43 protein-coding genes and 1 pseudogene are annotated in these 47,846 nt (G+C 65.6%); 8 read left to right on the top strand and 36 right to left on the bottom strand.

Annotation, left to right across the window (positions count from 1 at the left end):
- From Q1U94_RS10770 to Q1U94_RS10740, 7 genes are all read right to left on the bottom strand, one after another.
- A partial coding sequence (locus Q1U94_RS10770; RefSeq protein ID WP_300544361.1) for a CpaF family protein occupies positions 1–1,194 on the bottom strand: 1,194 nt, incomplete at its 3' end.
- A 6-nt stretch (positions 1,195–1,200) separates the two neighbouring features.
- The gene (locus Q1U94_RS10765) at positions 1,201–2,682 is read right to left on the bottom strand and encodes an AAA family ATPase (RefSeq protein ID WP_300544359.1); all 1,482 of its coding nucleotides are present in this window, start codon (positions 2,680–2,682) and stop codon (positions 1,201–1,203) included.
- Between the two features lie 21 nt (positions 2,683–2,703).
- Complete coding sequence (locus Q1U94_RS10760; protein WP_300544356.1) at positions 2,704–3,381, bottom strand: CpaD family pilus assembly protein; 678 nt, start codon at positions 3,379–3,381, stop codon at positions 2,704–2,706.
- Between the two features lie 11 nt (positions 3,382–3,392).
- Positions 3,393–4,856, bottom strand: a complete 1,464-nt coding sequence (locus Q1U94_RS10755) for a type II and III secretion system protein family protein (protein ID WP_300544354.1) — start codon at positions 4,854–4,856, stop codon at positions 3,393–3,395.
- An 11-nt stretch (positions 4,857–4,867) separates the two neighbouring features.
- Positions 4,868–5,710 (bottom strand): Flp pilus assembly protein CpaB, encoded by an 843-nt coding sequence (cpaB, locus tag Q1U94_RS10750; protein WP_300544352.1) that lies wholly within the window; start codon positions 5,708–5,710, stop codon positions 4,868–4,870.
- 143 nt (positions 5,711–5,853) lie between these two features.
- A complete protein-coding gene (locus Q1U94_RS10745; protein ID WP_300544350.1) occupies positions 5,854–6,351 on the bottom strand; it encodes a prepilin peptidase in 498 nt (165 codons plus the stop codon).
- A gap of 130 nt (positions 6,352–6,481) precedes the next feature.
- Positions 6,482–6,640: a Flp family type IVb pilin gene (locus Q1U94_RS10740; protein WP_300544348.1), complete on the bottom strand. Its 159-nt coding sequence runs from the start codon at positions 6,638–6,640 to the stop codon at positions 6,482–6,484.
- Between the two features lie 281 nt (positions 6,641–6,921).
- Between Q1U94_RS10740 and Q1U94_RS10735 the strand changes: the two genes are divergently transcribed.
- The 3 genes from Q1U94_RS10735 to Q1U94_RS10725 all read left to right on the top strand — a co-directional run bounded on the left by Q1U94_RS10735 (position 6,922) and on the right by Q1U94_RS10725 (position 8,547).
- The gene (locus Q1U94_RS10735; RefSeq protein WP_300544345.1) at positions 6,922–7,392 is read left to right on the top strand and encodes a pilus assembly protein N-terminal domain-containing protein; all 471 of its coding nucleotides are present in this window, start codon (positions 6,922–6,924) and stop codon (positions 7,390–7,392) included.
- A gap of 65 nt (positions 7,393–7,457) precedes the next feature.
- Complete coding sequence (locus tag Q1U94_RS10730) at positions 7,458–8,015, top strand: TadE/TadG family type IV pilus assembly protein (RefSeq protein WP_300544344.1); 558 nt, start codon at positions 7,458–7,460, stop codon at positions 8,013–8,015.
- A complete protein-coding gene (locus tag Q1U94_RS10725; protein ID WP_300544343.1) occupies positions 8,008–8,547 on the top strand; it encodes a TadE/TadG family type IV pilus assembly protein in 540 nt (179 codons plus the stop codon). Before Q1U94_RS10730 ends, Q1U94_RS10725 begins: the two co-directional genes overlap by 8 nt.
- Before the next feature lie 10 nt (positions 8,548–8,557).
- Here the strand turns inward: Q1U94_RS10725 and Q1U94_RS10720 are convergent, their stop codons facing one another.
- The 5 genes from Q1U94_RS10720 to Q1U94_RS10700 all read right to left on the bottom strand — a co-directional run bounded on the left by Q1U94_RS10720 (position 8,558) and on the right by Q1U94_RS10700 (position 13,668).
- A complete protein-coding gene (locus Q1U94_RS10720) occupies positions 8,558–9,364 on the bottom strand; it encodes an aminotransferase class IV (protein WP_300544342.1) in 807 nt (268 codons plus the stop codon).
- Positions 9,361–10,635, bottom strand: coding sequence for an aminodeoxychorismate synthase component I (pabB, locus tag Q1U94_RS10715; protein ID WP_300544341.1), 1,275 nt, complete (start codon positions 10,633–10,635; stop codon positions 9,361–9,363). The genes Q1U94_RS10720 and pabB overlap by 4 nt, the downstream gene beginning before the upstream one ends.
- 25 nt (positions 10,636–10,660) lie before the next feature.
- Entirely contained in the window at positions 10,661–11,425 is a 765-nt protein-coding gene (locus tag Q1U94_RS10710; RefSeq protein ID WP_300544340.1) for a tyrosine-protein phosphatase, read from the bottom strand.
- A 65-nt stretch (positions 11,426–11,490) separates the two neighbouring features.
- A complete protein-coding gene (locus Q1U94_RS10705) occupies positions 11,491–12,135 on the bottom strand; it encodes a hypothetical protein (protein ID WP_300544338.1) in 645 nt (214 codons plus the stop codon).
- Between the two features lie 69 nt (positions 12,136–12,204).
- Positions 12,205–13,668 (bottom strand): AMP nucleosidase, encoded by a 1,464-nt coding sequence (locus Q1U94_RS10700; RefSeq protein ID WP_300544336.1) that lies wholly within the window; start codon positions 13,666–13,668, stop codon positions 12,205–12,207.
- A gap of 166 nt (positions 13,669–13,834) precedes the next feature.
- Between Q1U94_RS10700 and Q1U94_RS10695 the strand changes: the two genes are divergently transcribed.
- Together Q1U94_RS10695 and Q1U94_RS10690 are read left to right on the top strand one after the other, a co-directional pair.
- Positions 13,835–16,408, top strand: coding sequence for a bifunctional aspartate kinase/diaminopimelate decarboxylase (locus tag Q1U94_RS10695; protein WP_300544334.1), 2,574 nt, complete (start codon positions 13,835–13,837; stop codon positions 16,406–16,408).
- A 212-nt stretch (positions 16,409–16,620) separates the two neighbouring features.
- The gene (locus Q1U94_RS10690) at positions 16,621–16,926 is read left to right on the top strand and encodes a putative quinol monooxygenase (protein ID WP_300544332.1); all 306 of its coding nucleotides are present in this window, start codon (positions 16,621–16,623) and stop codon (positions 16,924–16,926) included.
- A 3-nt stretch (positions 16,927–16,929) separates the two neighbouring features.
- Here Q1U94_RS10690 and Q1U94_RS10685 read toward each other — a convergent pair whose 3' ends face one another.
- Complete coding sequence (locus tag Q1U94_RS10685) at positions 16,930–17,376, bottom strand: DUF4396 domain-containing protein (RefSeq protein WP_300544329.1); 447 nt, start codon at positions 17,374–17,376, stop codon at positions 16,930–16,932.
- A 76-nt stretch (positions 17,377–17,452) separates the two neighbouring features.
- Between Q1U94_RS10685 and cueR the strand changes: the two genes are divergently transcribed.
- On the top strand, positions 17,453–17,836 hold the full coding sequence (cueR, locus tag Q1U94_RS10680) for a Cu(I)-responsive transcriptional regulator (RefSeq protein WP_300544328.1): 384 nt from the start codon (positions 17,453–17,455) through the stop codon (positions 17,834–17,836).
- A gap of 201 nt (positions 17,837–18,037) precedes the next feature.
- On the opposite strand, the gene Q1U94_RS10675 is transcribed toward cueR, so the two are convergent.
- The 4 genes from Q1U94_RS10675 to putA form a co-directional block, all read right to left on the bottom strand.
- A complete protein-coding gene (locus Q1U94_RS10675) occupies positions 18,038–19,072 on the bottom strand; it encodes a ribonucleotide-diphosphate reductase subunit beta (protein WP_300544327.1) in 1,035 nt (344 codons plus the stop codon).
- 177 nt (positions 19,073–19,249) lie between these two features.
- Positions 19,250–20,077 (bottom strand): lipid A-modifier LpxR family protein, encoded by an 828-nt coding sequence (locus Q1U94_RS10670; RefSeq protein WP_300544325.1) that lies wholly within the window; start codon positions 20,075–20,077, stop codon positions 19,250–19,252.
- A gap of 208 nt (positions 20,078–20,285) precedes the next feature.
- On the bottom strand, positions 20,286–22,148 hold the full coding sequence (locus tag Q1U94_RS10665) for a ribonucleoside-diphosphate reductase subunit alpha (RefSeq protein ID WP_366917284.1): 1,863 nt from the start codon (positions 22,146–22,148) through the stop codon (positions 20,286–20,288).
- Positions 22,149–22,467: 319 nt separating this feature from the next.
- Complete coding sequence (gene putA, locus Q1U94_RS10660) at positions 22,468–25,593, bottom strand: bifunctional proline dehydrogenase/L-glutamate gamma-semialdehyde dehydrogenase PutA (RefSeq protein WP_300544321.1); 3,126 nt, start codon at positions 25,591–25,593, stop codon at positions 22,468–22,470.
- Between the two features lie 412 nt (positions 25,594–26,005).
- On the opposite strand from putA, the gene Q1U94_RS10655 reads away from it, so the two are divergent.
- Positions 26,006–27,133, top strand: a complete 1,128-nt coding sequence (locus tag Q1U94_RS10655) for a glycosyltransferase family 1 protein (RefSeq protein ID WP_366917283.1) — start codon at positions 26,006–26,008, stop codon at positions 27,131–27,133.
- A gap of 63 nt (positions 27,134–27,196) precedes the next feature.
- Here the strand turns inward: Q1U94_RS10655 and Q1U94_RS10650 are convergent, their stop codons facing one another.
- The 4 genes from Q1U94_RS10650 to phnC all read right to left on the bottom strand — a co-directional run bounded on the left by Q1U94_RS10650 (position 27,197) and on the right by phnC (position 32,544).
- Positions 27,197–28,252 carry a substrate-binding domain-containing protein gene (locus Q1U94_RS10650; protein WP_300544317.1) on the bottom strand — a complete coding sequence of 352 codons (1,056 nt, stop codon included), beginning with the start codon at positions 28,250–28,252 and terminating at the stop codon, positions 27,197–27,199.
- Positions 28,253–28,290: 38 nt separating this feature from the next.
- Positions 28,291–29,490: a porin gene (locus tag Q1U94_RS10645; protein WP_300544314.1), complete on the bottom strand. Its 1,200-nt coding sequence runs from the start codon at positions 29,488–29,490 to the stop codon at positions 28,291–28,293.
- A 241-nt stretch (positions 29,491–29,731) separates the two neighbouring features.
- Positions 29,732–31,753 (bottom strand): phosphonate ABC transporter, permease protein PhnE, encoded by a 2,022-nt coding sequence (gene phnE / locus Q1U94_RS10640; RefSeq protein WP_300544312.1) that lies wholly within the window; start codon positions 31,751–31,753, stop codon positions 29,732–29,734.
- Positions 31,750–32,544, bottom strand: a complete 795-nt coding sequence (gene phnC / locus Q1U94_RS10635) for a phosphonate ABC transporter ATP-binding protein (protein ID WP_300544310.1) — start codon at positions 32,542–32,544, stop codon at positions 31,750–31,752. Before phnC ends, phnE begins: the two co-directional genes overlap by 4 nt.
- Before the next feature lie 68 nt (positions 32,545–32,612).
- Between phnC and Q1U94_RS10630 the strand changes: the two genes are divergently transcribed.
- The gene (locus Q1U94_RS10630) at positions 32,613–33,095 is read left to right on the top strand and encodes an A24 family peptidase (protein ID WP_300544307.1); all 483 of its coding nucleotides are present in this window, start codon (positions 32,613–32,615) and stop codon (positions 33,093–33,095) included.
- On the opposite strand, the gene Q1U94_RS10625 is transcribed toward Q1U94_RS10630, so the two are convergent.
- The 15 genes and pseudogenes from Q1U94_RS10625 to Q1U94_RS10555 form a co-directional block, all read right to left on the bottom strand.
- Positions 33,080–33,595, bottom strand: coding sequence for a hypothetical protein (locus Q1U94_RS10625; RefSeq protein WP_300544304.1), 516 nt, complete (start codon positions 33,593–33,595; stop codon positions 33,080–33,082). The two genes, Q1U94_RS10630 and Q1U94_RS10625, sit on opposite strands and share 16 nt — an antisense overlap.
- The gene (gspN, locus tag Q1U94_RS10620; RefSeq protein WP_300544301.1) at positions 33,579–34,313 is read right to left on the bottom strand and encodes a type II secretion system protein N; all 735 of its coding nucleotides are present in this window, start codon (positions 34,311–34,313) and stop codon (positions 33,579–33,581) included. Before gspN ends, Q1U94_RS10625 begins: the two co-directional genes overlap by 17 nt.
- The gene (locus Q1U94_RS10615; RefSeq protein WP_300544299.1) at positions 34,313–34,813 is read right to left on the bottom strand and encodes a type II secretion system protein M; all 501 of its coding nucleotides are present in this window, start codon (positions 34,811–34,813) and stop codon (positions 34,313–34,315) included. The genes gspN and Q1U94_RS10615 overlap by 1 nt, the downstream gene beginning before the upstream one ends.
- A complete protein-coding gene (gene gspL, locus Q1U94_RS10610; RefSeq protein WP_300544296.1) occupies positions 34,810–36,033 on the bottom strand; it encodes a type II secretion system protein GspL in 1,224 nt (407 codons plus the stop codon). Before gspL ends, Q1U94_RS10615 begins: the two co-directional genes overlap by 4 nt.
- The gene (gene gspK / locus Q1U94_RS10605; RefSeq protein WP_300544294.1) at positions 36,030–37,007 is read right to left on the bottom strand and encodes a type II secretion system minor pseudopilin GspK; all 978 of its coding nucleotides are present in this window, start codon (positions 37,005–37,007) and stop codon (positions 36,030–36,032) included. The genes gspL and gspK overlap by 4 nt, the downstream gene beginning before the upstream one ends.
- Complete coding sequence (gspJ, locus tag Q1U94_RS10600; protein ID WP_300544292.1) at positions 37,004–37,651, bottom strand: type II secretion system minor pseudopilin GspJ; 648 nt, start codon at positions 37,649–37,651, stop codon at positions 37,004–37,006. The genes gspK and gspJ overlap by 4 nt, the downstream gene beginning before the upstream one ends.
- Positions 37,648–38,016, bottom strand: a complete 369-nt coding sequence (gspI, locus tag Q1U94_RS10595; RefSeq protein WP_300544290.1) for a type II secretion system minor pseudopilin GspI — start codon at positions 38,014–38,016, stop codon at positions 37,648–37,650. Before gspI ends, gspJ begins: the two co-directional genes overlap by 4 nt.
- Positions 38,013–38,537, bottom strand: coding sequence for a GspH/FimT family pseudopilin (locus tag Q1U94_RS10590; RefSeq protein WP_300544287.1), 525 nt, complete (start codon positions 38,535–38,537; stop codon positions 38,013–38,015). The genes gspI and Q1U94_RS10590 overlap by 4 nt, the downstream gene beginning before the upstream one ends.
- On the bottom strand, positions 38,537–38,980 hold the full coding sequence (gspG, locus tag Q1U94_RS10585) for a type II secretion system major pseudopilin GspG (RefSeq protein WP_300544285.1): 444 nt from the start codon (positions 38,978–38,980) through the stop codon (positions 38,537–38,539). Before gspG ends, Q1U94_RS10590 begins: the two co-directional genes overlap by 1 nt.
- A gap of 10 nt (positions 38,981–38,990) precedes the next feature.
- Positions 38,991–40,235 (bottom strand): type II secretion system inner membrane protein GspF, encoded by a 1,245-nt coding sequence (gene gspF, locus Q1U94_RS10580; protein WP_300544282.1) that lies wholly within the window; start codon positions 40,233–40,235, stop codon positions 38,991–38,993.
- Positions 40,222–41,748, bottom strand: a complete 1,527-nt coding sequence (gene gspE / locus Q1U94_RS10575; protein ID WP_300544279.1) for a type II secretion system ATPase GspE — start codon at positions 41,746–41,748, stop codon at positions 40,222–40,224. The genes gspF and gspE overlap by 14 nt, the downstream gene beginning before the upstream one ends.
- A complete protein-coding gene (gspD, locus tag Q1U94_RS10570; protein ID WP_300544277.1) occupies positions 41,738–43,696 on the bottom strand; it encodes a type II secretion system secretin GspD in 1,959 nt (652 codons plus the stop codon). Before gspD ends, gspE begins: the two co-directional genes overlap by 11 nt.
- Positions 43,696–44,535 (bottom strand): type II secretion system protein N, encoded by an 840-nt coding sequence (locus Q1U94_RS10565; RefSeq protein WP_300544275.1) that lies wholly within the window; start codon positions 44,533–44,535, stop codon positions 43,696–43,698. The genes gspD and Q1U94_RS10565 overlap by 1 nt, the downstream gene beginning before the upstream one ends.
- Positions 44,536–44,712: 177 nt before the next feature.
- Positions 44,713–47,385 carry a TonB-dependent receptor gene (locus Q1U94_RS10560; RefSeq protein ID WP_300544272.1) on the bottom strand — a complete coding sequence of 891 codons (2,673 nt, stop codon included), beginning with the start codon at positions 47,383–47,385 and terminating at the stop codon, positions 44,713–44,715.
- A gap of 70 nt (positions 47,386–47,455) precedes the next feature.
- Positions 47,456–47,846, bottom strand: a pseudogene (locus tag Q1U94_RS10555) (hypothetical protein); the annotation flags it as partial.

Raw genomic sequence — 47,846 nt, 5'->3', positions numbered from 1 at the left:
ACGCGACAGGGCTTCGCGCGGGCTGTTGGCGTGCAGCGTGCCCATCGAGCCGTCATGGCCCGTATTCATCGCCTGCAGCAGGTCGAACGCCTCGGGTCCGCGCACCTCGCCGACGATGATGCGTTCGGGACGCATGCGCAGACAGTTCTTGACCAGATCGCGCATCGTCACCTGGCCCGAGCCTTCCAGGTTCGGCGGCCGGGTTTCCAGGCGCACCACGTGCGGCTGCTGCAATTGCAGTTCCGCGGCGTCTTCGCAGGTCACCACGCGCTCGTCTTCCTCGATGAAGCCGGTCATGCAGTTCAACAGGGTCGTCTTGCCCGAGCCGGTACCGCCGGAAATCAGCACGTTACAGCGCGATGCGCCGATGATGGAGAGAACCTTGGCGCCTTCCGCCGAGATGGAGCCGAACTCCACCAGGTTCCGCATCGTCAGCTTGTCCTTCTTGAACTTGCGAATGGTCAGCGTGGGCCCGTCCAGGGCCAGCGGCGGCGCGATCACGTTGACACGCGAACCGTCCATCAGGCGCGCGTCACAGATCGGCGAGCTCTCGTCGACCCGCCGGCCGACCTGACTGACGATGCGCTGACAGATATTCATCAGCTGGGCATTGTCGCGGAAGCGGATATTGGTCCGCTCGACCCGTCCGTTCACTTCGATGAAGACATCGTCGGCGCCATTGACCATGATGTCGGCGATATCGTCCCGCGCCAGCAGCGGTTCCAGCGGGCCGAAGCCCAGCACGTCGTTACAGATGTCCTGGAGCAGGTTTTCCTGCTCGGCGATCGACATGGCGACATTCTTGATCGAGATGATCTCGGTGACGATGTCGCGGATCTCTTCCGCCGCCGTCTCGTTGTCGAGCCGGGCCAGCTGGCCCAGATCGATCGTGTCGATCAGCGCGTTGAAGATCGTGGTCTTGATTGCATAATACTCTTCCGACCGGCCGTCCGGCGCCGCCACCCGCGCCGTGCGCGCTGCGGGTTTGGGCGACTGGAAGGTGGGGCCGGATTTGGCCGCCGGCTTGGCGGCGGGTTTCGGTGCCGGTGCGTCCTTGACCGCCGGTTTGGCAATAACCGCCTCGGCCCGGCGCTCGCCGGCCTCGTCCGCACGCGCCTCGGCCTTCGGCGCCGCGGGGGGCGGCGCCGACAGTGCGGTGCGGGTTGTCGGGCCTCCGGCGCGTTTGCCGAACATGGGCTATCAGCCTCCGAACAGTTTTCCGATGAAAGACCGCGACCGCATCGGCGCAGCCACGCGGCCACTGACCAGACCGGCCAGATGGTTGAAGCCCTCGGCCGCCTTTGACTTGGCGTCGAGTTCGGTGATCATCTGCCCGTTATTGGCCGCCTTGCCGAATAATTGCGGCTCGAAGGGCAGGACAAGGGCTGGCTGGGCTCCCAGCGCCTCGGCGAAATCCTTGATCGGGATTTCCGGCCGTTTGGGCATGCCCGCCATGTTGATAACGATCTTCGGCGGCTCGTCATTCGGCCGCGCCGTCGTGACCAGGTCGAACAGGTTCTTCGCATTGCGCAGCGATGCCAGGTCCGGCGCCACGGTCACGACGACCTGGTCGGCGGACAGGAGGGTCTGCTTGACCCACGGGCTCCAGGTGTGCGGCAGATCGAGCGTGACGAAGGGCGCCTGGCGGCGCACTTTTTCGAGCACGGTCTCGTAGTCGCGCGGCGTGAATTCCCAGTCCTTGTCCAGCGTCGCGGGAGCCGAGAACAGGCTGAGCCGGTCGGTACAACGCACCAGGAGCCGGTCCAGCAGGGCATCGTCCAGACGTTCCGGATCGGATAGCGCATCGCCCAGCGTCTGCGCGGGGTCCTGGTTGAAATCCAGGCCGGCGGTGCCGAAGGACAGGTCCAGATCGACCAGCACGGCATCCGACTGGATGCCCTCGGTCAGTGCCCAGGTACAGTTGTGCGCCACGGTCGACGACCCCACCCCGCCCTTGGCGCCGATGAAGGCGACCGTCTTGCCGGCAAAGGGCTGATCGGGATCGAGGAAGAGTTCGGAAATCGTCCGGATCAGATGCAACGGCATCATCGGCGGCACCAGGTATTCGCTGACCCCGCGTTTCATCAGCTCGCGATAGAGCGCGATATCGTTGGCCGCGCCGATCACGATCACCCTGGTGTCCGGATCACAGACCCCGGCCAGTTCCTCGAGCTGGTCGAACAGGCCGCGCCCGCGCATACCGCTTTCGATAATCAGGAGATTTGGCGTCGATTCGTCGTGATAGCGCTCGATTGCCGCGGGCAGGCCGCCCAGTTCGACAGTGACATGGGCCTTGGCCAGACGGCGGTCGCCCGCCGCATTGTGGATCAGCGCGCCGGTTTCCGGGCGCTCGCAGAACGCACCCACGGAAATCCGCGGCACGGGCTGGTCGGAGAATTCCTGGTCGACTTCGCCATAGAGAGCACTGCCGGCCGCCATGGGCCCGATCTCGTCGCGAACATCCTCGAATACCGGATCGACGGGCGCAGACGGCGCGGCCTCGTCATAGTCGGCCTCGTCGAAATAGGGGTCCTCGCCCGACGTCGCGCCGAACGGCCCGTCATCGGCCTCGTCCGGCGCGGCTTCGCCCAGCATCATACGTTCGACGTCGGCGGCGTCCAGAAAGGGATCGTCGTCGTCCAGCAGGGGATCGTTTTTCAGGGCCCTGTTTGCGTCGTTCATAGCGCGCTTTCGCCCCCTTTCTTATTCATTGCTGACATTGCTGACGGCACCGCTTTCGTGCTCGCTGCGGGCGCTCGCTGTCGACTCGCCGGCCCGATACCGGTCCAGCACCGTCTGGCGCCGGCCGGTGTCCGGCGCGTCCATCGTACGTGGCGCGACGAGATCGCGCGGATCGGCCACCATGGCCGCCAGATTGGCTGCCATCGCGCAGCCGAAATTGCTGTGGTGGCGATTGTTCACTTCCACGGCGAGATTATCCCAGGTCCTCCCGCAATCGGGGGCCACGGCGACGTAGCGGCGGAAGGAAAAGACCACCTCGCCCTGCCGGTCGCCGCGGGCGTCATAGGCGCCGCCGGCGATCATGCGCCAGTCGATGCCCTGTTCGTACAGAAAGGTGCGGGCCTCGGCGATAGCGCCGATCGCCGCATCCTGATTGCCCGCACCCTGGGGATAGCTGATCACCAGCGGGCCATGGCCGCGCGCCTTGTACTCTGCCGCGATCGCCGCGAGCTGATCGAGTTGGGCCCAGGTCAGGCTGTTGTCGCGCGGATCGATGCGCATGGAGGATTGGAAGGTCTCGGCGACCGCGCGCGCCTGAGGCATGTCGAGGTCCGGCGACGGCGTCGCGGCGCAGGCCGGCAGCAGGGCCGCGGCGGCCCGGCCGGCCAGGGCTGCGAATGTCTTGCGTTTAGCGACCATCACCCACTCCACTACTCGAACAGGAAGCCAACAGGCCCGGACCAACCGCGGTCACCGGTATCGGAGCCGGGCACCGAATACGCCTGGTTGATGCGGTTGAAGAGCAGGCTGGCGGCTTCGCCGGCATTGCGGAAACCGTCGGCCGGCGTGGACAAGTTGTCGGGATTGGCCGGGTCCACCAGATAGGGCGTGACCAGCACGACCAGTTCGGTTTCCTGGTTCTCGAAATCGCGCGAACGGAACAGCGAGCCCAGCACGGGCAGGTTCTGCACGCCCGGTACGCCGTCGAGATTCTGACGCGTCTCTTCCTGGATAAGCCCGGCCAGGACCAGCGAGCCGCCCGAAGGCAATTCCACCGTGGTCTCGGCCCGGTTGACATTCAGCGCCGGGATCGTGAGGCCCGGGATCTGGCCGATGATGTTGCCATCATCGTCGGTCACCGCACTGGACTGGAAGGTCAGCGAACCCTGATTGGTCAGCTCGGACACTTCCGTGGAAATACGCAGGCTGATCCGGCCTTCCGACAACACGACCGGCGTGAAGCCGAGACCCACGCCGAAAGGCTTGTATTCGATGATGATATTGCCGTCCCGGTCGCGCCCCACCGGGACCGGGAATTCGCCGCCGGCCAGGAAGTTCGCGCTTTCGCCGGTGATGGCCGTCAGATTGGGCTCGGCCAGGGTGCGGACCAGGCCGACGCGCTCCATCGCCAGGAGCAGGGTCTGCACATTGCTGACACCGTCACCCGTATTACCGCTAAGCCAGTTCACGACCGCGCTGGTCCCGCCGAGAAAACGGCCGACACGCGAGAAGTCGGGTTCGCTGGCAACTGAAAAGCCGAATTCGCCCGAAGTGCCGCCGGCGGTCAGATTGACGCCCAGCTGGCGCACGATGGTGCGCTGCATCTCGACGATGCGCACTTTCAGCATGACCTGTTCGCGCGCCTGCACGGAGACCATGTTGAGGATGTTTTCCGGGGTTTCCACCCAGCGCTGGGCGATGCGCATCGCGGCATCGGAATCAGCCGCGCTGGGCACGGACCCCGACAGGACGATGTGATCATTCATCGCCTCGGCCGTGACGCGGGCATTCGGCAGGAAACGTTCGAGTGCGCTCTGCAGCGGCGCAAGGTCGCGCTCGACACGCAGATCCAGATCCAGGATCAGCTGGCCGTCGGCGTCGAAGAAGAAGGCATTGGTCTGGCCGATGCCCATCCCCATCAGATAGGCCCGGCGCGGCGTGCGCACGACGGCATCGACAACGGCCGGATTGGTCACCAGAACGTCGGCGACATCGACTGGCAGATGCACCACGGCAGCCTTGTTCAGCGGCAGGTCGAGCCCTTGCGAGACCGGACCGTCGCCCGGCGCACGGATATGCACCTGCATCGTATTGCCGCGCTCATTGGTCTGGGCCTGGGCCGCAGCGGGTGCAGCGGCCGCCAGGGCGGCGAGAAGGATCAGGGAGCGGATCATCGCGTCTATCCTCACTCGTCTCCAGCCAGCGCAACCTGCCGGGCGCGGCCATAGCGGATCAGGGTCACATGGCTCGAACGGCGGCCGTCGGCATCGTCCACGCCGGACTGGCTCACGACCGGTTCACCGCCGCTGACCAGCGTCGGACCGCCCTCATTGTCGGTCAGGCTGCGCAGCACGAGGTGAACCTCGCCGCGCGCCACCGCCAGGGACACGGCGCGAGCCTGGTCCAGAGTCAGTTCAAGCGTAGCGGTTTCGCCAAGCACGACCTCCTCGCCGTCGCCATCGCCGAAGGTCTGGTCGATGGCCAGAACGCGGGCGTTCTCGACAATGGTACGGGCGACAAAGGAGCGGCCGCCCCGGCGGCTCTCGCTCTCTTCCTCGAACGAGACGATCACGTCGACCCGGTCATTGGGCAGGATGAAGCCGCCGGCCCCGCGTTCCGCCGAGATCGGCACGGCAACCGCACGCATCCCCGGCGTCAGTACCGCCGCCATGAAGCCCGCATCGCCCGGCTGGACCAGACGGCGACCGGTGATCGGCTCGCCCTGGCTGATCGGCGCACGCACGACCGAGCCGGCGAAATCCTCGATTCCCTGCCCGCGCCCTTCCACGACATAGCCCGGCGCCACCGCCTCGTCGGGCCAGGCCTGCCAGTAGAAGTCGGCGGCACCCACGCGGGCGCCTGTCGCGAGATCGTTGCGTGCCGCCAGGATGCGCACGGCCGGGCGTTCCTGCGGGGCCTCGACAACCTGCGGAGTCTCATTTCCGGTCATGGCCTGCCTGACGAAAAAGGCGACCGCGATCGCGGCAATGGCGGCAGCGGCAAGAATGGCGATACGGACAGCGTTCATGGGACGCTTCGAACCTCTTGGGACGCACGAATACGTCCACAGGAGACGTGGAATTCCTCAAAGTCGCGTTAATGCTATCGGGAGAATGCCTTTGAACCCGGGATTTTCCCGGATCCGATTGCAGCGCCGTGCGTTCACGCGAGTCAGATCGCGGCGAACAGGGCCGTTTGCGGCAGGGTCCACAGGGCACCTGCGGCGATGGCCAGGCCGTAGGGAACCGGCGCGCCGCGATCGAGCGCGGTTTCTTTCAGCCAACCCGCCGGAACCCGGGCCAGCGGCGCGCCGTGCCGCAGCACAAGAAGGCCCAGCACCAGGATACCGCCGGCCACGACCGTGTGCAGCAGGAAAGGGAAGAGGGCCGGCCAGCCCATCCACAGCGCGGCTGCGGCAAAGAGCTTGGCATCGCCGCCACCGATCCAGCCCGGCGCGAACAGGGCAAAACCGACAAGCAGCGCCAGAAATCCGCCCAGCAGGTGAAAACCGGACAGCTCCAATCCGAATCCGGCCGTGAGCGCCGCCAGCGGGAAGGCCAGAGCGATCACGCCGCACAGCCAGTTGGGGATGATGAAACGCACCGCATCGGACAGCGCGGCGCCGGTCATCAGGCCGGCAAAGGCAACAAGCAGGAATTCGGTCGGCATGGGCATCCCCTCGGTTCCGCCGCCAAGACTGGCAGCAAGGACTTAAAAAGGCGTTGGCAAGCCAATGCATACGACAAGGGCCGCCCCGGTTGGAGCGGCCCTGCCGTGAATTACGCGGTTTGTGGAACGCTTAGAGCGCGCCGGCAACCGTGTTGAAGTTGTCGCTGACGCCCGTACCGAGGGCGGTCACGGCACCGATGATGACAACGGCGATCAGAGCGGCAATCAGGCCGTATTCGATCGCGGTGGCGCCGGATTCGTCTTTGAAAAAGCGAGAAACGAGTTTCATTGTTTTACTCCCGTGTAGGTACCTCACCATCAGGAGCCGATCCGTCCCGACCCCTCCTGAATGATGCCTACTAAACACGAGAACAATTTCGGTTGAGTAAAAAGACGTCCTTAACAAAGTCTATACGCACACGAACCCGCGCTATAGTTAATTTTCAAATAACGATGATCGCAAACTGAAAAACAAATAGCGGAACAAATAAATGAGCCGCCGTTTAGAAAAGATTCAGACGCGCGCGCGAGAGTGTCGGCATGTTTTCACCGACGGGACGGAGTGTTCCCATGTTCAATCGGATAGCCGCCGCGTTCACCCTGGTTCTCGCCTGCATGGCGCCGGCCGCCGCACACGATCTCGACGTGCCCGTCGAGCATGCCCAGGTGATCCGCCTGCCTGGCGAGGCTTCCGCCGTGGTCGTCGGCAATCCGTCCATCGCCGACGCGCTGGTCCATGACGGCCGCACACTGGTGGTGACCGGCCGGCTGCAGGGCCGCACCAATGTCATTGCCGTCGACCGGGTCGGCCGCGTCATCTATTCGCGCGACATTGTCGTCTCCAACCCGGTCCACGGCCAGGTCGCGCTGTTCCGCGGCCCCAACCGTTTCACTCTCTCGTGCGGAGATGTCTGCGACGACGTTCCGCGCACCGGCGACGACGTGACGCGTACCGACGCGCTCAGCGACCAGCAGCGCGACCGGCTGTCGGTCGCCGACCAGGCCATGGCGGGCGACGACAGCGCCGCAATGCCGCAATAGCGAAAGCGACAGAACCAGGGAACACACCCTGGCGCTTTGAACCAATTCGGGTGGAGGGGAACGGCATGATCCGTTTGTCCGGCAGTATCGGCAATACAGGCGAAGCGCCAGGCCGGCGCCACTTCGGCCGCGACCGGTCCGGCGCCACGGCGGTCGAGTTCGCCATGATCGGCGCGCCCTTCTTCTTCCTGCTGTTTGCGATGATCGAGATTGCCGCGGTGTTCTTCACCGGCACCGTGCTGGAAAATGCCGTCCTGGAGGCCGCCCGCCAGATCCGCACCGGACAGGCCCAGACCGACGGCATGTCGCAGGGCCAGTTCCGCCAGGAAGTCTGCGACCGCATCGCCGTGATCGGCAATTGCGACCGCCTCGCCATCGATGTCCAGGTGTTCGAGGATTTCGACGATGTCGACCAGTCCAGCCCGGTCCAGCAAGACGGTTCGATGGACGATTCCGGTTTCGGCTGGGATCCGGGCGATGCCGGCGACATCGTGCTGGTGCGCGTCTTCTACCGCTGGTCGCTGATGACGCCCAATTTCGGCGGTGCACTCTCGAACATGGAAGGCAATCAGCGCCTGATCACCGCCGCCACGGTCTTCAGAAACGAGCCCTTCGATGATTAGCGCCCTTTTCAGCCGCCTGCGCCGTTTCGGACGCGAGACACACGGCGTGTCCGCCGTGGAATTCGCGCTGATCGCGCCCTTCATGATCCTGCTCTATCTCGGCGCGGTCGAGGTCAGCCTGGCCCTGTCGATCGACCGCAAGATCACCAGTGCGTCGAGCGCACTGGCCGACCTCGTTGCCCAGGACGATGTGATCACCGACGACGAGATTGCCGACATCCTCAATGCCGGCGCCGTTATTGTCGCCCCGTTCAACGCCGAGCCGCTGCAGATACGTATTTCCAGCGTGATGATGAACAATGATGACGAGGTCGAGGTCCAGTGGAGCGATGCCGTGGGCATGGGTCCCTATGCCGAGGGCGGATCGGTGAATGTGCCCAATGGCGTCCTTCAGCCGAACCGGTCGATCATCATGGTCGAGGTGGAATACCGCTACGAGACCATGTTCAACGAGCTCGGCGTCAGCCATTTCGATATCAGCGAAGTCTTCTATCTGCGCCCGCGCCGCTCCATCGTGGTTTCGCGCGAATAGGCGGCGGAACCTAGTCCAGAATCTCCGCGATCGATCCGGGAATACCCGATCCGGTCGCCACGGCCCGGCCGTCCAGGGCCGAGACCGGCACCGCGCCCATCAGCGCATTGGTCACGAAAACGCATTCCGCACCGACCAGGGCCTCACGCCCGAATGCGCCGGTTTCCACAGGCAGCCGGTCGAGGATCGCGGCACGAACCGTCCCGGGCAGGACCGCGCATTCCATACCCGGCGTGAAGAGCGTGCCCGAGCGCATCCAGAACAGGTTTGCGCAGTCGGCGCCGGAGAGATAACCCCCGGTATCCAGCAGCAGCGCCATGCCTGCCCCCGCCTGCCGCGCCTCGCGCCGGGCTGCCAGATTGTCGGTATAGCCCAGCGTCTTGTACGCGGCGGCAGGGCTGGTCGGAGAGCGGCGTATCCGGCTGGTCGCAAGGGCGATCGAGGACGGCGGCGACGTTCGCCGCATGGCCGTGAGCAGGACCGAGGGCTGTGCCTCGGGATCGCGATCGAGACCGCGCGGGCCGATCCCGGCCGTAACCGTCAGGCGCAGCGCGGCAAGGGTCAGTCCGTTGCGCTCGCACAGTTCGGCGGCCAGATCGCCAAGCTGGTCACGCGTGACCGGACAGGTCAGACCGAAGGCCGCACAGGCATTTTCCAGACGGTCCATGTGCCGCTCGAGCCGGTCGACGGCTCCCTTGCGCCAGAACAGCGTTTCGAACACGCCATCGCCCAGAAGCGCGCCCCGGTCGGCGGCCGGCCAGAAGGCCTCGCCCGCCGCAATCCACGCCCCGTCATGCCAGACGACCGGCCCGCTCATGCCGAAGCCCCCAGCGCCCGGCGCAGGGCCGAGACCTTGGTCAGGGTCTCCTCGTATTCCGCCTGGGGATCGCTGTCGGCAACGATGCCGCCGCCCGATCGCAGGCTGGCGCGCCATCCCGTCCCCGTCCGGCGCAGGGCCGCGGTGCGGATCATGACATTGAGGTCCATCGCCCCGTCTCCATCGATCCAGCCGAGGGCCCCGCAATAGGGTCCGCGCGGTTCGGCTTCGAGTTCGGAAATGATCTCCATCGCCCTCACCTTCGGCGCACCGGTGATCGAGCCCGGCGGAAAACTGGCGGCCAGAAGGTCATAGACGTCGCGCTCCGGCGCCAATGCGCCCTCAACCACCGACACGAGATGATGCACATTGGCATAAGTTTCGACCTCGCACAGCCGGGGCACGACGACACTGCCGGGCGCGCACACGCGCGACAGGTCGTTGCGCATCAGGTCGACGATCATGAGGTTTTCCGCCCGGTCCTTGGCGCTGGCCGCCAGTTCGGCGGCGAGCGCGGCATCCTCGCACGGATCGGCCGCCCGGCGGCGCGTTCCCTTGATCGGCCGCGCCTCGACCCTGCGGTTGCGGACCCGGAGGAAGCGTTCCGGCGAATTGGTCACCACCACGCGGTCGCCGCCCAGACAGAAATAGGCGGCATGCGGGGCCGGCGAGTGTTCGCACAGGCGGCGGAAGACGGGCCAGGGCCCGTCGCCGGCCGCCAGTTCAACGTCGAACCCCTGGGACAGGTTGACCTGGAACACGTCCCCGGCATGAACATAGTTTCGCGCCTTGCGGGCCGCCGCCAGATACATCTCCGGCGTCCAGCGCGGCATCCAGCGGGCCGTACAGGACGGCACAGCCGGCGCATCGGGCATGCCCTCGCCGAGCCCGGCCGCGAAGGCCTCGGCCCCGGCCCGGTCCGGTGCATGCACGACCAGCCGGCCCGCAGCCCGGTCGAACTCGGCCCAGCACGCATAGCGGCCCATGGCCAGGGGCGGCCAGCGGGTATCCAGATGCGGCAGGCGTTCGAAGGCGGCCGCCAGATCGTATCCCAGAAGACCGGCATGCATGCCGCCGCGTGTCCGCGCAGACACGGCCAGCGCTTCGAACGCATCCCGCCCCTCGCCCTGGAACACGGCATCGGGCGCGGCGAAGATCCGGGCCCGCTCATTGCGCCCGTCATGCAGCAGCAGCGCATGCGGCTCACCGGCCAGCGGGGCAAAGGCGGCGAGCGGGTCGCGCCAGGGCAGGCTGAGTGCGTAGCCGTTCATGACCGGCCAATTGCCTTTCGGACCGTCAGGACGTCAGCCAACGCGCGCGAAGCGCGGCCCGCTCGTCTTCGCCGATACCCAGATGTTCCCGGACATAGTGCTGTACACCGCCGATCGTCTCGAAGGCCTGGTGCAGATAATCGCCGTCGACGCCGAGAAAGACCTGCATCATTTCGGCCGGCATGGCCTGGCCGTACTGCTCACGCGACCGTTCCTGGATGCGCGGAATGATGCTGTCGAAATCGACGGCGGAATTTGTCAGGAGATAATCCTCCACGACCGTGTCGCGATCGACACCCAGCTCGTCGAGAATGAGGGCGCAGAAAATGCCTGTCCGGTCCTTGCCCGCGGCGCAATGCACCAGAAAACCGCTGTCGGCCTCGCCGGAGGCGAGCGCCCTGTAGCCCTCGCGATAGACCTGTTTGTTGCCCTCTTCCATGGGAATGCGGCGATAGGCCGAAAGCATGTAGTCGCGCACCGCCTCGGCGGTATGGATCCCCTTGCGCAGGAAGGCCAGGTGCGGCGGCTCGCCGGTATCGCCCAGATCGGACGCGATGACCCGCACATTCTCCGGCCAGACCGACGGTTCGGCCTCGCGTTCGGGCGGCTTGCGCAAATCGGCCACGACCCGGATACCGAGCTCACGCATGAGATCGCGGTCCTTGTCGCTGGCACGGCTGAGATGGCCGGAGCGGTAGAGCCCGGCACGCACCGTCCGGCCATCGGCCGCGTCATAGCCGTGGAAGTGGCGGAAATTGTGAACGCCGTCGAGCGGTGTGATGCGAGTCATGCCCCGGACGTACGCAATCGGCCGCGCCGCGGCAAGAGGCGATCATGACGGTCCGGGCGGCCGCGCTATTGCGATGCCTCCTCCCGGCCCAGCCCGCTGGCCCGCAAGGCCTCCAGTACACGCCGGTACTGGTCGATCAGGAAGCGTTCCTGGGAGGCCAGTTCGGTGAAACCGATCTGCGTAAAGCGCAGGCTGGCCTCGACATCCTGTTCGCGCATGACCTGCGGGCCGGCAAACAGGAGTTCGACGATCTGCCGCCAGGTCGCCTCGACGCCGCTGGCCTGCATGCCGTAGGTGCGGGCGGTTGCCGCGACGAGATCGTAGGGCAGCACATCCAGCCGTCCGTGCTCCTGGGCGTGCGCCCAGGCGAAATCGGACAGGCCCGGCGCATTCACACCGCGCGGCAGAAGTTCGGGATATTCGTCAAAGGGGATGCCGCGCACCGGTTCGCCCGCCGCCTCGATCTCGGCCAGGCGTTCGTCGATCCGTTCGACCACGGCTTCATGGTAGTCCACCACGGCTTCCAGCTGGGCGATATTGGTCTCGATCTCGGCGACGACCCGGTTCATGGCGGCCTCGGCGGCGCGCCGGTCGGACACGTCCTCGCGCCATTCGTTGACGACGAAACCCAGCACCACCGCGAACACGATCAGCGCGCCCTCGATGACGGCGCGGGCGAGCCAGGATTTCAGGGAAGAGTTTGTTGCCATTGTCCGATCCGCGTTCTTGAAGCGCCAGAATAGGCAGAAAACGCGGACCGTGACACCCGGAAGCCCCGCCTATCTGAACGGCGGCTCGTCGAAACTTCTCAGTTTGCGCGAATGCAGGGCTGTGGCCTCGTCGCGCTTGAGGATTTCGATGGTCTCGATCCCCGCGGCCAGGTGTTCGGACACCGAGCGCTGATAGAAGAGATTGGCGGCGCCGGGCAGTTTCAGCTCGCCATGCAGGGGCTTGTCCGAAACGCACAGCAGCGTGCCGTAGGGCACCCGCAGGCGCAGGCCGTTGGCGGCAATGGTCGCCGATTCCATGTCCACCGCGATGGCGCGCGACTGGTTGATACGGCGCGCCTGGGCCGCATAGCGCAGTTCCCAGTTCCGGTCCGCATAGGTCGCCACCGTGCCGGTGCGCAGGCGCGCCTTGAGGGCTTCGCCGGTATCGCCGGACACCGAGGCAACGGCATTTTCCAGGGCGATCTGGATTTCCGCGATCGGCGGGACCGGCACTTCCAGCGGCAGATCCTCGTCCAGCACCGCGTCATAGCGCAGATAGGCGTGTGCCAGAACATAATCGCCCAGCCGCTGGGAATGCCTGAGGCCGCCGCAATGGCCGATCATCAGCCAGCATTGCGGACGCAGCACGGCGAGATGGTCTGTGATCGTCTTTGCGTTCGACGGGCCCACGCCGATATTCACCAGGGTGTTGCCCCGCCCGCCCGGTGCGATGAGGTGATAGGCCGGCATCTGGAAGCGCCGCCAGGGCGCCCCCTCGACAACCGCGTGAGCATTCGGCGTCGACGCATCGACACGGACATGGCCCGCCGCCGAAAAGGCCTCGTAGTGATTGTCTTCCTTCAGCTGGCGGATCGCCCAGGCCGTGAAGGCGTCGACATAGCGGTGATAATTGGTGAAGAGGATAAACTGCTGGGTGTCTTCATAGGGCGTGCCGGTGTAGTGGCGCAGCCGCTGCAGCGAATAATCCACCCGCGGCGCCTCGAACAGCGACAGGGGTTTCACCTCGCCCGGCACCGACGGTTTCAGACCGTTGGGCAGTTCGTCATCGATGCGGCTGAGATCCGCATAGGGGAAGTGGCGGACGAGTTCGGCCGGGCTGGCCGCATTCATGTCCAGATCGTCCGCCCCGTCGAGCACGTAGGAGAAGGGGATCTCGGTCTGGGACGGCCCGGTCTCGATGGTGATCTCGTACTGGTCGGCCAGCAGGGTCAGCTGTTCGATCAGATAGGCCCTGTAGAGGTGCGGATGCGTGATCGTGGACGCATAGACGCCGGTATCGGTGAATTTCCCGAAGGCGCGACTCACCGGCGGCGGCGGGCCGTCGGGCAGATAGGTCACGCGCAATTCGGGATAGACGAAGGCCCCGGATTTCCGATCTTTTTCCGACGGCGGCTTGCCCCCGGCGAGGAAGGATTTCAGGGCTGTCTGGAGACGTTCGACGGAAGCCTGATAGAGCGCATCGAGCTGCTCCACCGCTTCTTCGGGGCTGTTCGCAACCGTAAAGACTGTCATCGCCGGTCTCATGCCCCATTTCGCGGCCGGATAAAAGCCGAAACTCCGCATGACAGGCCTGCACTGCGGAAATCGGTCCAAAAACGCAAGATGGCATTGGCCTGAAGGCATCGAGCCTGTAAGCACGCCCGTTGCCCGCCACAAGGCTGAAGACGTGGAGTTGGACATGGAACATGCGCAGAATTGGGTCGTCCTGAAATTCGGCGGCACCAGCGTCAAATCGCTGGCCGACTGGCGCGTGATCTCCAAACGCATTGCGGAAGTGAAAGCCGAGGGCAAACGGGCCTTTGTCGTGCATTCCGCCGTGGCAAAGATTTCCGACCTCCTGGATACGCTCGTCACCCGGGCCGTCGCCGGTGACGGCGAGGCCGAGCTGGCGGCGATCAAGGACCGGCATCTCGAACTGGCCGGGGAACTGGGTGTCGACGGCGACACGCTGCTCGCACCCTATTTCGACGAACTCACCCGCCTGCGCGCCGGCCTGGCGCTGACGGGCGACGCCTCACCGCGCCTGAAGGCGCGGATCATGGCCCAGGGCGAGCTGATGGCCACGACGCTGGGTCAGGCCTGGTTGGCGAAGGATGGTGTGATGTCGGCCTGGCTGGATGCGCGCGAGCACCTGACAGCCCTGCCCGCTCCCGGCGCGCGCGGCTATCTTGCCTGCGATTGCCGCCACGACCGCGACGACGCGCTCCTGGCGGCGCTGCAGGACGGTCCGGACGTCATCGTCACCCAGGGCTTCATCGCCCGCCGCGAGGATGGCGACACCGCCCTTCTGGGCCGTGGCGGATCGGATACATCGGCGAGCTATTTTGCCGCCAAGCTGGGCGCCGCGCGGATCGAGATCTGGACCGATGTGCCCGGCTTCTTCTCCGCCGACCCGCGCCTGACGGGCGCCGCGCGCCAGATCCGCTCCCTCGCCTATGAAGAGGCCCAGGAACTCGCCTCGATGGGGGCCGGCGTCCTGCATCCGCGCGCGATCGCGCCCGTGCGGCGTTTCGGCATCGAAATGAAGGTGTTGTGCACCCACCGGCCGGACATGGCGGGCACGACGATCTCCACCACACCGTCCGAGGACACGCCGCGGCTGAAAGCGGTCTCGGTGAAGCACGGCGTGCGCCTGATCACGCTGGAAACCGGTGGCATGTGGCGCGCCTCCGGCTTTCTGGCGGAAGCCTTCGAACCCTTCGCACGCCATGGCGTCTCGATCGATCTGGTGTCCACATCGGAAACCTCGGTCACCGTTTCGCTGGACGACGATCCGGGCCTGACGCCGGATGTGATCGGCGCCCTGGAAGACGATCTGGCACGCATCGCCACAGTCACGCTGATCGAGGATTGTGCCGCCGTTTCCATGGTGGGGCGCGGCGTGCGCGCCCTCCTGGCCCAGCTGGGCCCTGCGATGGAGGCCTTTGCGCACTATCCCGTGCGCCTGGTCTCGCAGGCCGCCAATGATCTCAATCTCACCGTCGTGGTCGATGGCGACCAGGGCAAGCCGCTGTGCCGGCGCCTGCATGACGGGCTGATCCAGCCCAGGCCGCGGGACAAGACCTTCGGCCCGTCCTGGCGCGAGATCGGCGAAAATCTCACCGAGGCAGCGCCGGCCGGAACCGGCAGCTGGTGGCGCGACAAGCGCCAGGCGCTGCTGGACCTCTGCCCCGCCGACGGTGCGCTCTATGTCTACGATCTCGACACGGTACGCACGCGGGCCGAAGCCGTGGCCGGCCTGAAACATCTCGATCGCGGCTGGTATGCGATGAAGGCCAATGGTCATCCCGACATGATCCGCACCGCGGTCCGGGCCGGGCTGGGTGTGGAATGCGTCTCCATCTTCGAGGTGCGCGCTGCGATGAAGGCGGTGCCGGATCTCGATCCCGGCCGCATCCTGTTCACGCCGAATTTTGCGCCGAAGACAGAATATGCCGAAGCGCTGGAACTGGGCATCCACGTCACGCTCGACGGGCTGCACCCGCTGCGCGCCTGGCCGGACCTCTTCTCCGGCCGCAAGATCACGCTGCGCATCAATCCCCAGCGCCCCGAAGGCCATCACAAGCATGTCCGCACCGCCGGTCCGGAGGCCAAGTTCGGTCTGCATGCCGACGAGCTGGAGGAGGCGAAGGCGCTGGCCGCCGGGGCCGGAGCTGTCATCAACGGGCTGCACGTGCATTCCGGTTCGGGCATTTCCGATCCCGATCACTGGCGCCGGGTCGGCACATTCCTGGCCGAGACGGCCCGGTCGATGCCGGACGTGGAGATCCTCGATCTCGGCGGCGGACTCTCGGTCGACGAGGCGTCGGGCGTGCGCCGCATCGACATGGACGCCCTGGACGCGGTGCTTGGCGAACTCAAGACCGCCCATCCGCAATACAAACTCTGGATCGAGCCCGGCCGCTATATTTCCGCCGAGGCCGGCGTGCTGCTGGCGCGGGTGACCCAGCTCAAGCAGACGCCGGACGCCCGCTTCGTCGGCCTGAATACCGGTATGAACTCGCTCATCCGTCCGGCGCTCTACGGTGCCCGCCACGACATCGTGAACCTCACGAGGCTCGACGACGAGGCGTCATACATCGCCGACATCGTCGGCCCGATCTGCGAGACCGCCGACCGCCTGGGCGCCCAGCGCCTGATGCCGGAAACGCAGGAGGGCGATGTGATCCTGATCGCCAATGGCGGCGCCTATGGCCGGGTCATGGCGAGCTCGTACAACATGCGCGAACCGGCGGGGGAGGCGGTGGTCTAGGGGCACGCACGCCGGTCTGGCGGCACAACATCCCCCCTCTCCCCGGGGAGAGGGATCGAGGGAGAGGGGGAAGACACCGGCCGTGTCCTGCCGGGCGAGACCGGGTTTCCCCCTCATCCGCCCGTCGGGCACCTTCTCCCCCGGGGAGAAGGAGTTTGGACTGCGCCCCTTCACCTTGCTAGCGTGAGCCGACACAAGCAGGGGACACGCACATGTACGGGCTGATCGGGAAATTCACGGCGGTCGACGGCCAGCGCGATGCGCTGATCGAGATTCTGCTGGAGGGCATGGCCGACATGCCGGGCTGTCATTCCTATGTGGTCGCGCGCGATCCCGCTGACGCCAATGCGATCTGGATCACCGAGGTCTGGGACAGCGCCGAGCTGCACCGGGCCTCGCTGGAGCTGCCCGCCGTACAGCAGGCCATCGCCCGCGGCCGGCCGCTGATCGCCGGCATGGACCGCATCGCCGAGACCGCGCCCGTCGGCGGACACGGCCTGGCGGCGGAGCCGCTCTAGCGGCTAGTGACAACTCTTGCCCAGCGCCGCCAGGCGCCAGTAATTGTAGGGCAGCGGCGCCAGGAAACCGGCCGCCAGCATGATCGGGATCACCCACCAGGTCAGTTTGGCGCCGCCGGTCAGCCAGACATCGACACCGTTCATCACCGCCTCCATGGCAATCATGGAGATGAAGGACATGCCGATGGCCGTCCTGAAGGCCGTGGCCAGCGCCATCTGGCGCGAGAGGATCACGGTCTCCAGCGCGATGGAGGTCATCAGCCCGTTGACGATGGCCAGGCTCATGATCGCCAGGACCGGCCAGGCGATGCCGCTGACCTGGAAGAAGAAAATCGTGCCGAAATCGCCGATGGAGCACCCGGCCAGGCACCACAGCGTGTTTTTCGCGGCCCGGTGCCATGTGGCGCCGGACTGCCAGAATTGCGGTTGAGTGAGGGATGCGGCGGTCATGCTGTCGGCTCCTGCTTGTCTTCACCGGCCCGCAAGCTAGTGTTTCCAGTTACTGGAAGGTCAAGGAGGCACTGCGATGAATATCGGCGATGCCGCGAAGGCGGCCGGACTGCCGGTGAAAACCGTGCGCTATTATGCCGATATCGGCCTGGTCAGGGCGCCGGACCGGTCGCCGGCCGGTTATCGCCGCTATGACGAGGCCGCCATACGCAAGCTGGCCTTTGTGCGCCGCGCCCGCGATTTCGGCTTTTCCATCGAGGAGTGCCGGGAACTGCTCAGCCTCTATGAAGACCGCAGCCGCTCCAGCGCCGATGTCCGTGCCATTGCCGCAACACATCTCGCCGAGATCGAGGACAAGCAGCGCCAGCTGGCGGCCCTGCACGACGAACTGGCGCATCTGGTCGAGGCCTGCCGCGGCGACGACCGTCCCGACTGCCCGATCCTGGACCGGCTGGGGTAGCGCCTATCCTCGCCCTTGACGGGCGCCGAGGAGCCCAAGAACCGTCCGGGGGACTTTTCGACGTGACGAAGGACCGCTGCGAAGCAGCGGTGGAGCGGGTGGGGGCGGGACTTCTTGCGATCTTGCCACCACCGGGATTCACCCCTTCCGTCCGGCTACGCCGGACACCTTCCCCGTCAAGGGGAAGGATGACGAACGCCCCTACCCCACGAGCGCGCCGTCTTCCTTCTTCTTCATCTTGTCGAACATCTCCCACACGCCGTCATCGCCGTGCCAGGCGCCCTTGGTGGCGCCCTTGGAGTATTCGGTGGCGCGGGCCTCGAAGAAGTTGGCGTGTTCGACGCCGTTGAGGATTTCCGTGAGCCAGGGAATGGGGTGTTCCTTGACACCGTAGATCGGATCCAGCTTGAGCTGCTTCATGCGCCAGTCGGCGATATAGCGGATATACTGCTTGATATCGTCCGGCGTCATGCCTTCCACCTCGCCGGCCTCGAAGGCGAGCTCGATGAACTTGTCTTCCAGCTTCACCACGGTCTGGCAGCAATCGGCGATATCGTCCTTCACACCCCTGGTCAGCGCGCCGGTCTCGCCGGCAAAGGTGTGGAAGAGCTTCATCATGCCCTCGCAGTGCAGGCTCTCGTCGCGCACCGACCAGGACACGATCTGGCCCATCCCCTTCATCTTGTTGAAGCGCGGGAAATTCATCAGCATCGCGAAGGAGGCGAAGAGCTGGAGCCCTTCGGTAAAACCGCCGAACACGGCCATCGAGGTGAGAATGTCCTTCTCGGTCTCGCAGCCGAACTGGCCGAGATAGTCGTGCTTGGCCGCCATCTCCTGATATTCCATGAAGGCGGAGAATTCGGTGTCCGGCATGCCGATGGTTTCCAGCAGCAGCGCGTAGGCGGCGATGTGGATCGTCTCCATGTTGGAGAAGGCGGCGAGCATCATGCGCACTTCAACCGGTTTGAAGAGCGGCATGTAGTTTTCCATGTAGTTCGCGCCGACCTCGACATCCGACTGGGTGAAGAAGCGGAAGATCTGCGTGAGCAGATTGCGCTCCTTGTCCGTCAGCTTGGTCGCCCAGTCCTTGCAGTCCTCGCCCAGCGGCACTTCTTCCGGCATCCAGTGCACCTGCTGCTGGCGCTGCCAGAAGTCATAGGCCCAGGGATAGCGGAACGGCTTGTAGGTGAGGCTGGGGCTCAGCAGGTTGGGCGCTTTCTCGGCGATGATGGTCATGGTCTGGCTCTCCTGCTGGCACTGAATCGGGCATCGAACACAAGATATTGTGTCCATCGCTAACAAAACGTCTACAGCTTGATGCGCCTTCGACGGAATTCAGCTGTGGAGAGTGCGCGATTCGCGAGCGAAAGTGGACCGGTCAGAACCGCTCATGACGCGCCGCGCCGGCCCGGCCTACCAGGTCCAGTTCACCGATACGGCGCCGAATTCCTCGGTCTCGTCGAAACTTGTGACACCGGCGACATGCTTGTATTCGCGGCGCACATAGGCCAGCGACAGGTCGGCATTGCCCACGCGCATGGCGATCCCGGCCTGGGCATCCCCGACGACCTCGCGCTGGGCGAGACGCATGGCATTGGCGAAATCGACGCCCTTTTGCGGATCGTACATCAGCGCACGCCGGTCGGCGCCGGCAAAGACGTACCAGCGCGGACGTTCGTCTTCCTCGCTTCCGACATGCTGGCCGATGCGCACCTCCGCACCTGCGCCCGCAGCCGATCCGTCCGGACCCACGGAGACCGCCGCGCGCGGCGTGAAGGTCACATCCAGCGCCTCGCCCTCGACATGGGTGCGGAAGGGGCGCTGGTAGTTCACGGCCACCGTGGCCTCGCGCGTGCCGCGATCGATCACCACCGGCGAATACCCGTTGGCGCGGGGGGAAAACAGATGATAGGCGGGGTCGCGGGTATCATTGTCGATCACGGCGACTTCCAGCATGCCGGCCTGGCCGAGATCGATGCGCTGGCCCTGGCCGGACGTCATCGCCGAGAGCGGCGCGCCGCCGAACGGGTCGTCATTCATCGCCAGCGCAGACAGGGCCACCCGGGCCGCCGAGGGCGACAGCGGCCGCACTTCGCCCTCATTGTGGAACTGGCCCTGGATCATCTCGCGGGAGGACGCCCATTCCGACGCAGCATCGCCGGGGGTTGTCAGCACGTAGGCCGCCCCCCCGAGCGCGATCGCCCCGGCCGTCAGCAATTCGGCAGTCCGTCCCAGTCTCATAACGCGTCTCCCCTGGACGCTTTTTAAGCAAACCCGCACGCGCAATGCATGCCGATTCATCCCCCACGCGAAAAAGGTTAACCCGGGTCGCATATCGGGTCCACGAGGATGTGGTCACATTTCGCAACCAAAAAAGGGAACACCTCACGGGTGCTCCCTTTCAAGGGCCGGTCTCTCCCCCTCGATCAACCGGCTATGACCTGCCGGCCTACTGGCAGGCCAGGCATTCCTCGTAATCCGTGGGTGCGGCGCTCTCCATCGCCTTTTCGGCTTCGGACTTTGTCTCCGAACCGGCATAGGCGGCGCGCTGGACCGATTTGGAACGGCAGTAGTAGAGCGATTTCACGCCCTTCTCCCAGGCCGTCCAGTGCAGCATGTGCAGGTCCCACTTGTTGATGTCGCCGGGCAGGAAAATATTCAGCGACTGGGACTGGCAGACAAACGGCGTGCGGTCGGCGGCATGCTCGATCACCCAGCGCTGGTCGATCTCGAAGGCGGTGCGGAACAGCGCCTTCTCGTGCTCGTCCAGTTCCTTGAGATGCTGGACCGAGCCTTCATGCTCCAGAATGGACGACCACACGGCCGGCGTGTTCAGTCCCTTTTCCTCCAGCGCCGCTTCCAGATTCGGATTCTTCACCGTGGTTGAACCGGACAGGGTCTTGTGCGTGTAGACATTGGCCGGAATCGGCTCGATGCCCGCGGAGACACCGCCGCAGATGATCGAGATCGAGGCTGTCGGCGCGATTGCCAGCTTGTGCGAGAAGCGCGCCTTGACGCCGAACGCCTCGGCATCCGGACAGGGCCCGCGCTCTTCGGCCAGCTTCACCGAGGCGGCGTCGGCGGCCGTGCGGATATGCTTGAACAGCTTCATGTTCCACGACTTCGCCATGGCGCTTTCGAAGGGCGCGTTCATCTGCTGCAGGAAGGTGTGGAAACCCATCAGGCCCAGACCCACAGACCGTTCGCGCAGGGCCGAATAGACGGCGCGATCCATTTCCGGCGGGGCGCGATCGATGAAGTCCTGCAGCACATTGTCCAGGAAGCGGAAAATATCCTCGATGAAATCGGGATCGTCCTTCCACTCCATGTATTTGGCGGCATTGAGCGAGGACAGGCAGCACACCGCGGTGCGTTCCTTGCCCTGGTTGTCGAAACCGGTAGGCAGCATGATCTCGGCGCACAGATTGGACTGGCGCACCTTCAGGCCCAGCTTGCGCTGGTGGGCCGGCAGGGCGTTGTTCACCGTGTCGGAGAAGATGATGTAGGGCTCGCCGGTCTGCAGGCGCAGCTCGATGATCTTCTGCCACAGCTTGCGCGCATTGACCGTCTTCACCACCTCGCCCGTCTTCGGCGACTTCAGTTCGAATTCCTCGTCCTCGGCGACGGCATTCATGAAGGCGTCGGTGACGTTGAGACCGTGGTGCAGGTTCAGGGACTTGCGGTTGAAGTCGCCCGAGGGTTTGCGGATCTCCAGGAATTCCTCGATTTCCGGATGGTGGACGTCGAGATAGACGGCGGCGGACCCCCGGCGCAGCGAGCCCTGGGAGATGGCCAGTGTCAGCGAATCCATCACGCGGATGAAGGGAATGATGCCCGAGGTCTGACCGTTGGCGCCGATCTTCTCCCCGATCGACCGGACATTGCCCCAATAGGTACCGATACCGCCGCCATTGGAGGCGAGCCAGACATTCTCGGTCCAGGTACCGACGATCTCGTCCAGCGAATCGCCGACCGAGTTCAGGAAACAGGAAATCGGCAGGCCGCGATCGGCACCGCCATTGGACAGGACCGGCGTGGCCGGCATGAACCAGAGCCGCGAGATGTAGTCATATAGGCGCTGGGCATGCTCGCCATCGTCGGCATAGGCGGTCGCCACGCGCGCGAACATGTCCTGATAGCTCTCGCCGGGCAGCAGATAGCGGTCTTCCAGCGTCTTCTTGCCGAAGTCGGTCAGCAGCGCATCGCGCGACCGGTCGATCTTGACGCTCTCCACGACGCGCAGATGCGCCCCCTTGGCCGATTTGGGCTTGCCGCGGCGCAACGGGCGCGTGCCGGCAATCTCGGTGTCCATCTGGCGATTGGTAGCCGAATCCAGTGGCGTCATGATGGCATCTACTCCCCAAGCCCGAGGCAAAACTTCCCTGCTGCGCGGGATTTGCACCCGCGCACCGAACCAACCCAAAGGTCAAAAGAAACTCTGTATAATGTGTCGCCGTCTCCAGCCGACCCAACATATAGTGGATTAAGGTGAAGAGCGGGTCAACGCCCAGAATGGTCTTTGAGCGGATTTTTTGGTTAACAAAGCCTGAATCGCGAAGCGGCCCCGTCACCCTTCGTTAAACCGGGTGAGACGGGGCCGCAACGGGGTTGAATACCGCCAAGACAGGGGATCAGGACAGGTTCAGCAATTCCGGGTCCCCGCCCTGGGCGGCGATGTTGATTGTCACCGTTCTTTCTCCCGCGAACCGGTGCAGATAGTGCGGTCCGCCGGCCTTGGGCCCCGTGCCTGACAGGCCTTCGCCGCCGAAAGGCTGAACCCCGACAACCGCGCCGACCATGTTCCGGTTCACATAGATATTGCCTGCCGGAACGATGGACTGAATTTGCCTGTGGAAAGATGCAAGACGGGAGTGAATGCCCAGGGTGAGGCCATATCCTTTCGCGGCCAGCTGGCGCGCGATCGAGGACACGTCACGGCGATTGTAGCGCACAACATGAAGTATCGGCCCGAAGACTTCCCGGTCCATCATGTCGAGTGTGGGCAATTCCACGAGCGCCGGCCCGAAGAAGAAGCCCTGATCCGCCAGTTCACCGACATCGATCTGCTTGATCACATTTGCGCCGGCTTCCATGCGCTCCATGTGGCGCAGCAGGAGCTCGCGCGCCTCGTTGTCGATTACCGGACCGACATCGGTTGCCGGATCGGCCGGATCGCCCACCTGCAGCTCGTCCATGGCCCCGGCAAGGGATTCGATCATCTCGTCGGCCGTATCCTCGGGCAGGAAGATGATGCGCAGGGCCGAACAGCGCTGGCCGGCCGAGCCGAAGGCCGACATCATGGCATCGTCGACCACCTGCTCGCGCAGGGCGGATGTGTCGACAAACATGCCGTTCAGCCCGCCGGTCTCGGCGATCAGCGTGCCGATCGCGGTCTCCCGGGCGGCCAGCGAGCGGTTGATCGCCCGGGCCACTTCCGTGGAGCCGGTAAAGGCCACGCCGGCGGTGCGCGGATCGTTGGTCAGCGCCGCGCCGATGATCTCGCCCGTACCCGGCAGGAAGTGGAGCACGGAAGGCGGCAGCCCCGCCTTCTGGAACAGACGCACGGCTTCGAAGGCGATCAGCGGGGTCTGTTCCGCCGGCTTGGCGATCACCGCATTGCCCGCCGCCAGGGCGGCGGCAACCTGGCCGGTGAAGATCGCCAGCGGGAAGTTCCACGGGCTGATGCACACGAAGACGCCGCGGCCCTTCAGGCCGAGATGATTGGTCTCGCCGGCGGGTCCGGGCAGGCGCACATCCGAATCGAATTCGCGCTCGGCCTGGGCGGCGTAGTAGCGGCAGAAATCCACGGCTTCGCGCACTTCGGCGATACCGTCATTCAGCGTCTTGCCGGCCTCGCGCGCCATCAGCACGATGAGCCGCTCCATGTCCGCTTCCAGCGCGTCGGCCATGGCCCGCAGCACCGCACCGCGTTCGCGGCCGCCGCGGGCATCCCAGGCCGGCTGGGCCGCCAGGGCGATCTCGAAGGCGGCATTCACGTCCTCGACCGAGGCATCGACCGCCGTGCCGACATATTCCGCCGCATCGACCGGCGACATGATCTGGTGCGCAGCACCGTCCATCAGCTTGCCATTGACCAGCGGGGCTGCCGTGATCGGCTCGGACGTCTCGAACGCCTCGAACTCTGCCTTCAGCCCGGTCCGCACCGAAGCCTGGGCCAGGTCGAGTCCTCTCGAATTCGACCGTTCCTCGCCATAAAGGTCGCCCGGCTTGGCGATCTGGGCGTGGCGGTCGATCGTGCCGGCATCGCGGAACGGGCCGCGCGCGACATCCTCCACCGGCACGTCCGGATCGAGGAAGGAGTGAACAAAGGACGTGTTCGCCCCGTTCTCCAGCAGGCGCCGGACCAGATAGGGCAGAAGATCCTCGTGGCTGCCCACGGGTGCATACACGCGCACCGGATGCGGGCCGTGAACCTTGGCCGCCGCCGCGTAGAGCGCCTCGCCCATGCCGTGCAGGCGCTGGAACTCGAAATGCTCCACGCCGGCCTGTTGCGCCATTTCCCGGACAGCGCACAGGGAATGGGCATTGTGGGTGGCGAACTGGGAATAGATCGCGTCCGGCGCGCCGAGCATGATGCGGGCGCAGACGAGATAGTTGAGATCGGTCGCCGGCTTGGTAGTCCAGACCGGGAAATCCTCCCAGCCCATCTGGTGGGAAAACTTGATCTCGGTATCCCAGTAGGCGCCCTTCACCAGCCGTACGAGGAAACGGTGCCCCGTCTGCCGGCCCAGATCGACCAGACGTTCGATCGCGGGCCGCGCGCGCTTCTGATAGGCCTGCACCGCCAGGCCCAGCCCCTGCCAGCCTTCCAGCTCGGGCTCACGGGCCAGCCTGTCGAGGATTTTCAGCGACACGACCAGACGGTCGGCCTCCTCGGCATCGAGGCAGAAGCCGATATCATAGCCCTTCGCCTTTTTCGCCTGTTCGAGAACCCTGGGATAGAGTTCGGCCATCACCCGATCTTCCTTCACGGCGAGATATTTCGGGTGCAGGGCGGAGAGCTTGACCGAGACGCCGTGCTCCAGTTCGACGGGCCCGTCGCCGCGCACCTTGCCCACCGCATCGATGGCGTCGAGATAACGGCGATGGTAGCGCTCGGCATCGGCAGCCGTGCGTGCGCCCTCGCCCAGCATGTCGAAGGAGCACAGGGCGCCCTCGCCCTTCTTCGCCCGCTTGATGGCTTCGGAGATCTTGCGGCCGAGAACGAAATTCTCGCCCATGATGCCCATCGCCCGCATGGTGGCAGCACGGATCACCGGCTCGCCCAGTTTCTGCGTCATCCGGCGCCAGTAGGCGCCCGGATTTTCGCGGGCTTCCGGATCCACATCGATCAGGTTTCCGGTCAGCATCAGGCCCAGCGTGGAGGCGTTGACGAGCCAGCTCTCGGAGCGGCCCATATGCTCGGCCCAGGCCCCGCCGGAAATTTTCTCGGCGATCAGCCGGTCGGCCGTCGGCGCATCGGGAATGCGCAGCAGCGCCTCGGCCAGACACATCAGTGCCAGGCCTTCCCTGTTGGACAGACCGAATTCCTGCAGGAAACTGTCCATCAGGCCGCGCGCCCGCGTCGTCGACCGGGCCGTCCTGACCAGTTCGATCGCGGCATCCTGGACACGCTTGCGGGCGCTTTCGTCCAGCCCCGTATCATCCGCCAGGCGTTTCACCATGGCGGTTTCGTCGGCGAATTTCACCGAATCCAGATCGTCCCAGCGAATGATTTCTCGAGCCTGGACATTCATGACTGAAACTCCCACTTCAGCAAATGAACGCGAGGGACAATGGTCCCGACTTTTACTCAGGGCAAGTCAAGTCTTCCGTTTAACAGTGTTCACGATAACATATGACGTAACCGTCAAACACCGCAGCCCCTATAACTTCGCCCAAATATTGCAAGCAACGATGACGGGAGGCCGGAAACACACAATAATTTGCCTGAAATTCCGTCCGCACCGGCAGGCCCTGCCGGTGCCCGGATCCTGTCCGCAACGCAGCTGCGCGGCGCTTAACCGCTTTCCGGCCTTCAAGCCAGGGATTTCGCCAGTATGCTGGCGGGCTGACAGACCGGTAAGGGTCGGCTAAACGCAACCCCGGCGGCAGATCACGATACGGATCGAGATGAACCAAGATACCGAAGCCCTCGAGCAGGACGACATGTCCAGCGACACCCTGCTGAAGACGACCGACGACGCCGACGAGCGCCCGCAGCGCATCATGCTGGTCACCGATGCCTGGGAGCCCCAGATGAACGGCGTCGTGCGCACGCTCTCGCGCACCGTCGCGGAATGCCGCGACATGGGGCACCAGGTCGAGGTCATCCATCCCGGCCTGGGCTACAAGACGATGCCCTTGCCGACCTATCCGGAAATCCAGCTGGCCCTGGGTGCCCGGCGCGATATTGCCGAACGCTTCAAGGCTTTCGAACCGGAAGCCATCCATATCGCCACCGAGGGACCGCTGGGCCTGGCGGCGCGGCGCATCTGCGTGAAATGGCGCCTGCCCTTCACCACCAGCTACCACACCAAGTTTCCGGAATACGTGAATGCGCGCTTTCCGGTGATCCCGCTGTCGGCGGGCTACGGCTTCATGCGCTGGTTCCACAATGCCTCCGGCCGCATCATGGTGACCACACCGTCCATGCGTGACGACCTGGCGGCGCGCGGCTTCAAGAATCTCACCGCCTGGGCGCGCGGCGTGGATATCGAACTGTTCAACCCGGACAAGCGCCTGATGGGCGGGGACGATGTCTATGCCGGACTGGAACGTCCGATCTGGGTCAATGTTGGCCGCATCGCGGTGGAAAAGAATATCGAGACCTTCCTCAAGCTCGACCTGCCCGGCACCAAGGTCATCGTCGGCGACGGTCCGCAGCGCGAGGAACTCAAGACCAAATTCCCCGATGCCGTCTTCCCGGGCCCCAAATTCGGCGAGGAGCTGGCTCGCTATTTCGCCGATGCCGATGTCTTCGTCTTCCCCTCATGGACCGACACCTTCGGCCTGGTGAACCTGGAAGCCATGGCCTGCGGTACGCCCGTGGCGGCCTTCCCGGCGCACGGCCCCAAGGACATCATCCCCGGTTCCGGCGGCGGTTTCATCAATGAGGATTTGCGCCAGGCCTGCCTCGACTGTCTGGAAATCGACCGTGCCGCCCCGCGCGCCCATGCCGAAAAACACTCCTGGAGACAGTGCGCCATCGATTTCGTGGAGAACCTCACCCCGCACCCCAAACCGGAGCGGCGGCGGTTCTGGCGGCGTCTGCGGCGGCAGAAATCGCTGTACTGAGCCCAGGAAAAAACGGCGCCGGAACAGTCCGGCGCCGTTTCTTTTCCAGCGTGTCCCGGTCGCCTATTCCGGCGCCCTGTCCATCGCGGTCAGCGCGAGCGCGCGCTCGCGGATTTCACGCCGGGTATCTTCCGCCAGCGGAATCAGGCCCCGGTCGGTCAGATAGCCGAACTCCCCCCACGCCTCTTCCGAGGTGAACTCGTCGACATACTCGGCCAGGCCCGGAACGATCGCCGCGTGCTGGTTCTTCACATAGAAGAAGAGCGAGCGCGATACCGGATAGCTGCCATCCGAGATAGCGTCGAATTCCGGCGCCACGCCGTCAATGGAGACACCGCTGAGACGGTCGTAATTCTGGTCGAGGAAGGAATAGCCGAACACGCCGAAGGCTTCCGGCGTATTGACCAGGGTCTGCACGATCGCATTGTCGTTCTCGCCGGCATCGATCCAGCGGCCGTCCTCGCGGATGCGGCTGGCGATATTCTCGAACCGGTCGGCATCGGCTTCGTGCAAGGCGGCCATGCAGTCGATTCCCGCCGCGCCGGCCTGCATGCCCAGCTCGACGAAGGCATCGCGCGTGCCCGAGGTCGGCGGCGGGCCGAAGACCTCGATGCGCTGGCGCGGCAAGGACGGGTCGATATCGGACCAGCGCTCGTTCGGATTGGGCACGAATTCGCTGCACGTCTCGTCGGCCGGCACTTCGGCGGCGAGCGCCAGCCAGAGCTGGGTCAGGGTGAGATTCAGATCCTCCGCGGCCCGGTTTGCCGAGCCCACCACGATGCCGTCAAACCCGATCCGCACTTCGGTGATCTCGCGCACGCCATTGCTCTGGCAAAGCTCGTACTCCGACGCCTTCATGCGGCGCGACGCGTTGGCGATGTCGGGGTGCTCGGTCCCCACGCCGGCGCAGAACAGGCGGAGACCGCCGCCGGATCCGGTCGATTCGACCACGGGAGTGGAGAATTGCGTCTTGGCCCCGAAGGACTCGGCGGCCGCCGTGGAAAAGGGAAACACCGTCGAGGAACCGACGATGCGAATCTGATCGCGCTGCTGTGCTTCGGCAGCACCCGCCAGGGCCAGAATGGCAGCCGCGGCAGCGAACTGGGTCTTGATCTTCATGAGTGTTGGATCCTTGCCGTTGAGTTCCTGTTGAGTCTTCAGAAGTCCCACTGCAGCCGCAGCTGGGGTCCGGAAACGTCGATGTCCGCGCCGCCCGCCACGTTCAGCGTACCGGCGATATAGTTGGCCATAATGCGCACATGGTCCTCGAGATACCAGTTCACGCCCGCCGTCCAGTTGGTCAGCACACCCGCGCCGCCGCTCTCCAGGTCGGACCGGTCGTAGCGCACCGCGAGCTCGATCGCACCGGTACCGCCTTCCGTCACGGTGCGTTCCGGCCGGGTGCGGCCGAACTTGCCCGATGAGCCTGAATAGCTGCGGGTCTCGCCCGTGGCGAACCAGCCCAGACTGGCATAGCCGCTGGTGAAGTCCGGATTGCCGGCCGGGCCGTCCAGCTCCAGCCGCATCCATTCGGCCTGCGCATGCACAGAGCCGCGCACCAATGCGGCCTCCACGCCGAGGAAGGCAGAGCTGTCCGCCTCGCCGAGAGCCGCGCCGGCGCGGTAGTCGGCAGCCACCACGCGAGCCGGGATGTGTGCCTGCGGCCGCACGCCCAGGCGCACACCCGCACTACCATAGTCGAGATGGCGCACCGAAACGCCGAGATGAACCGTCAGCGCCTCGCCGACCGCCGGAGCCCAGGTTGCTCGTGCTGCGAGGGCCGACGTGTCGTCCAGTTCCGCCGTCTCGCTCAGATCGCCGGGGCGGCCGCCGAACACACCGGCGCTGAGCGAATGGCGCTCGCCGCCGTGCGACAGGACCGCACCGACGCGCCGGTCGAGGCCGAACAAGTCAGTGCCGGTGCCGCGTTCCATGAAGGTGATGTAACGCGAGGAGGTCTGCTCTTCGAGCGCGTTCGGCGTCTTCATATGGCCGACCCTGAGATCGGCGCGGCCCAGATCGAAGCCGAGATAAACATCGTTCGCCGCGATCTTGCCGCCTGCGAAGTCGAACTCGGCGACATAACCCACACCGGATACCGAGCCGGTCACGCCCAGGCGGGCCGTGCGGAATTCGCGGCCGGAATAGGCCGTTTCCGTCCCGGCGCTGTCATATTCGATGTCGGCGGCATCGATATAGACACGGCCGCGGAAGGCAAAACTGTCGGTGCTGTCCCGGCCGGACCAGGCGGGAAAAGGACCGTCAAACGTCCAGCCGCCATCGTCTGCGAGGGCGGATCCGGTTGTGGCGGCAAGGACGGTGGCGGACAAGAGCGTGCTCGCAAGAAATCGGTTCACTGTGGCAATCCCGGAATTGTCGGATCGCCGTTTCATGCATCAGCCGCTAATGGCTGATTGCTTCAATTCGGCGACCGCCAGATGAAGTTTTTGCTACTGTTTCGGCGTTTCGCGAAATGACGTAGTTCAATTTCATGACGGTTTTGCTACATGGCGGTGACAAGTTTGTTGCAATCGCCGCAACAACACAAAAAACCCCGGAGCGCACCGCTCCGGGGTCTTCCGTTCTTGATGCCCGACGTCAGACCAGCCGCTTGCGCAACAGTTGCGACAGCAGGTCGATGGCACTCACGGCCACCACGATGACAATGACGATCGCCGCGGTGCGCTGGTAATCGAAGGCACGCACGGCCTCGAACAGGATCTGGCCGATGCCGCCCGCACCGATCAGGCCCAGCACGGTCGCCGACCGGGCATTGGACTCGAACCGGTAGAGCCCGAAGGAGGTCCACAGGGGGGCCACCTGCGGAATCACCGCCCAGATCACCTCGTGCAGAGGCACCGCCCCGGTAGCGCGCACGCCCTCCACCGGGCCGTCGTCCACCGCCTCGACCGCCTCCGAAAACAGCTTCGCCAGAACACCGGTCGTGTGCACGGCCAGCGCCATCACACCGGCGAGCGGGCCCAGCCCCACGGCGGCGATGAAGACCAGCGCGATGATCAGTTCATTGATCGAGCGGAACACGTCCATCAGCCGGCGCACGGGCTGGACTATCCAGACCGGCGCCACATTGCGCGCACTGAGCAGGCCGAAAGGAATGGCTGCGAGCACGGCGATGAACGTCCCCCAGATTGCAATCTGGACGGTGACGATCATCTGCGGCACGGCTTCGGAAATGCTGTGGGTGACGTTCTGCCAGTAGCTCGCACGCGAGGCGGCCGAGGACATGTCCTCGGGGAAGAAGCCGGCAAGGAACTCACCCATGTCGCCGGCATTCTCGACCAGGAGATAGGAGCGGTCCATGTCGGCGTTGTCGAAGCTCCACACCAGGATGACGATCACGCCCGCAGCGATCACGGCATTGACCAGGCGTTCCATCACCGGCACGCGCGGCCCCGGACCGCGCGGCGCCGTGGCCCAGAGCAGGAGGGTCAGGAGCACCAGGGCCAGGGCCAGCATCGCACCGCCGGCCAACCAGTTGACACGGGTCCCTTCCCGGCTTGCCGCGGGGCCGGAGTTCGACAGGCCCTCGACCGCGCTGGCCTGGCTGATGAGACCGGTATTGCCGGCCTCGACTTCCGCCAGGCGCTGTTCCAGCTCGGCAACCCGTGCGGCGCGTTCCTCGTCGCTCAGGTCGGGATCGTTGCGGGCGTCGGTGAGGTCGCGGACGATCTCCAGCTGCACGATGGGATCGAGATGGGCGTTGGAGGACGGCAGGAAGGTGCCGAAATAGAGCGGATCCAGCACGGATCGCGCCTCGGCGATCTCTTCCGGCGTGCCCATGCGGCCGTAATTCATGAAGAAGTATTGCAGGCGCCGCTTGGCTTCCGGATCCAGATCGGCACGCCAGATGATCGGGTCGGTCTGGATCAGCGGCGAGGTCCAGATCACGCGTACGCGCGCGGCGATATCGGGTCGCGTGCGCTGCAGAAGCGTCAGATTGGTCGTGTTGTTTGTCGCCACATCGAGCAGGCCATTGGCCACGGCCACGGCATTGGCCTCGTGATTGGCATTGCGCACCGAGGCGAAGCATTCGCCCGGATCGATCCCGCGCGGCGCGAAGATGAAGGCCGACGGAACGAGATAGCCCGACGTGGAATTGGGATCGCCCATGCCGAAATCGATCGTCTGGTCGCAGGCGAGTATGTCCTCGAGCGAGCGGATCGGACTGTCGGCAGGCACCAGGAGGATCGAGTTATAGCCTTCCGAACCGTCCGGATAGGTGGCCTTGGCGAAGACCTGCCCGCCACCCAGGCGAACGGCCTGAAGCCCGGAGAAATTGGAGAACCACGCCACCTCGATCGAGCCATAGCGCATCGCCTGGATCATGCCGGCATAGTCGGAAGCGTAGAAGGGTTCGATATTGTAGCCGGTCCATTCCGACATCGCCGCGATGAAGGGGCGCCAGTTGGATTCCAGGTTGGACGAGCTCTCCGTGGCAATGATGCCGAAATTCAGCGTGCGGCGCTCGCCGGGCATGCTGTCCCCGGCAGCCGATGACGCCGGGCCGGGCCGGCTGTCCGGTGCGGAACAGGCGGCAAGGCCCAGCACGGCCGTCGCCAGGGCCAGGCGGAGCAGGATCTGTGTGAACGCGCGGATCATGCCTCGCCTCCATAGAAGGCCGATTCGAATTCGGGGCCGTAGATCTCCACCAGCTTGCCGCGGTCGAGGCCGGTGGCCGGGCCGTCATAGACAATCCGGCCCTGGCTGAGGGCCACGGCCCGGTCGCAATAGCGCTGGGCATAGTCGACCTGGTGCAGGGTGACGACCACGGTCAGGCCGTCCGTGCGGTTCAGTTCGCGCAGCAATTCCATCACCTTGCGCGCCGAGACCGGGTCGAGCGAGGCAATCGGCTCGTCGGCGAAGAGTACTTTCGCGCCCTGCACCAGCGCACGGGCGATGGCGCCGCGCTGCTGCTGGCCGCCGGAAAGCTTGGATGCCCTGCGGCCGGCGAACTCGGCCATGCCGACGCGTTCGAGCGCGTCCATGGCCGTCTGTTTGACACTGTTGGGAAACAGGCCCAGCGCCCCGCGCCAGACCGGCATGCGCCCCAGCGCCCCGATCATCACGTTGGAAAAGAGGGAGAGGCGTCCGACCAGGTTGAACTGCTGGAAGATGAAGCCCAGCCGCGCACGGTTGCCGCGCACGCCCGACGCCAGCTTTCCGCCCGTCTGCATGGTGCGGCCCAGCACCGCGACCGGGCCCGATTTGGAATCGGCGGTCTGCAGCGCCGCGGCCACGCGCAGCAGTGTGGACTTGCCCGACCCGGACGGACCGATCAGGGCGACCATTTCACCCGGCTGAACCGTCAGGCTGACATCGTCGAGCGCCCGGGTTTCGCCGAACGTCATGAAGACATTTTCGGCTTGGAGCGCCGGCACGGCGTCTGTCATGTTTAACTCACCCCTCTTTGTCCTGCCCTTGTCGCGCAGCGACACAACAGATTTGTGACAGGAAAAGCATGATTGTCATACACGCCGCCAGCCTGATCCTGATCGGCGCGCTGATCGCCCTTGCCTGGATTGACTTTCGGACATATCGCCTGCCCGATCCGGTTACCTTGCCATTGATTGCCGCAGGAATCGCCCTGAACACATTTGCACTGGGTACACCCTGGGTGTCCATCGTCGGTGCTGCAGCCGGCTACGCCGCATTCGTGGGCATCGAGGTCGCCTTCAAGCGGCTGCGCGGAATCGACGGGCTGGGGCGCGGCGATGCCAAGCTGATCGCGGCTGGCGGTGCGTGGTGCGGTGGCTGGCTGCTGCCGGCCATGGTTCTGGTCGGCGCTGTGTCCGCACTGGTCTTCGTGGGTGTTGTCGCTGCGATCAGGAAGCGCCAGCCCGACGAGCTGGAGGCCTATGCTTTCGGCCCCTGGCTGGCGCTGGGCATTGCTTGCGGCTGGATCTACCGCGCCTACGGGCCGGGTCTTTATCCGGCGTTCTGAACGCTGCGGCAGGCGTAATGCCCGATCAGCGGCACCACCACGGTCTGCCCGCTGGGCCGGAGCACGCGCATCACCGTTCGCCCGATCCGCTGGCCTTGCGGCAGGGGATCGCCGATCGTGCCCGAAATGCTGATGTCGAGCTGGCGCTGCGGGTCCACATAGTCGCGCCGGTAGGGATCGCCGGCAACATAGCGCCCCTCCCGCGGCGGCGTGTAGAAGCCATGGGCCGCGCCATTGGCGAAGATGCGGGCAAAGCCCTCGGTCTCGTTCTCGAAGGCGACGAAGCGGTGCCGGTCGTCAGCGGTCCAGAAAAACGTGGCACAGCTACCGGCGGCCAGGGTCTGCGGCGGCAGCTCGTTGTGTCCGGGCACAGCCGCGGCCGCTTCGCCGGCACGCGCATTCGACAAGTCCGGCGGCCGGGGCATCGCGCTCTGCGTGGTGGCGCCGCAAGCAGCCAGCGCAAGGCCGGCCATGAGGATCAGACTAGTTGCGCAGCGCATAGCGGGAACTCCCTTCCGCGCGCCAGACATCGCCGTCGCGCTCCAGGCCGGCAAGGGCGAAAATATCGGCGAGTTCGGCCCGGTCCGTGTGTGCCCCGACCTGCCAGTCATATCCGGAGCGCCGCAGCACGGCTTCGCCCGACAGGGACAGTCCGGCCTCCTCGCCGCCGAATTCCAGCACCAGATCCCCGCCGCGGCAGGACAGCTCGCCGGTGATCACCGGCCCCTCGAACCCGTAGGCCGCCGCCAGCGTCACCAGCGCCCCGGTGCGCACGGTGCCGGCAGCCTCCACACAGGCATCGCCATCCAGGCGCAGGCGCGGCAGGCGGACGAAGACGGCTTCCTGCGGATCGAGCCCCGGCACGTCCGCCCCGCCCAGGCGCGACAGCGGCAGGGCCAGAGACACATTGTCGAGGGCCAGCATGCGGCCGGCCAGTGCGGCGCGTCCGGACCCGGACACCGCCTCGTCCGCGATCCGCCAGTCGGCGGCAATGCGTCCGGTCAGAAGAGCCAGCGGGCGCAGCGACACTGCCACTTCGCGCACCGGATCGCCATTGACCTCCAGCCCGTAGACACGCCCGTTCCACACGGTTCCGAAGACATCGCTGTAGCCCAGCCGGTCGGCTCCGCCCGCCAGGATAGCCACGGCCTTGAGCGGAAGGAGCACGACCAGCCATGTCGCCAGCAGGACCAGGACGAGAAGGATACGGCCGACCATCAAACGCCTCCCCGGCGGCGCAGGACGAAGGAGGCCGACACGATACCCTCTCCCTCCCTGTCCATCGTCGAGGCCATGACCTGGATCCCGTGACGCTCGTCCAGATCGATCAGCCAGCGCATCACCGACCGGGTCGGCGCGCGGTCGATATTCACGGTCAGGGCCCCGTCTTCGGTCGGCACCATGCGCGCCAGCGAGATCTCGTGACGCAGGGCCAGCGATCCGACCACCGAGCGCAGTGATTGCGTGCTCTGCTCGCCGGCCGAAGTGTCGGCGGCCAGCTCGCGATAGGCGCGGGCATCGGCCTGGATCGACCGGTAAAGGCGCATCGCCGCCGCATAGTCGTCGCGGGCCCGCTCGTTCATGCGCAGCAGCGGCTGGACGATCAGCACGGAGACCAGCAGAACCAGCAGCAGTCCGCCGGTCACGGCCAGCAAGAATTGCTCCCGCGTCGTACGGCCCTGCCAGTAGCGCAGGATCGGGGTCATGACAGCATTCATTGCAGCCTCACCGTGAATTCGCCCTGGATGGCATTGCCGCTTTCCCGCGCGCCGCCATCGTCGAGCCGTATCCCCAGAGCCTCAGCCCGTGCGTTCAGCGCGTCAAAATCGGAAAAACCGGTATAGAGCGCCGACACCGACAGTTCGGCGCGGGCCCGGTCGAAGCGGATGTGATCGATGCGCACCGTCTCGCGGTCTGCGGTCAGTTCCGCCAGCGCCGCGGTCAGCTGCAGGAAGGGCGAGGACTCGCCCCCGCCCAGCCCCGCCAGCCGGCCCGCCAGCAGGCGCCCGGCCTCGGCCGGGACGACCCGCCGGTCGGGAAAGTCCGGCACCGCGGCGCGAAATTCGGCGACCGCCGCCTCCTCCAAGCGCTCCGCCTGGAGGCGATAATAGACGGCTTCGCCGCCAAGCAGCAGGCCGGCCGCCAGCAGGAGGCCCGCCGCCAGCGTGAGGGGGCGTCTGAGCGGTCCGGTCAGACCGGACCAGTCGAGCCTGGACAGGAACCGGTCGCCGAAGAGCGGCGGCATCGCCGCCACGAAGGCGTGCGGCAGAGCGCTGGCCTTGAGGTCCACGTCGCCGTGCGCCAACTGCCGGAAATTCTCCCCCGCCAGGCCGAGCGAAGCCGAGACCGCGACAACCCCGCCGCCTGCGCCGCGGACCAGCGGTGAAATCACGGTGCTGGAAAGTTTCGGATCCATTGCACCGCCGGCGATCTCGCCCGGTTTGCGCGCCTCGGCGCCATAGAGCCACAATATGCTGTCGCCGCGATCGTAAAGGGTCAGCGCCACATCCCGTTCCGCTACCGCGACGCAATCCGGCAGAACATGCAGCGGTCGCACGGCTACCGGCGCGACCCGGTCGATCCAGGCGCGAACAGTGTCCGATGCCGCCGCCATCACCCAGCGCCGCCCGTCGCCGTCGCGCGGCCCCGGCACCACCATGGTCCCGGACAGGCGGGACGCCAGCTCCTCCTCGATCGCAAAGGGCGCAGCCTGGCGGGCTTCGCGATCCCCGCGGGCGGGCAGGTCGATCAGGCTCAGAAAGACGGCCTCGGAGGGCAACAGGACGAGGGTGCGCTCCACCCCGTCCAGCGCAGGCAGGTCGACGGTCTCACCGGGTTCGGCCACACCGCCGCGGAGACGGTCGCCATGGCGCCGGTCGACGATCGACCAGTGCACCCGCCCGGCTTCTTCCAGCCTGAGGATCAGGTCCTGGCTCATGCAACACTTCCATAGCTCTGTGTCAGCCGGCGCAGATCGCCGCCGACATATTCGACGACGGCATCCAGCACGAAGACCTGTCCGGCATGGGCCACATCGATCTCGATTTCGAAATAGCGTGTCGTCACCCCGACCGTTTCACGGCGCATGCCGTCGGGGTCAAGTTCGCGGACCGGTTCGAGCCCCCAGAAGGCATCTGCATCGGCGAACCCGTCCGCGGGCCGGCCGATCAGGATGCCGTCGATGGCGACGCGGGTCAGCTCGCCGTCGAAGGCCGCGGCCAGCAGCGGCCATTGTTCCGCGGTCAGCGTATTGATGTTGAGCGGCAGCGGCCCGGCGACAGGACGCGTGCAGACCAGCGATTGCAACCGCGCATAGATCGCCGGGGTCATCGCCTCCAGCGCCAGCAATTCCTCGCGCTCGGCCATCAGCGTATTGGCCGTGCGATAGCCCCGATAAAGTCCGTCCTCGCCGCCCGAGGCGATGGGGCGGGTGTCGCTGTCGATCCAGTCGGCCGCCTGGGCGGCAACGCGTGCCGCGCTGCCGGACGGGATGCCGGCGGCACGCATCAGGGTTTCGAAACGCTGCAGCTGGATGGTATCGACCTGCCAGTCGCCATTGCCTGCCGGGGTCACCAGGCCATTGAGGTTGAAGCAGTTGTTTCCGTCCCGGATCCGCCCGGCCAGTTGCCCCCGGTCGATCGGGAAGGCACGCGGCCCGCTCAGCCAGTCGGCGTCCGGCCGCAGGGCCCGCTCCGGCTCCTGCATGGCCCGCTCGATGATCGACTCGGAGAATTCCCGCGCCCCCAGCGCGTACCAATAGGCCTGATCGCGCACATCCATGTTCGCCGATCGCCGCATGGAAAAGCGCAGGTCTCCGGCCAGGGCCATGGCCAGGCTTGCCATCACCGCGACCAGCAGCAGGGCACTGACGAGCGAGGCCCCGCTGTCCCGCTTCCGGGACGGCGCGGTCATGACGGCCCTCCCGGGGTCAGGACGACATGCTCCATCTCCCCCAGCGGCGGCCAGCCATAGCTCAGCCGCACCGCAGACGGCAGCACGCCCTCCCCGCTTGCGGCCAGTCGGGCCCGGCGGGACCACGCCGCCCCGACCAGAAGCTCCAGCCGCACATCCTCGATGCCCTCGAGAAGAACCTGTTCGGCCAAGCGCGTGCGGTCGGTGGCATCGGGATAGTCACGTGCGCGGCGGATCAGCCGGTCTTCATCCACGACATAGTCGACATGGACCAGCGAACTGCGCGGCAGCAACAGGCCCGGATTGGGCCGTCCGTGGCGGGTAAAGGACAGGATGACACGCTCGCCCCGGTGCGGGCCGGAAACGGCAATGCCATTGTCGTCACCGGCGAAAATCTCGCCTGCGCGATAACCGTCCGCATCGCGCACCGGGCGTAGCGCGACCTGGCCGAGATCCTCGCGCAGCAGGGTGCGGGCCCGGTCCAGCATGGCCGTGCGGTCCAGCGCCTCGTGATTGACGTCCCGGGCCGTCAGGCTGGCCGACATCAGGCTGACCGAGATCGCGCCGATCACCGCAAGGATGAAGACGGACACCAGGACCTCGATCAGGGAGAAGCCGCTGTCGCCGGCACCGGCGTGCGTCATGACCGCGCCCTCCGGAACGTATCGATCTCGGCCGCCACGCGTCCGGACCCGTCCTTCCGGAGGACGAGATGGAGCCGCAGAAGATCGGCATCGTCGGTGGTGGAGACCGTCAGGTTCCAGTCATAGGCGATGCCGGCGAGGTCGTAGTCGCCGCTGCGCGATTGCAGCCGGCCGGAACCGGCGAGCTGGGCGTTGAGAATATTCTCCGCAGCCAGCATGGCCAGCGCGCGGTCCTGCACCGCGGCGGTATTGCGCGTTGTCGCCTGGGTCGCGTTCATCAGCGCCAGGCCGGCCACTGACACGACCGCCAGCGCCGCCATCATCTCGATCAGCGAAAAGCCGGACTGGTGCGGGGCGGCGGTCATGACCGGCCTCCCTCGATCCGCTCGATCGTCCCCCCGCCCGACCAGGCCAGTTCGCGCCACCCGCCTGCGCTTTCAAGACGCAGCACAAAGGGGTCCGTCACGCCCGCCGGGTCGAACCAGATCGCGGGAATTTCGCGCGGCGCCCCGCCATCTTCCGTGTTGCGGACAATCGCGCCGCCGGTGACATCCAGCCGCACGTCGCCGTCCAGGATATGGCCGTCCAGCGCTGGATGATCTCGCAGGGGCCACCAGCGGCGGTCGACATAGCGATAGAAGGTGTAGCGCGTACCGCCCTCGCCGACGCCCAGCCCGACCGGCACGCCGGTGGCGATGGCCTCGGCGGCGGCCTGGTTGAGGCGCACGGCCAGCCGGTCGGCCTCCCGGTCCAGCGGGTTGGCCGCGGGCTGCATCGAGAGGGTCACGGCAAAGGCCACGATCGCCATGATCGAGATGCCGACCATGATTTCGATCAGCGACAGCCCGGTCTGACCGGTCCAGCTATGATGGCGCGCATGCGGCATCAGCCCTGCCAGTTACCGATATCCGCGTCGAGGTCTTCCCCCCCCTCGCGGCCGTCGCGGCCGAGCGAATAGATATCCAGCATGCCGTGCCGGCCCGGATAGACATACTGATAGGGGTTGCCCCAGGGATCGTCGGGCAGGCGCCGGATATAGCCGCCTTCGCGGTAGTTGGCGGCGTCGCGCGACGGCGTGACCAGTGCTTGCAGGCCTTGTTCCGTAGAGGGATATTCGCGCATGTCGAGCCGGTAGGCATCCAGCGCCTGTTCCAGCGTCGCGATATCGGTCCGTGCCTTCTGCACCATGGCCTGGTCCTGCGCCGGCAGGACGTTGATCACGACGATGGTGGCCAGCAGGCCCAGAATGGTGATGGAGATCATGATCTCCAGCAGCGAGAAGCCGGCGTCCCGGTCGTTTTCGTGTTCAGGGGCGAAGCGGTCTTGCATTCACACCTCCCTAGCCAAGAGCCAATGTATTGAGTTGCAGGATGGGCAGCAGGATCGACAGCACGATCACCACCACCACCAGTCCCAGCACGAGAATGATGCCGGGCTCGAGGAGATTGAGGCCGACACTCACGGCCCCGTCGATCTCCTGCTCCATCTGATCGGCGGCGCGGCGGAACATCTCGCCCAGCGCACCGGAGCGCTCGCCCGCCGCAATCATGAACAGCATCAGCGAGGGAAACCAGCTGCGCGCCCGCAATGCATCGGACAGGCCGCGCCCGGTCTCGACATCCTTGACCACGGCCGCGATCCGGCTGCGAAAGGCGAGATTGCCGGTTGCCCGTGCCGAGGCCCGCAGCGCATCCGGCAGCACCGACCCGGATTCCACCAGAATGCCCATCGTGCGCGCAAACCGCGCTGCTTCCACCTTGCGCACGAAACTGCCGATCAGCGGCATGCGCGCCAGTGCGCCGTCGAAGGCCGCGCGGACCGCCGTCTGCCGCAGGCCGATGACGGCGGCCGGTACCAGAACGGCCACACCGGCCAGGATGAAGGGCCAGCCGGCCTGCAGTCCGGCGGAGAGGCCGATCATGATCCGGGTCAGAAGCGGCAGGTTCATGCCCATGCCGGTGAATTGTTCGGCGATCCGCGGCACGACAAAGCTCATCAGCGTGACGACAACCCCCGCAGCCACCACCGAGAGAACGGCCGGATAGACCAGCGCACCGGCGATCCGGTTGCGCACGGCCTGTTCCTTTTCCAGGTAGTCGGCCAGGCGTTCGAGCACGTGTTCCAGCCCGCCCGCACTCTCACCGGCCGCGACCATGGCCCGGTAGACCGCCGGGAAGGAAGCCGGGAAACCGTCCATCGCCGCCGACAGCCGTTCGCCCTCGGAAACGCGGGCACGCACCGCCATGAGGACGCGTTTCATGTGGTGCCGGCCGCCTTGCCGGGCCAGCAGGCCCAGGCTTTCCGCGACCGGCATTCCGGCGCCGAGCAGGCTGGACAATTGCCGCGTCACCAGCATCAGTTCGCGCGAGGACAGGTCCTGCCGGCGCAGCCGGTCCGTCAGCGAGACACGGTCTCCGCCGGCCGCCGCGGCGGCCGGGGTCCGGCCGTGCGCCGAGCGGATGGCCAGCGGCGCCAGGGCGCGTCCGCGCAGTTCCCGGCGCGCTGCCAGCTCGCTGTCCGCGGTGATCAGACCCTTCGACTTCTTCCCGCGCGTATCGAGGGCTTCATACTCAAACGCCGGCATTGCGCGCCCCCTCCTCACGGCATACGCGCAAGACTTCCGACAGGCTGGTCGTACCTGCCAGAACCAGATCGATGCCATTGCCGAACAGGGCCTTGCGGTCGGCGAAGACGTGGGCCGCCATCTCGCTCTCGCGGGCGTCGTCATGGATCTGCTTGCGCAGCGTGTCGTCGACGACGACCAGCTCGTAAAGCCCGGTGCGGCCCTCATATCCGGTCTGCTTGCAGTGCGCGCAGCCGGCGGGACGGTAGAGGGTCACATCGCTGCGCTCCGGCAGGCCCAGCAATTCGAGCTCGGCCGCGTCCGGCGCACAGGCCTCGCGGCAGTGCGAGCAGAGGCGGCGCACGAGGCGCTGGGCGACGATCGCCGACAGGGTCGAGGCGAGCAGATAGCTTTCCACGCCCATGTCGCGCAAACGGGCGATGGCCGCTATGGCGGAATTGGTGTGGACGGTGGACAGGACGAGGTGACCGGTGAGGCTGGCCTGCACCGCGATCTGGGCGGTTTCCACATCGCGGATCTCGCCCACCATGACGATATCCGGGTCCTGGCGGAGGATGGCGCGCAGGCCGGCGGCGAAGGTCATGCCCACCTTGGCATTGACCTGGGTCTGGCCGACCCCGTCGATCGCGTATTCCACCGGATCCTCGACCGTGAGGATGTTGCGGGTCTCCTCATTGAGAAGGTTGAGACCGGCATAGAGCGTAGTCGTCTTGCCGGCGCCCGTCGGGCCCGTGACCAGGATGATACCGTTGGGCTGGGCCAGCGCCTTGCGGAAATCGGCCAGCATGCCGTCCGGCATGCCCAGATCGTCCAGCCGGAAACGGGCCGCGGAATTGTCCAGCAGGCGCAGCACGACGCGCTCGCCATGGCGCGATGGCAGGGTCGAAACGCGCACATCGACCGACTTGCCGCCCAGCGTGATCGACAAGCGCCCGTCCTGGGGGATGCGCTTTTCGGCGATATCGAGCCGTGCCATCACCTTGATGCGCGAGACCAGGGGCGGGGCCAGGCGGGGCGAGACGGACACGGTCTCGTGCAGCACGCCGTCGACGCGATAGCGGATGGAAACGCGATCCTCGAAGGGTTCCACGTGCACGTCGGAGGCCTGGGTACGCACGGCCTCGGCGATCATGCCGTTGATCAGGCGGATGATCGGCGCGTCGGACGCGCTGTCCAGGAGGTCTTCCGTGCGCGGAATCTCGTCGATCAGCCGCGTCAGGCTCTCCGGATCGTCGTCCTCGCCGGAGGAGGTGTCGGCGCCCAGCCCGTCATAGGCGTAGATGTCCGAGAGCGCCTTGTCGAAGACCGCGGGACTGCAGCTGACCACGGGATGCGTGGTGCCCACGACGCGGCGCACTTCCATCAGCGCCCGCCGGTCGCCGTCCTCGCGCAGGAGAAAGGCCGGGTCCCCGCCGGGCCGGAAAGCCACGCCCTTGTGCCGGGCGAAGGCGTAGGTAACCGGGCTGGCCGCCCGGGCCTCTCTATCGTCTCGGGTCGCCGTGTCACTCGCCATTTCGCGATCCGGTCTCCGGCATTTCGGACATCATCATGTCGACAATGGTTTCCAGCGAGCTCGTTCCGGCGGGATCGTCGGCAATCTGCTGGCCGCGGATATAGTTGTAGCGATTGCCGGTCACCGCACGCATGTCGGCTTCGTTCCGGATGATGGTCGGTCTAATGAAGATCATCAGATTGGTCCGGCGGGTCTGGCTGCCTTCCGAGCGGAACAGGCGGCCCACGCCCGGCATCCGGCCCAGGCCCGGAACGCCCGACACGGAATCCTCTTCCTCCTGCTGGAGCAGCCCGCCCAGCACGATGATCTCGCCATTGTCCGCCAGAACCGTGGTGTTCACCGACCGCTTGTTGGTGATGAGATCGGCGGAATCGTCGCTCACCGTGCCGGCCACCGACGAGACTTCCTGCTCGATCAGGAGACGCACTGTATTGCCCTCGGTGATCTGCGGACGCACCGCCAGGCGCACACCGACTTCCTGACGGTCAACGGTGCGGAAGGGATTGGAATTGTCCGCACCGAGAACCTCGCCCGTCGTCACCGGAATTTCCTGGCCGGACAGGAAAGAGGCTTCCTCATTATCCATGGCCAGGATGGACGGCGTCGCCAGAACGTTGGAATTGATGTCGCTTTCCACCGCATTCAGCACCAGGCCGAACAGGGTTCCGTCGCGGTTCTGGCCGCCGAAGCCGATCGTGCCGCCGCTCGCGCCGAGAAGCGAATTCAGGGCCGCGGTGCGCAGGCTGTCGTTGAAATCGCTGTCATCGTCGCCGGGCGAGGCCACCGCGCCGGTGAGCGCCAGCAGGTCCGGCGTGCTGGAACCGAAACGGGTCATCGCCAGGGGTGCATCGCCCTCGCTGCCGGCCAGCAGCATCTGCACGCCCAGCTCCTCGGCCACGGTATCGGACATCTCCACGATGATGCCTTCCACCAAGACCTGGGGCCGCCGAATGTCGAGCTGGCGGATGACCAGTTCCAATTCGCGCTGGATATCGGGGTCGGCATTGATCACCAGTGCATTCGTCGGCGCGTGATAGGAGACCGACGGGCGCCGGCTCATCCCTTCGGTCCCGGCCATGGTCTCGACCACCTGTTCCAGGATCGGCAGCAGGTTCTCGCCGTCGGCGTGGTTGAGATAGATGACGCGGAAACCCTGGTTGGAACGGCTGACGCCATCGACGCGGCGGACAAGCGAGATCATCTCGGCCACGGCCTGGCGGTTGCCGCGCAGGATCACCGTGTTTGAAGCCGGGATCGGCGCTACGGTGACGTTGAACACCGTATCGTCCTCGCCCGCGGCATTGCGGGTGCGGATGGTCTGGATGATGCGCGTCATCTCGGCGGCCGAGACGTTGGTCAGCTCCACCATCTCCACCACCGAGGTGTCGCGATCGAGATCGCGCAAGACCTGGCGGATGCGGGCAACATTCTCGGCATAGTCGACGATCACCAGGACATTGCCGCCCTCGGCCGCGTTGACGAAACCGTTCTGCGACACCATCGGACGCACCACGCCCAGCGCGTCGCGCGTGCCGGCGTGGGTCAGGCGCACCACCGAGGTGACATACTGGTCGCCGCGGATATCGGCATTGACCGGATTGGACGTCCGCGCGCCGGCCTGTTCGGGGATGATCTGATAGGCGCCCGAAGCCGTCGGCACCACGGCATAACCGTGCACACGCATGGTCGACAGGAAGACCTGGAAATACTGGTCCGGCGTCAGCGCCGATTGCGAGGTGATGGTCACCCGGCCGCGCACATTCGGATCGACGATGAAGGTGTAGCCCGTGACGGCGGACACATCGTCGATCACGGCCTGGATCTCGGCCTGGTTGAAATTGACCACCTGGTCCTGGGCCTGCGCCGCGGACACAAGGGCAGCGGGCGCCGCGAGGATCAGGGCGAGGGCCAGGATGCGGCCGGTCAGGCGCTGGGCGAAATCGGTCATCAGGGCAGATCCACTTGGACTGTGAGGGGCAGACCGCCCCGGTTGATCGACAGGGCGAAGGCATCGCGTCCGCGCAGGCGCCGGAACTCAGCGGACAGATCGGAAATGTCGGCGACGGGACGGCCGTCCACGGCAGTGATCACATCGCCGTTGCGCACGCCCGTGGCGGACAGCATGGCGGCATTTCCCGAGACGATGCGATATCCGGTCAGGGTATTGCCTTCACGCACGGGTTCGGCGCGGAACAGACCTTCGACCGCCTGCGCGCCGGCCGGCACCGTCATGGTCCGGCGGCTGGTCGCCCGGCTGGCCCCGCCCTCATCGTCGCGCAGATAGAGCGACTCGGTCACACCGCGCCGGTCGATCAGCACATGATCGACATGCACTTCCTCCAGCGTCACGCCATCAAGGATCGTATGACCGGCCGCGAAGAAGCGCTGGCGGTTGTCGGGGGTCTGGATGATGGCGCCGCCGCTGTCGGGCGTGGCGCCGCGGCGGATACCGCGCAGGGTGAGATCGAGCCGGGTTTCCTGCACGGCAACCGGGGCCGGAGCCGTGGCGGCGGTGCCGGTCCTGCGGTCGGCGAACAGGTCGGCTTCGCGCAGGCGGGTCAGGTCCGCGACATAGGCGGGCCGTGACATGCCGGCGCGGCTGCCGGCGGGATCATGCCGGAAATCGGTGGCACTGGCGCCGAAGGCGATGAGCCAGATCATGCGGGCGGCCACATAGGCCAGGGCGGTCAGCAGGGCGAGTTCGGCCAGCGCGATGACGAGCCGGGCCGGACGCGGCATCGCCTTCCCTGCGCTTGTCTTGCCCGACATGGATATCGTCTGCGTCATCGGATAGTACGCCCGTCCCGCTGCTCCGGCAGGCATTCAACGCTTGAAAGGCCCGAGCCGCCGGAGATCGGCTATCCGATACACGTGCCGTACGTCAGTTTTACGACGTTTCGGGGTTCTTCGTTGAACGAATGCAGCAGGGCGGGCCGAAAGCCCGCCCTGCCATGGATCGGTATCTTACCAGGTGCGGCTGACAGAGACACTGAAGGACGTACCCACATCGTAGGTATCGACCGGCAGCACCACATCGTCGGCGCTCTGGGTGGCCTCGTAACCGTCGCCGAGGATGTTGCGGATGGAGAAACCGAAGTCCCAATCCGCATTGGCAACCTCAACCGTACGGCTGTAGACGAGATCCAGGGAGCTCGGCACTTCTTCCACAATCTCGGGAAGATTGTCGGAGAGGTTCGCCACAGCCCGGGTCCGCTCACCCGTGTAGTTGTAGAGCAGTGCACCGCGAGCCCGGCCATCGAAGGTCTCGAAGCCGAGCTGCGCGTTGAACAGATGCTCGGACTGACCCTGCAGTGCCCGGCCATCCTGGATGAAGCCGGCGGCGTCGAGTTCAAGCGCGAGCGGGCGGCCGAAGGCACCCTGGGCCACCGTCACCGTGCCGTCGGCCGAAACCTCGGACTCGATATAGGTGTAGTTCGTCTTGATGAACCACTCGCGGTCATTGAAGAAGGCGCGATCCCAGCGGGACGAGAGATCGAACACTTTTTCGAATTCGATCTCGGCCCCCGTCAGGGTCGCTTCCGGAGCATTGATGAAGGACGTGTTCAGCCCGTCACCGATCGGGATGATGAATTCCTCGATCGGGTTCTCCAGAACCTTGTGGAACACACCGACGGTCGCGAACTGGTCACGGCCGAAGTAATACTCCAGGCGCGCATCATAGCTCTCGATCTCGGTGTTCTGCAGGAACGGGTTACCCTGGAAGCGCTGGTCCGTATCGGTGTTGAAGAACTCGGCAAACGCCAGCTCGCGGAATTGCGGGCGGGTGATCGACTGGGAGTAACCGGTACGAAGCTGCAGATTGTCCGCAAAGGTCCAGGTCAGCGTGACCGCAGGCAGGAAGTAGTCTTCCTTGATCTGCGTCTCGATCTGGCCGCTGTCGGCAGCGCTCGCCGGGAAGGCGAAGGTGTCGACGCTCTGCTGACCGCTTTCATAGCGGCCACCCACGGCGGCGCGGACGAACGGCGTAAGCTGCGCATCGACACCGGCATAGGCCGCCTCGACTTGCAGTTCGCCGTGATAGGCTTCCGGGAAGGTCAGACCACCGGTTTCCACCAGGCGCAGACGCTCGTCCGTGATGTTCTGGCTCGCAAAGATGTAGTCGATGCGGGAGAACAGCAGGTCCGCCGGGATCCCCTCGGAGCCTTGCTCGAAGGAGAAGCGGCGCGTGAAGGCATCGCGTTCGCGCTGGGTGTAGGCGTACCCACCGGTCAGTTCGATATCCATGTCACCCAGGATCACCGGCAGGGCGAGGTCGAAACCGCGGTCCGTGGTGTTGTCCTCGATTTCCGAGAAACGGGTGAAGTTGTCGTTGATGTCGCCCTCGTAGCGGTAGGCCTGCGCGGCATCCTCGTACTGGTAGTTCACGAAGCGCTGGTAGGGCGCGTCGCGCGTCGCCGTGGCGTCGGAGATCCGCCAGTCGAGGGACAGGTCGCCGAGGCTTTCGAAGACGTGCTCACCGGAGAGCTGGTTGAAGAGCACCTCCCGCTCGAACCATTCGGTGTAATCACCGCGCACAACGGCGGACGAGCCGGCGTTGAACTGCTCTTCGGAGCGCGCGCTCTTCGTGGTCGAGCGAAGCACCATGCTCAGGACGTTGATTTCATGGTCGTTGTACCAATCAACACCCACCGACACCATGCCCGACGCTTCGATCGTGTTCTCGGTGCCCAGGAAGTTGTCGATGCCTTCGCCGAGCGGGGCCAGACCGGAGCGGTCTTCGGTCACCGGACCGTTCTCGTAGACGAGACCGTTGGCGCCGATGGAGCCCTTGCCGCGCTGGCCTTCGCGGGTTTCCCACGAATTCGCGTAGGAGAAGGCTCCCAGCACGCCGAGAGAGAAGCCGTCGAAGTCGAAGCGTTCGCCGGCTTCCACGGAGAAGTCGCCATTGGCGTCGGTATCGACATTCTGGAGAACCCAGAGTTCCGAATTCACCAGCGAGCGGCCGATGGCCTGCTGCTGCTCGGCCGGCAGGTTGTTGCCGACGCGCGTGGTTTCGAAAACGGCGGCGAGTTCGGACGGCAGGTCGCGCAGACCGTCGTCATAACCCAGCCAGTCCGTGTCGGAGCCGTCATAGGTCAGGCCGCGATTGCCGGTCGTGACCGTGTCGAAGCTGCCGCCCACGGACACCGTCAGGAAACGGTCGTCCGGCAGGGTGGCAGTTTCGATACCGATGACACCACCGCCGAATTCACCCGGGAATTGCGGCGAGAAGGTCTTCTGCACCAGCACGTTCGAGAGAATATTGGTCGGCAGGATGTCCAGCGGCGCTGCGCGGCGGAAGGGTTCCGGCGACGGCATCGGCGAGCCGTTGAGCAGCGTGTTGGAGTAACGTTCATTCAGGCCACGCACGACGACGAACTTGCCGCCGGTGGTGGACAGACCGGTCACCCGGACCAGGGCCGCAGCCAGGTCGGAGTCACCCGTGGTTTCAAGATCGTCGATCGACAGGGCCGCAGCGACTTCCGAAGTGACGCGACGGTCATCCGGAATGTACTGAAAGCGAACCTGGATCACGTCGGTTATTTCGGACGTGTCGTCCTGGGCGGCAGCGGCTACCGGAACAAGCGTCGATGACGCCAGCAACGCAGCCGAAAGCGCGATTCGATTGGTTTTCATCCTAATCACCATGTGACTGCATTAGAAACGAAGTCCTGGCCGGCCGGAGCCGGCCAGGGGCTCGGTTGCGTTACTGGGTGCGACGGAAGGTCCAGCCCTGGTACCAGGTGTCGTCGGCGTCCTCGACGGCACCGACATACGTGGTCGTTTCGAACCAACTGTCGATCGCGTTGACGTCGGTGACGGTGGTCGCCAGTTCCGTGGCACTCGGCACGACACCGGTATTGCCCGGAATGAAGGCAAAGCCGGACATGCCGTTGGTGGCGCTGTCGACGTTGTTGATCATGGTGTTGTTGAACCAGTCGGCCACGTCCACGAGGTCGTCGGCACCGTCGTCGGCGAAGTTTTCCGTGCAGTTGAAGAAGACCGACTGGACGATCAGGTCTTCATCCGCCGGGCGGCCGTTGGACCCGGTGATGCCGTCGAAGGTGGCCGCATCGTCGATGTCCAGGCACTGCTCG

This window comes from Maricaulis sp., assembly GCF_030149515.1.
Lineage (GTDB): Bacteria > Pseudomonadota > Alphaproteobacteria > Caulobacterales > Maricaulaceae > Maricaulis.
Note: the sequence above shows the minus strand (reverse complement) of the source record. Positions and strands in the feature narration are given on the sequence as shown.

Bases quoted from the DNA above. Each gene is read 5' to 3' on its own strand.
- Q1U94_RS10765 (WP_300544359.1), bottom strand. From the start codon at position 2,682: ATGAACGACGCAAACAGGGCCCTGAAAAACGATCCCCTGCTGGACGAC.
- Q1U94_RS10760 (WP_300544356.1), bottom strand. From the start codon at position 3,381: ATGGTCGCTAAACGCAAGACATTCGCAGCCCTGGCCGGCCGGGCCGCC.
- Q1U94_RS10755 (WP_300544354.1), bottom strand. From the start codon at position 4,856: ATGATCCGCTCCCTGATCCTTCTCGCCGCCCTGGCGGCCGCTGCACCC.
- cpaB (WP_300544352.1), bottom strand. From the start codon at position 5,710: ATGAACGCTGTCCGTATCGCCATTCTTGCCGCTGCCGCCATTGCCGCG.
- Q1U94_RS10745 (WP_300544350.1), bottom strand. From the start codon at position 6,351: ATGCCGACCGAATTCCTGCTTGTTGCCTTTGCCGGCCTGATGACCGGC.
- Q1U94_RS10740 (WP_300544348.1), bottom strand. From the start codon at position 6,640: ATGAAACTCGTTTCTCGCTTTTTCAAAGACGAATCCGGCGCCACCGCG.
- Q1U94_RS10735 (WP_300544345.1), top strand. From the start codon at position 6,922: ATGTTCAATCGGATAGCCGCCGCGTTCACCCTGGTTCTCGCCTGCATG.
- Q1U94_RS10730 (WP_300544344.1), top strand. From the start codon at position 7,458: ATGATCCGTTTGTCCGGCAGTATCGGCAATACAGGCGAAGCGCCAGGC.
- Q1U94_RS10725 (WP_300544343.1), top strand. From the start codon at position 8,008: ATGATTAGCGCCCTTTTCAGCCGCCTGCGCCGTTTCGGACGCGAGACA.
- Q1U94_RS10720 (WP_300544342.1), bottom strand. From the start codon at position 9,364: ATGAGCGGGCCGGTCGTCTGGCATGACGGGGCGTGGATTGCGGCGGGC.
- pabB (WP_300544341.1), bottom strand. From the start codon at position 10,635: ATGAACGGCTACGCACTCAGCCTGCCCTGGCGCGACCCGCTCGCCGCC.
- Q1U94_RS10710 (WP_300544340.1), bottom strand. From the start codon at position 11,425: ATGACTCGCATCACACCGCTCGACGGCGTTCACAATTTCCGCCACTTC.
- Q1U94_RS10705 (WP_300544338.1), bottom strand. From the start codon at position 12,135: ATGGCAACAAACTCTTCCCTGAAATCCTGGCTCGCCCGCGCCGTCATC.
- Q1U94_RS10700 (WP_300544336.1), bottom strand. From the start codon at position 13,668: ATGACAGTCTTTACGGTTGCGAACAGCCCCGAAGAAGCGGTGGAGCAG.
- Q1U94_RS10695 (WP_300544334.1), top strand. From the start codon at position 13,835: ATGGAACATGCGCAGAATTGGGTCGTCCTGAAATTCGGCGGCACCAGC.
- Q1U94_RS10690 (WP_300544332.1), top strand. From the start codon at position 16,621: ATGTACGGGCTGATCGGGAAATTCACGGCGGTCGACGGCCAGCGCGAT.
- Q1U94_RS10685 (WP_300544329.1), bottom strand. From the start codon at position 17,376: ATGACCGCCGCATCCCTCACTCAACCGCAATTCTGGCAGTCCGGCGCC.
- cueR (WP_300544328.1), top strand. From the start codon at position 17,453: ATGAATATCGGCGATGCCGCGAAGGCGGCCGGACTGCCGGTGAAAACC.
- Q1U94_RS10675 (WP_300544327.1), bottom strand. From the start codon at position 19,072: ATGACCATCATCGCCGAGAAAGCGCCCAACCTGCTGAGCCCCAGCCTC.
- Q1U94_RS10670 (WP_300544325.1), bottom strand. From the start codon at position 20,077: ATGAGACTGGGACGGACTGCCGAATTGCTGACGGCCGGGGCGATCGCG.
- Q1U94_RS10665 (WP_366917284.1), bottom strand. From the start codon at position 22,148: ATGGACACCGAGATTGCCGGCACGCGCCCGTTGCGCCGCGGCAAGCCC.
- putA (WP_300544321.1), bottom strand. From the start codon at position 25,593: ATGAATGTCCAGGCTCGAGAAATCATTCGCTGGGACGATCTGGATTCG.
- Q1U94_RS10655 (WP_366917283.1), top strand. From the start codon at position 26,006: ATGTCCAGCGACACCCTGCTGAAGACGACCGACGACGCCGACGAGCGC.
- Q1U94_RS10650 (WP_300544317.1), bottom strand. From the start codon at position 28,252: ATGAAGATCAAGACCCAGTTCGCTGCCGCGGCTGCCATTCTGGCCCTG.
- phnE (WP_300544312.1), bottom strand. From the start codon at position 31,753: ATGATCCGCGCGTTCACACAGATCCTGCTCCGCCTGGCCCTGGCGACG.
- phnC (WP_300544310.1), bottom strand. From the start codon at position 32,544: ATGACAGACGCCGTGCCGGCGCTCCAAGCCGAAAATGTCTTCATGACG.
- Q1U94_RS10630 (WP_300544307.1), top strand. From the start codon at position 32,613: ATGATTGTCATACACGCCGCCAGCCTGATCCTGATCGGCGCGCTGATC.
- Q1U94_RS10625 (WP_300544304.1), bottom strand. From the start codon at position 33,595: ATGCGCTGCGCAACTAGTCTGATCCTCATGGCCGGCCTTGCGCTGGCT.
- gspN (WP_300544301.1), bottom strand. From the start codon at position 34,313: ATGGTCGGCCGTATCCTTCTCGTCCTGGTCCTGCTGGCGACATGGCTG.
- Q1U94_RS10615 (WP_300544299.1), bottom strand. From the start codon at position 34,813: ATGAATGCTGTCATGACCCCGATCCTGCGCTACTGGCAGGGCCGTACG.
- gspL (WP_300544296.1), bottom strand. From the start codon at position 36,033: ATGAGCCAGGACCTGATCCTCAGGCTGGAAGAAGCCGGGCGGGTGCAC.
- gspK (WP_300544294.1), bottom strand. From the start codon at position 37,007: ATGACCGCGCCGTCCCGGAAGCGGGACAGCGGGGCCTCGCTCGTCAGT.
- gspJ (WP_300544292.1), bottom strand. From the start codon at position 37,651: ATGACGCACGCCGGTGCCGGCGACAGCGGCTTCTCCCTGATCGAGGTC.
- gspI (WP_300544290.1), bottom strand. From the start codon at position 38,016: ATGACCGCCGCCCCGCACCAGTCCGGCTTTTCGCTGATCGAGATGATG.
- Q1U94_RS10590 (WP_300544287.1), bottom strand. From the start codon at position 38,537: ATGCCGCATGCGCGCCATCATAGCTGGACCGGTCAGACCGGGCTGTCG.
- gspG (WP_300544285.1), bottom strand. From the start codon at position 38,980: ATGCAAGACCGCTTCGCCCCTGAACACGAAAACGACCGGGACGCCGGC.
- gspF (WP_300544282.1), bottom strand. From the start codon at position 40,235: ATGCCGGCGTTTGAGTATGAAGCCCTCGATACGCGCGGGAAGAAGTCG.
- gspE (WP_300544279.1), bottom strand. From the start codon at position 41,748: ATGGCGAGTGACACGGCGACCCGAGACGATAGAGAGGCCCGGGCGGCC.
- gspD (WP_300544277.1), bottom strand. From the start codon at position 43,696: ATGACCGATTTCGCCCAGCGCCTGACCGGCCGCATCCTGGCCCTCGCC.
- Q1U94_RS10565 (WP_300544275.1), bottom strand. From the start codon at position 44,535: ATGACGCAGACGATATCCATGTCGGGCAAGACAAGCGCAGGGAAGGCG.
- Q1U94_RS10560 (WP_300544272.1), bottom strand. From the start codon at position 47,385: ATGAAAACCAATCGAATCGCGCTTTCGGCTGCGTTGCTGGCGTCATCG.